Annotated in this window: 43 protein-coding genes and 1 tRNA gene (1 of these 44 running past the window's edge); 34 read left to right on the forward strand and 10 right to left on the reverse strand. The window is 35.2% G+C overall.

Annotated elements, in window-relative coordinates; genetic code table 11:
• The 3 genes from J2Y60_RS08090 to J2Y60_RS08100 form a co-directional block, all read left to right on the forward strand.
• Positions 1-222 (forward strand): hypothetical protein (locus J2Y60_RS08090; protein ID WP_309923312.1); only part of this gene is annotated, 222 nt, incomplete at its 5' end.
• Between the two features lie 19 nt (positions 223-241).
• Positions 242-976 (forward strand): outer membrane lipoprotein-sorting protein, encoded by a 735-nt coding sequence (locus tag J2Y60_RS08095; protein ID WP_309923310.1) that lies wholly within the window; start codon positions 242-244, stop codon positions 974-976.
• Between the two features lie 129 nt (positions 977-1,105).
• Positions 1,106-2,131, forward strand: coding sequence for a quinone-dependent dihydroorotate dehydrogenase (locus J2Y60_RS08100; protein ID WP_309923308.1), 1,026 nt, complete (start codon positions 1,106-1,108; stop codon positions 2,129-2,131).
• A 36-nt stretch (positions 2,132-2,167) separates the two neighbouring features.
• On the opposite strand, the gene J2Y60_RS08105 is transcribed toward J2Y60_RS08100, so the two are convergent.
• Positions 2,168-3,142, reverse strand: a complete 975-nt coding sequence (locus J2Y60_RS08105; RefSeq protein WP_309923306.1) for a hypothetical protein — start codon at positions 3,140-3,142, stop codon at positions 2,168-2,170.
• A gap of 15 nt (positions 3,143-3,157) precedes the next feature.
• Complete coding sequence (locus tag J2Y60_RS08110) at positions 3,158-4,174, reverse strand: glycosyltransferase family 2 protein (protein ID WP_309923305.1); 1,017 nt, start codon at positions 4,172-4,174, stop codon at positions 3,158-3,160.
• A 497-nt stretch (positions 4,175-4,671) separates the two neighbouring features.
• Here J2Y60_RS08110 and J2Y60_RS08115 point away from each other — a divergent pair, with 497 nt between their 5' ends.
• From J2Y60_RS08115 to J2Y60_RS08140, 6 genes are all read left to right on the forward strand, one after another.
• Entirely contained in the window at positions 4,672-5,013 is a 342-nt protein-coding gene (locus tag J2Y60_RS08115) for a cupin domain-containing protein (protein ID WP_309923303.1), read from the forward strand.
• Positions 5,014-5,027: 14 nt separating this feature from the next.
• Positions 5,028-5,597, forward strand: coding sequence for an AraC family transcriptional regulator (locus tag J2Y60_RS08120; RefSeq protein ID WP_309923301.1), 570 nt, complete (start codon positions 5,028-5,030; stop codon positions 5,595-5,597).
• A 110-nt stretch (positions 5,598-5,707) separates the two neighbouring features.
• Positions 5,708-7,687 carry an ATP-binding protein gene (locus tag J2Y60_RS08125; protein ID WP_309923299.1) on the forward strand — a complete coding sequence of 660 codons (1,980 nt, stop codon included), beginning with the start codon at positions 5,708-5,710 and terminating at the stop codon, positions 7,685-7,687.
• Between the two features lie 61 nt (positions 7,688-7,748).
• Complete coding sequence (locus J2Y60_RS08130) at positions 7,749-8,183, forward strand: response regulator (protein ID WP_309923297.1); 435 nt, start codon at positions 7,749-7,751, stop codon at positions 8,181-8,183.
• A gap of 122 nt (positions 8,184-8,305) precedes the next feature.
• Positions 8,306-8,866 (forward strand): AraC family transcriptional regulator, encoded by a 561-nt coding sequence (locus J2Y60_RS08135; RefSeq protein ID WP_309923295.1) that lies wholly within the window; start codon positions 8,306-8,308, stop codon positions 8,864-8,866.
• Positions 8,867-8,964: 98 nt separating this feature from the next.
• A complete protein-coding gene (locus tag J2Y60_RS08140; protein WP_309923293.1) occupies positions 8,965-9,279 on the forward strand; it encodes a hypothetical protein in 315 nt (104 codons plus the stop codon).
• 64 nt (positions 9,280-9,343) lie between these two features.
• Here the strand turns inward: J2Y60_RS08140 and J2Y60_RS08145 are convergent, their stop codons facing one another.
• The gene (locus J2Y60_RS08145; RefSeq protein WP_309923291.1) at positions 9,344-9,493 is read right to left on the reverse strand and encodes a hypothetical protein; all 150 of its coding nucleotides are present in this window, start codon (positions 9,491-9,493) and stop codon (positions 9,344-9,346) included.
• Between the two features lie 73 nt (positions 9,494-9,566).
• Here J2Y60_RS08145 and J2Y60_RS08150 point away from each other — a divergent pair, with 73 nt between their 5' ends.
• The 10 genes from J2Y60_RS08150 (at position 9,567) to J2Y60_RS08195 (ending at position 19,761) form a co-directional block, all read left to right on the forward strand.
• A complete protein-coding gene (locus J2Y60_RS08150; protein WP_309959314.1) occupies positions 9,567-9,881 on the forward strand; it encodes a DUF2383 domain-containing protein in 315 nt (104 codons plus the stop codon).
• A gap of 320 nt (positions 9,882-10,201) precedes the next feature.
• Positions 10,202-12,721, forward strand: a complete 2,520-nt coding sequence (mgtA, locus tag J2Y60_RS08155; RefSeq protein WP_309923289.1) for a magnesium-translocating P-type ATPase — start codon at positions 10,202-10,204, stop codon at positions 12,719-12,721.
• A 59-nt stretch (positions 12,722-12,780) separates the two neighbouring features.
• On the forward strand, positions 12,781-13,755 hold the full coding sequence (gene pfkA / locus J2Y60_RS08160; protein ID WP_409014219.1) for a 6-phosphofructokinase: 975 nt from the start codon (positions 12,781-12,783) through the stop codon (positions 13,753-13,755).
• Between the two features lie 225 nt (positions 13,756-13,980).
• Positions 13,981-14,322 carry a cupin domain-containing protein gene (locus J2Y60_RS08165; protein WP_309923285.1) on the forward strand — a complete coding sequence of 114 codons (342 nt, stop codon included), beginning with the start codon at positions 13,981-13,983 and terminating at the stop codon, positions 14,320-14,322.
• 17 nt (positions 14,323-14,339) lie between these two features.
• Positions 14,340-14,828 carry a response regulator gene (locus J2Y60_RS08170; protein ID WP_309923283.1) on the forward strand — a complete coding sequence of 163 codons (489 nt, stop codon included), beginning with the start codon at positions 14,340-14,342 and terminating at the stop codon, positions 14,826-14,828.
• Between the two features lie 5 nt (positions 14,829-14,833).
• Entirely contained in the window at positions 14,834-15,055 is a 222-nt protein-coding gene (locus J2Y60_RS08175; RefSeq protein WP_309923281.1) for a hypothetical protein, read from the forward strand.
• A 68-nt stretch (positions 15,056-15,123) separates the two neighbouring features.
• A complete protein-coding gene (locus J2Y60_RS08180; protein WP_309923279.1) occupies positions 15,124-15,507 on the forward strand; it encodes a hypothetical protein in 384 nt (127 codons plus the stop codon).
• A 169-nt stretch (positions 15,508-15,676) separates the two neighbouring features.
• Positions 15,677-16,711, forward strand: coding sequence for a hypothetical protein (locus J2Y60_RS08185; protein WP_309923276.1), 1,035 nt, complete (start codon positions 15,677-15,679; stop codon positions 16,709-16,711).
• 1 nt (position 16,712) lies between these two features.
• Complete coding sequence (locus J2Y60_RS08190) at positions 16,713-19,079, forward strand: glycosyltransferase (protein WP_309923274.1); 2,367 nt, start codon at positions 16,713-16,715, stop codon at positions 19,077-19,079.
• 73 nt (positions 19,080-19,152) lie between these two features.
• The gene (locus J2Y60_RS08195) at positions 19,153-19,761 is read left to right on the forward strand and encodes a DUF4142 domain-containing protein (RefSeq protein ID WP_309923273.1); all 609 of its coding nucleotides are present in this window, start codon (positions 19,153-19,155) and stop codon (positions 19,759-19,761) included.
• Positions 19,762-19,935: 174 nt separating this feature from the next.
• Here the strand turns inward: J2Y60_RS08195 and J2Y60_RS08200 are convergent.
• The 3 genes from J2Y60_RS08200 to J2Y60_RS08210 form a co-directional block, all read right to left on the reverse strand.
• Positions 19,936-20,007 (reverse strand) — tRNA-Arg (locus tag J2Y60_RS08200).
• A gap of 100 nt (positions 20,008-20,107) precedes the next feature.
• A complete protein-coding gene (gene hflX, locus J2Y60_RS08205; RefSeq protein WP_309923271.1) occupies positions 20,108-21,370 on the reverse strand; it encodes a GTPase HflX in 1,263 nt (420 codons plus the stop codon).
• Between the two features lie 529 nt (positions 21,371-21,899).
• Complete coding sequence (locus J2Y60_RS08210) at positions 21,900-22,736, reverse strand: DUF2911 domain-containing protein (protein ID WP_309923270.1); 837 nt, start codon at positions 22,734-22,736, stop codon at positions 21,900-21,902.
• 253 nt (positions 22,737-22,989) lie between these two features.
• Between J2Y60_RS08210 and J2Y60_RS08215 the strand changes: the two genes are divergently transcribed.
• Positions 22,990-23,904, forward strand: a complete 915-nt coding sequence (locus J2Y60_RS08215) for an Rpn family recombination-promoting nuclease/putative transposase (RefSeq protein ID WP_309923267.1) — start codon at positions 22,990-22,992, stop codon at positions 23,902-23,904.
• A 53-nt stretch (positions 23,905-23,957) separates the two neighbouring features.
• On the opposite strand, the gene atpG is transcribed toward J2Y60_RS08215, so the two are convergent.
• Both atpG and atpA read right to left on the reverse strand, forming a co-directional pair.
• On the reverse strand, positions 23,958-24,842 hold the full coding sequence (gene atpG / locus J2Y60_RS08220) for an ATP synthase F1 subunit gamma (RefSeq protein WP_309923265.1): 885 nt from the start codon (positions 24,840-24,842) through the stop codon (positions 23,958-23,960).
• A 102-nt stretch (positions 24,843-24,944) separates the two neighbouring features.
• Positions 24,945-26,522 carry a F0F1 ATP synthase subunit alpha gene (atpA, locus tag J2Y60_RS08225; RefSeq protein WP_309923263.1) on the reverse strand — a complete coding sequence of 526 codons (1,578 nt, stop codon included), beginning with the start codon at positions 26,520-26,522 and terminating at the stop codon, positions 24,945-24,947.
• Between the two features lie 959 nt (positions 26,523-27,481).
• Here atpA and J2Y60_RS08230 point away from each other — a divergent pair.
• From J2Y60_RS08230 to J2Y60_RS08255, 6 genes are all read left to right on the forward strand, one after another.
• The gene (locus tag J2Y60_RS08230; protein WP_309923261.1) at positions 27,482-29,908 is read left to right on the forward strand and encodes a TonB-dependent receptor; all 2,427 of its coding nucleotides are present in this window, start codon (positions 27,482-27,484) and stop codon (positions 29,906-29,908) included.
• A gap of 45 nt (positions 29,909-29,953) precedes the next feature.
• Entirely contained in the window at positions 29,954-31,090 is a 1,137-nt protein-coding gene (locus J2Y60_RS08235; protein WP_309923258.1) for a DUF4249 domain-containing protein, read from the forward strand.
• A 139-nt stretch (positions 31,091-31,229) separates the two neighbouring features.
• Positions 31,230-32,294 carry a ferrochelatase gene (gene hemH, locus J2Y60_RS08240; protein WP_309923255.1) on the forward strand — a complete coding sequence of 355 codons (1,065 nt, stop codon included), beginning with the start codon at positions 31,230-31,232 and terminating at the stop codon, positions 32,292-32,294.
• A 487-nt stretch (positions 32,295-32,781) separates the two neighbouring features.
• Positions 32,782-33,675 (forward strand): EamA/RhaT family transporter, encoded by an 894-nt coding sequence (locus J2Y60_RS08245; RefSeq protein WP_309923253.1) that lies wholly within the window; start codon positions 32,782-32,784, stop codon positions 33,673-33,675.
• A gap of 162 nt (positions 33,676-33,837) precedes the next feature.
• A complete protein-coding gene (locus tag J2Y60_RS08250) occupies positions 33,838-35,310 on the forward strand; it encodes a M28 family peptidase (protein WP_309923251.1) in 1,473 nt (490 codons plus the stop codon).
• Positions 35,311-35,541: 231 nt separating this feature from the next.
• Positions 35,542-35,931, forward strand: coding sequence for a hypothetical protein (locus J2Y60_RS08255; RefSeq protein WP_309923250.1), 390 nt, complete (start codon positions 35,542-35,544; stop codon positions 35,929-35,931).
• A gap of 471 nt (positions 35,932-36,402) precedes the next feature.
• Here the strand turns inward: J2Y60_RS08255 and J2Y60_RS08260 are convergent, their stop codons facing one another.
• Together J2Y60_RS08260 and J2Y60_RS08265 are read right to left on the reverse strand one after the other, a co-directional pair.
• Entirely contained in the window at positions 36,403-39,657 is a 3,255-nt protein-coding gene (locus tag J2Y60_RS08260; protein ID WP_309923247.1) for a TonB-dependent receptor, read from the reverse strand.
• Positions 39,658-39,736: 79 nt separating this feature from the next.
• Complete coding sequence (locus J2Y60_RS08265; protein WP_309923244.1) at positions 39,737-40,096, reverse strand: hypothetical protein; 360 nt, start codon at positions 40,094-40,096, stop codon at positions 39,737-39,739.
• Positions 40,097-40,649: 553 nt separating this feature from the next.
• On the opposite strand from J2Y60_RS08265, the gene J2Y60_RS08270 reads away from it, so the two are divergent.
• From J2Y60_RS08270 to J2Y60_RS08305, 8 genes are all read left to right on the forward strand, one after another.
• A complete protein-coding gene (locus J2Y60_RS08270) occupies positions 40,650-43,394 on the forward strand; it encodes an NACHT domain-containing protein (protein ID WP_309923242.1) in 2,745 nt (914 codons plus the stop codon).
• Between the two features lie 992 nt (positions 43,395-44,386).
• Positions 44,387-47,881, forward strand: a complete 3,495-nt coding sequence (locus J2Y60_RS08275; RefSeq protein ID WP_309923240.1) for an amidohydrolase family protein — start codon at positions 44,387-44,389, stop codon at positions 47,879-47,881.
• A gap of 350 nt (positions 47,882-48,231) precedes the next feature.
• On the forward strand, positions 48,232-49,320 hold the full coding sequence (locus tag J2Y60_RS08280) for a two-component regulator propeller domain-containing protein (protein WP_309923238.1): 1,089 nt from the start codon (positions 48,232-48,234) through the stop codon (positions 49,318-49,320).
• A 414-nt stretch (positions 49,321-49,734) separates the two neighbouring features.
• On the forward strand, positions 49,735-50,082 hold the full coding sequence (locus J2Y60_RS08285; protein WP_309923236.1) for a hypothetical protein: 348 nt from the start codon (positions 49,735-49,737) through the stop codon (positions 50,080-50,082).
• Between the two features lie 430 nt (positions 50,083-50,512).
• Positions 50,513-51,121, forward strand: a complete 609-nt coding sequence (locus J2Y60_RS08290) for a sigma-70 family RNA polymerase sigma factor (RefSeq protein WP_309923234.1) — start codon at positions 50,513-50,515, stop codon at positions 51,119-51,121.
• A 116-nt stretch (positions 51,122-51,237) separates the two neighbouring features.
• On the forward strand, positions 51,238-52,332 hold the full coding sequence (locus J2Y60_RS08295; RefSeq protein ID WP_309923233.1) for a FecR family protein: 1,095 nt from the start codon (positions 51,238-51,240) through the stop codon (positions 52,330-52,332).
• 480 nt (positions 52,333-52,812) lie between these two features.
• Entirely contained in the window at positions 52,813-56,169 is a 3,357-nt protein-coding gene (locus tag J2Y60_RS08300; RefSeq protein WP_309923231.1) for a TonB-dependent receptor, read from the forward strand.
• A gap of 38 nt (positions 56,170-56,207) precedes the next feature.
• Positions 56,208-57,671: the 5' portion of a RagB/SusD family nutrient uptake outer membrane protein gene (locus tag J2Y60_RS08305; protein ID WP_309923229.1), read on the forward strand. Its footprint extends 171 nt past the window's final position; 1,464 of the gene's 1,635 nt are visible here — the first part of the coding sequence; its start codon is at positions 56,208-56,210; its stop codon lies off the right edge, out of view.

Here is a 57,671-nt window from a genome sequence, read left to right on the forward strand (position 1 = left end):
GCTCAAAGCTCAAAGCTCAAAGCTCAAAGCTCAAAGCTCAAAGCTCAAAGCTCAAAGCTCAAAGCTCAAAGCTCAAAGCTCAAAGCTCAAAGCTCCATTCATCCTCTAAATTCACTGATTATCAAGATTATGTTTTGTGATGAATATAATACTAGCTACATTTCAAGCGTAATTACTATTATACATAATAGTATATCATTAAACCAAGCAATTATTAGTTAATAACATTAAAAAAACAACGATGAAAATCTCAAAAATTATTACTTCGGCGCTAATTGTAATGGCAACTACTGCTAGTGCATTTGCCCAAACTACAGATGAAGTTGTGGCAAAACACATTGAAGCAATGGGTGGATTGGAAAAATGGAAAGCTTTGAAGGGCTTAGAGATGAAAAATAAATTCTCGGTTCAAGGCATGGATATTGATAGTAAAACAGTCATTGTGAATGGTAAGTCTTTAAGAAGTGATGTTTCAGTAATGGGACAATCAATTATTACGGCTATAGATGGAGAAACAGGGTGGTCTGTTAGACCAGCAATGATGGGTGGAACAGGAGAACCTGAAGACATGCCTATTGCTATGATTCGAGAGTCTCGTAAGCAAGTAGATTTGGGTGGCTCTTTATTATATTATAAAGAAAAAGGTTCTACAGTAGAATTAGTGGGAACTGAAAAAGTAGATGGCGCTGATGTTTACAAGTTGAAACTGACAGAAAAAAATGGAGATGTTACCAACTTATATGTGTCGACATCAACATACTATACATTAAAAACATCAGGGAAACGTAAAGTACAAGGGCAAGAAATTGAAGCAGAAGTGACTTTCTCGAATTTTAAACAAATCGATGGACTAACTTTTCCTTATACAATGGAAACTGCAAACCCAATGGGAGGGACGATGACTATTGAAACGGAATCAATCAAATTGAACCCAACTATTGATGTGTCGATTTTTAAAAAACCAGCCAGCAAGTAATTGTAAGCAATAAGTTGTAAGCTTTACGATAACAGATAAAGAAAAACCTCTCAAGTTATTTAATACTTGAGAGGTTTTTCTTTGGGCTTTTAGTAATTTTACCATTATTTTTCATGAAAAACATAATCCATGTACAAATTTTTTCTCCAGCCTCTTTTATTTCAATTTGATGCTGAAAAAGCCCATCATATTACTTTTAGTTTAGTAAAATTCTTGTTTAAAATCCCTTTTGTTTCTTCGATTTTCAAAGCTCTCTATCATTATGAAAATCCAGTATTAGAAAGAGAAGTATTTGGATTGACATTCAAAAACCCTGTAGGGTTAGCTGCTGGTTTTGATAAAAATGCCCTCTTGGTTGACGAACTGTCTACCATGGGTTTTGGCTTTATAGAAATCGGGACACTCACGCCGAAACCACAACCGGGTAATGATAAACCTCGTTTGTTTCGTTTGAAAGAAGATGAAGCCCTCATCAACAGAATGGGTTTTAACAACGAAGGCGTAAAAGAAGCCGTTGTTAGATTAAAGCAAAGAAAATCTGACATTTTAATCGGGGGAAACATTGGCAAGAACAAAATAACGCCCAACGAAAATGCAGTGGATGATTACCTAATTTGTTTCCACGAATTATTCGATGTCGTTGATTATTTTGTGGTAAATGTAAGTTCGCCAAATACGCCTAATCTCAGGGCTTTACAAGAGAAAGAACCGTTGAAGAATTTACTACAAACATTGCAAACTGAAAATGAAAAACGGGCTAAGTCTAAACCCATTTTGTTGAAAATTGCACCAGATTTGACGGATTCTCAGTTAGATGATATTATCGAGATTGTCCAAGAAACGCATATTGCAGGCGTGATTGCTACCAATACTACCATTTCTCGTGAAGGATTAATGGCTGCGGAGGCATTGAAATCAGAAATGGGAGGATTGAGCGGAAAACCAGTCGAAAAGCGTTCTACAGAAGTGATTCGTTATTTATCAGAAAAATCAAATAAAGCATTCCCAATTATCGGAGTAGGGGGTATTCATTCTTCGAAAGATGCCATCGAAAAACTCAATGCTGGGGCCAGCTTAGTACAAATTTACACAGGCTTTATTTACGAAGGCCCAGCTTTGGCAAGTGAAATTAACAAGGCCATCGCAAAGGCTTAAAATGCTATAGAGAGAGGTTAATTACATAGAAAAGCCTTAAAAATTTTCTATGTAATTAATTACTTTCCAAGCCGACTTCTCAATCAATTTTCCAACAATATGCTTTTCTTTTGGAGGTGCCACATAAATACCATAAGCAGGTATTATGCCTTTAAAGTAATTGAAGTGGTTTTTAATTAAAGAAATTCTATATTGTTGCAGGATTTGTTTCAAAGCCTGCTGGTTTTTATTACTTGATAATTTAAGGTGTTTTGAAACCAACTTTGGCTTCTCAGGATTATATCCACTGAAATGAAAGAATACTAAAGGGTTAATATCATTCACAAAATAGCTGCCATCTTTAACACTTAACTCCCGTTCTTGAAAATTCCAATACGCTATATTTAAGCCAGGATTGTAATCTATTAATACTTTATCATAAAAAACGGGTACAAAATTTAAACAAAGCTGATCAGCTCCCATTCCTTTACAATAATCAAGATAACCGTATTTGTTTAAATGAGTTTGCCACCAATCCAAGAACTTCAATGTATTTTCCGTTCGCTTAAAAGCAATAAAACCTGCATTATACAAACCTGCATTCAAGTACTGCTTTTCATTCCAACGCTCAGATAACGGAATCTCCTTCGTAATATGCGGTGTAATGATAATATCATGTTCATCAAGATTCTTTTCAACATCCTCAAGCGACCTGTACAGGTAAATATCCGTATCTAAATAAATCAGTTTCTCTAAAGCTGGATATATAGCTAACAAATGAAGGGCAAAAATAGGCTTTAACGCACAGGCAAGCTCAAGGGTGATAAATTTAGTGCTATAATCTTCCAGAGCAGGAAAGTTGATGCTTTCTACAGGAATAATTTTATAGGGAATTTCGAAATCAAGTACGGGTATTTTATCAGCAAGACAGATGATAAACTCGTAATCAGGGTTAGTCTTTTCGATAGATTCCCCCAACGTCAGGGCTTGATATAGATAATTAGAAGTACAAACGGTATATATTAATTTCATGGGTAAGGGTTTTCATTATTCAAATAAATCACCAAAAGCCGCAATATAAGGTGCTTTCCATGAAGCCTCTTGGTCTTTATAGCGATGATATGCGCCCGTTATTAATAATTTCATAACAGGTAAAATTCTTAGTAAATGAAATATAGGTAGGGTAGCTCTAGTTTCATAAAAATCTATGACGGAATCTATCTTTTTTAAATTATTACTTACTATTAAACCATTTTTTTGACCCAAATATTGTTTAATGATGGTTCTTAAATAGCTATATTCATCTCTTTTCTGAATAAAAGGAGCAAGTTTTTCAGCCCTTGGACGCGCTAGTCGTTCTTTTAAACTTAATACCTTGCCTTGTTGTACTGCCCTAGTGCCTACTTGCTGCGCTTCATGCTGACGGTACGAAATTAACGGCTTATCAATCAATCCAATGCCATTAAACATACAAGCTATCAACGTTAGCCAGCCGTCATGAATCATTGGTGGCTTGAATGCAGGAAATGGTTGGCAAAATGTTAATAATTCTTTCTTAAAAGCTAGCATACAGCCAGCTACTCTATTCCCATGAAGATTAACCTCAAGTGCCTCTCCTTGTTGCCAAGCCTCTATTTGCGGAGCATTTAATCTTACTTTTTGCCAAAAGGTTTGTCCTAAATCCTTCCCTTTTTCATCAATCAATTTAGCATTAGAGAATACGGCTAACTTTGAAAGATTTGTTTGAAAATAATTATGAATAATGGATAGTTTTTCAGGGTGCCAAAGGTCGTCTTGATCACATAAAGTAATGATATCACTGGTACAAAGAGAAATTGCTTTTTCGAAATTTTTACTAACCTTCAGAGGCGTTGCATTCCGAATAAAAGTGATGTTGAGGAGGCTTTTGAATTCATTTACAATACTTTCTGTATCATCAGTAGAGCAATCGTCTGTAATAATGATTTCGTTTGGTAAAAGCTTTTGATTCGCAATGCTTTGAAGTTGTTCTCTTAAAAACTTAGCACCATTGTATGTACACAAAGCTATTGAAATGGTCTTCAAAATGTATGAATTTAGTTTGTAAAACGTTGTATATGAACGATTGGTGAGTTGTGAGTAGTAAGCTGCTGCATTTTAAAGTATTGATACAGCATTTTAATTCATAACTCTTCATTCACAACTGTATGACTCATAGTCGGAGTCACCACTGTAACAAAATTAAGGATTTTTGACCAAATAGATGCATATTCTCTTTAGTGGATACGAATTTGTATTAAAACTTATGTAGGTTACTAAATCAAATTAGTTTTTAATGATTGAACTTACCTTTCTTTTGTCACGAGGTCAGTACCTACTATCGTGCAAGCAGTAATAATATAATTGCTTGTTTTTCAGGGTAATATGTTTGATGATATGCTATTTATCCCTTTTTACTGCCCAATTTTGAAAATATGTGAATTATGTAAGGTTATTCTTTAATGATGTAAGGTTATTGTCGAATAAGATGCTCACCTTTACAGATAGTTTTATATTAAATTCAAGTAAAACCAAAATTAAGCATGGAGACAGGAGAAATAGAAAAATCAAAAGCGCACATCATTATTGAAATCATAGAATATATTCCTAACGCAGTAGTAAGCAAAACGATTATAAAAAAAATAACGGGTAATATTACCGCATCGTCTTTTGATGCAGGGGAAGAATTAGCTGAAAAAACATCTCCTTTCGATAATTATATTCAAATTATAGATGGCGCAGCCGAAGTAATTATTAGTGGAAAAATACATAGATTAAAGTTGGGCGAAGGTATTATTATTCCCGCTCATGCTTCGCATATATTTAATGCAAATGTACAATTTAAAATGATTTCGACTGTGATAAAAAGTGGTTACGAAGACTAAATGAATGGATAAAAATGACACTATATATTAAATACATGGTCAGTTTACGATGTAAAATGATAGTGAAAGATGTGTTAAAAACACTTGTGCTACATTTTATCGTGGTTGATTTGGGGGAAGTTGAAATCATGGAAGATATTTCTGTAGAACAAACAAAGCAATTAAAGATTGCTTTGCTAAGTGCAGGGCTTGAACTAATAGATGACAAAAAATCTGAATTGATTGAAAAACTAAAAATTGCCATTAAAGAGATGGTCTACCATAATGACGAGGAAACGGGCAAAACAAATATTTCAGACTATTTAAGTGAAAAACTAAATCAAGAGTATACACATCTGGCTAATCTATTTTCAGAAGTACAAGGCACTACCATTGAGCAATTTATCATTGCTCAAAAAGTAGAACGCATCAAAGAATTAATTATTTATGGCGAACTAAACTTTACAAAAATCGCCTATAAAATGAATTATAGTAGTGTAGCTCATTTATCTAATCAATTTAAAAAAGTAACTGGGCTTTCTCCTTCTCATTTTAAAGAATTAAAAGAAAAGAGACAAAATACCATTCTGGAAACTACAAATTAAGAAGCATTTTCTGCTAATTGAATTAAGAATATATCTTTTATTTATCTACAAACACGCTTTCTAAAAAAAGCCTTAGCAACCTATGACGAAGCCTGTATAAAATAGAAACAATGAAAACCTTAAAAAAACAAGAATCCGCGTACGCTAGAAGTTTGATAGAAGCTAATTTGAATGCAATGGTCATCATTAGTACTGATGGGAAAATTGTTGATATGAATGAGGTTTTTGTAAATATAACAGGCAAAGTACGCGAAGAAGTAATCGATACAGATTTTGTGGTTTATTGTACTGAACCTCAAAAAGCCCGTGAAATTTATCAGGAAATATTTGCGAAGGGTTTCGTTTCTGATTTTCAACTCACCATCATTGACCATAAGCTTACGGATGTCATTTTTAATGGTTATGTCTATAAAGATGAAGCTGGCGAAGTGCTGGGGGCTGTAATAATGGCAAGGGATATTGCTTCTCAAAAAAAGATTGAAAAAGAATTGAATGAAGCAAAGATATTTGCAGAAGAAGCACAAAGCAAAGCCGAAAGTGCTACGCAAATTGCTGAAAATGCAGTAAAAGCCAAACAGCAATTTTTATCAAATATGAGCCATGAGATTCGTACACCGATGAATGCTATTATTGGGTTTACAAAAGTAGTCTTGAAAACAGAATTGACAGCCAAACAAAAAGAGTACCTGACGGCCATAAAAATGAGTGGTGATGCCTTAATTGTACTGATTAATGATATCCTAGACTTAGCCAAGGTAGATGCTGGCAAAATGACCTTTGAGCAAACCCCTTTTAAATTGGCATTATCTATCTCAGCGATGCTTCATTTATTTGAAACTAAGATTCAGGAAAAAAACTTAGTACTTGTTACCGAATACGATGATAATATTCCAGAAGTATTGATTGGTGACCCAGTGCGTTTACATCAAATCATTCTTAATTTGGTAAGTAATGCCGTGAAATTCACCACTAAAGGTAAAATTACGGTGAGTGTCCGTTTGCTCTCTGAAGATGAAGAAAATGTAAGTATTGAATTTACCGTAGCAGATACAGGTATTGGTATTACGGAAGATAAAATCGAAAAGATATTTGAGAATTTCCAACAAGCCTCTAGTGGAACATCAAGGTTATATGGCGGGACAGGTTTAGGGCTTGCCATTGTAAAACAATTATTAGACTTACAGGGCGTAAAAGTTATTGTAAAAAGTAAAGTGGATGAAGGGTCTTCATTTAGTTTTTTATTGAGTTTTCAAAAAACAAATGCGGAAGCTGAATTAGAAACGAAGATAATGGAACTGAATACAGAAATTAAAAACATCAATGTATTGGTCGTTGAAGATATGGCGCTCAATCAATTATTGATGAAAACATTATTAGATGATTTCGGCTTTGAATGTGATATTACCGCCAATGGGAAATTAGCCATTGATAAACTAGAGACAAAATCATACGATATTATTTTGATGGATTTGCAAATGCCTGAAATGAATGGTTTTGAAGCTACTGATTATATAAGGAATACGATGAAATCTCAAATTCCTATTATTGCTTTAACGGCTGATGTCACCACGGTTGACTTGGCAAAGTGTAATGCAGTAGGAATGAATGATTATCTGGCTAAACCCGTTGATGAGCGAATCTTATACAGTAAAATCATTGGCTTAGTCAACAAAAAGATACCTTTTAAAGCTACTGATATAGGAGGAAATGAAAACAGTGCAATAAAAAAGGCTAAATATGTAGATCTTGATTATTTGGTACATCGAACAAAATCGAATCCAAAATTGATGATGGAAATGATTTCGCTCTATTTATTACAGACACCTCCATTAATCTACACGATGAAACAAAGCCTATTAGATAAAGACTGGCAATTATTATATTCGGCCATGCACAAAATAATTCCTTCTTTTTCAATCATGGGAATTAGTGCAGACTTTGAAGAAATGGCCAAAAAAATTCAAGCATACGCCAGCCGACTAGAACAAACAGATGGTATACAAGATTTGGTATTGCAACTCGAAAAAGTATGCTTGCAAGCCTGTAAAGAATTGGAAGAAGAACTTAAAAGAATTAAAGAAATTAAGTAACTGCTGCCTTAATGATTATTTATAGTTAAATTATAGTTGACATACATTCAGCTAATAAATAATGAAAAACGAAAATAAAATTAGAATTTTCCTAGTAGATGATGATATCGTGTTTTTGAAATCACTAGAAATAGAATTCCTTCAACTAGATACATTTATCGTTGAAACGTATGTTACAGGCGAGCTTTGTATAGAAAACTTATCGCATAAACCCGATATCATTATTTTAGATTATCTGCTAGATGGGATTGATAAAAATGCTATGAATGGAATACAAGCATTAGATGAAATAAAAACTTTTGATGCTAAAATTCCAGTAATAATGTTGTCTCAACAAGATAGAATAGACGTGGCCGTAATCTGTATGCACCACAAGGCTTATGATTATGTGGTAAAGAGCGAAACAGCTTTTTTGCGGTTACAACAAATTATTTCAACGATATTTAAGTACCATAAAATGGAAAATGAGTTGAATTGGTATATGGACAGGATGTAATATCAACGAATAACAGAAGAAATAAATAGCATTTTATAACGCTTTAACTTGCTAAATCTTCCCACCCTTTTGCGTTGTCTGGAATAATTAGTGACAACGTAAACCAACTTGATAGATAAGGTATGAAATTATTTATAAAATACATGGTCAGCTATCGTTGTAAAATGGTGGTGAAAGCAGAGTTGAAAACACTTGGATTGCATTATGTAAATGTAAATTTAGGTGAAGTAGAAATTATGGAAAATATCACCCAAGAACAACATAACCAAATTAAAAACGCCCTTGCAAAATCGGGACTAGAACTAATGGATGATAAAAAAGCTATGTTAATCGAAAAAATAAAGAATGTAGTTGTTGAGATGGTTCATTATACGGATGAATTGCCTAAAATCAACTTTTCAATTTATTTAAGTGAAAAACTTAAATACGATTATACTTATTTATCTAATCTTTTTTCTGAAACGGAAGGCACTACTGTTGAACAGTATATTCTTCTTCATAAAATTGAGCGAGTAAAAGAACTAATCATTTATGATGAGCTAAATCTTACTGAAATAGCTACTAAACTACATTATAGTAGTGTGGCTCATCTTTCTAATCAATTCAAAAAGATGACTGGTTTAACCCCATCATATTTTAAAGCCCTTAAACTCAAAAAAAGAAGTACCCTCGAAAATCTGTGAATGATGTAACTATTTCCCAAAATCATGTAAGGCTTTCTAGTTTTTTATACCCCACCTTTACACTAAATACTAAAAATCAAGCTATAAAAACTAAAAAGATGAAAAAACTTAAATCGTATATTTTAATCACGATGGTATTGGTGCTGGTAATGCCTTTTACTGTAAAAGCGGAAGTTGCTGAACCTGAGAAAACAGCCACAGAAAAAGCAGCATCAACAACAGCAAGCACTTTAATGAACAGATTAGAAGAAATCAAGGCTATGGATAAATCGAACATGAGTTCGGTAGAGAAAAAAGCCTTGCGAAAAGAAGTCCGTTCAATTAAAAAGTCATTAAAAGAAGTAGGCGGTGGCGTATATCTTTCAGTAGGAGCCATCATCATTATCGTACTATTACTGATTCTTTTACTGTAGTACAGCATAATATACGTTGGCTTGTGAGTCTGTACGCAACCTGTCAGATTAATTGTGTATTAATTCACAAGCCGATGTTAGTACCAATAATCTCAAAACTTATTTCTATCACTACAATCAATAAAGAAAAATCCATACAACTATTAAAATCTCTGGTTGAAATGAATAATGAGAGCATAGAAAGCAATGAAACAGCAACCAACGATTGAAACATACGAAACAGATTTAAAGGTGTTATTTCCTTTGTTGAAACAAACTAAGGAACTTTGTAAAATAAAAGTAAACTGATAGATGAAATTTATGACCTTGGAGGTATACCAACCAAGGAAATAAAGGCAACGAGTAAATTTTTTAAATTTTTTATGGATTTGAAAGCAATGCTTACAGGGAATTACCGCAAAGCAATGTTAAATGTCTGTTCACATAACGAAGACGAAGTCATTAATGCTTATAGAAGAGCCTTGAAGAATAATTTAGAAGATATCTTTACTTATCAACGCATTATGATTAATGCCCAACAAAGGTTAGTTAAAACTGACTATGCCCGAATAATAGCATTATGCAATAAATCGAATAAGTATTTATTTATGGTAAATAGATAAATTAAGACAACTACGTATGCTGGATACCGTCAGCTAAGGTAGATGCTATTTACAACATACTTAAAAGGCTGAACAATGGGCTATAGTTTGTCATTAAAATTGTCATGGAATGATGGCTCCTTCCTGCGTGATGTTTAGGAAAGGAATAATATATTTACGATGAATCAATAGGTGATAAAAAATATCGAATGATATGATGTACATCATGTATTGTCACAATACAATGGGTTAGCTTGCACGAGATTAATACGTGTCGGCTATCCCATTGTATTTTGTGAATGAAGAAGGCCGTCAATCACAAGGAAATTAGACAATATATAATGCAGATATTACCCGCAAATAACTTTTGGCAATTTGAGCCAACGTATTGGTTTCAGCAATTGAATGCCACCGACAAAGGACTTTCGCAGGTTGAAGCGAATAAAAAATTGCTACAATCACCGCATCACAAAAAAACAAAGTCTTCTTTCGAAAAAGATTTGGGTCTTTTTATCGGACAATTCAAAAGTCCGCTGATGCTTTTATTGATTGGTGCTGTCATCCTCTCTGCTTTCCTTGGCGACACTTCCGATGTTTTTATCATACTTTTTATCGTAATTTCTACTGGATTAATGAGTTTTTTTCAAGAGAGAAATGCAGGGAAAGTAGTCGAGAAATTGCAATCCATGATTTCGCTGAAAAGCAATGTACTTAGAGATGGCGAAGTACAACAAGTTGACTCATCAAACATAGTGGCTGGCGATATTCTTTTGTTTAAAGCTGGTGATATGATTCCGGCAGACTGTTTATTAATTGAAGCCAATGAATTACACGTCAATGAATCGAGCCTTACTGGAGAGTCTTACCCAGTAAGAAAAGAAGTTGGCATCTTAGCCGAACATACCGAATTAGCAAAACGAACAAACTGTTTATGGGAGGGCTCCAACATTGTTAGTGGAAATGCCAAGGCACTGGTTATCAATACAGGGACTGACACTATATTTGGAAGCATTGCCCAAAGCATCAATACCATAAAGGAAACCACTTTTGAAAAAGGCATTAAAGACTTCGGCTATTTCCTCATGAAAATCACCTTAGTACTCTCTTTTTTTATTTTAATAGTCAATCTAGTCAATCATAAAAGCGTTATTGATTCTGCCTTGTTTGCTTTGGCCTTGGCTGTTGGTATGGCTCCAGAATTACTGCCCGCCATCACAACTATCGCTATGAGTGCCGGAGCAAAACGAATGCTAGAGAAGAAAGTAATCGTGAAGAAATTGGCTTCTATTCAGAACCTAGGCGAAGTGAATTTATTATGCACCGATAAAACAGGGACTATTACCGAAGGTGCTATCAAGGTAGCAGGATTATTAGATGGTTTTGGAGAACAAAGTGAATTTGTAAAACTCTTGGCTTTTTGGAATGCCTCATTTGAAACAGGTTATACCAACCCCATTGATGAAGCCCTGAAAGGATTAAACCTCAAGCCCGAAGAAACAGTCAAAAAAATTGGAGAAGTACCCTATGATTTTATTCGTAAAAGATTAAGTATTGCCGTTCAGACAAATAGCGAAAGCCTACTGATTTGTAAAGGGGCTTTTACACAAATATTCAATATTTGTTCAAAAGTAAAGTTAACGAATGGCTCAATAGCTGACCTATCAGATTATCAAACAGTTATTGAGCAAAAATTTGAAGAATTTGGTCTCAGTGGTATGCGTGCTATTGGATTATGCTATAAAAATATTGAAAAAGATGATATATCAAAAGAAGATGAAAAAGACATGATTTTTGCAGGATTTGTCTTGCTTCAAGACCCTGTAAAAGAAGGAATCATTGAGACCATCGATGAATTGAAAAAATTAGCAGTAAACCTGAAAATCATTACTGGCGATAATAAAAATGTAGCAAAGTCTATTGCATTGAGTATTGGTATCAAAAATCCAGTAGTGATGACAGGAGAGTCCCTCATTAACACCAGTCCAGAAGCCTTAAAACTCTTGGTAAAGAAAACGCATATTTTTGCAGAGGTAGAACCACAACAAAAAGAAAGAATAATACTTGCCCTCAGAAAAACGTACACTGTTGCTTATATGGGCGATGGTATCAATGATGTATCGGCCATTAATGCTGCCGACGTAGGAATTTCCGTAGAAAATGCAGTAGATGTAGCCAGAGAAGCCGCAGACTTTGTTTTGTTAGAAAAAAATCTAATGGTTGTTGTAGATGGAATTAAAGAAGGACGAAAAACCTTTGCTAATACCTTGAAGTACATTTTTATTAATACAGGCTCTACTTTTGGTAATATGTTTAGTGTAGCGATAGCCTCGTTATTGTTGCCTTTTTTACCAATGTTGCCCAAGCAAATTTTACTGACCAATTTCATTACTGATTTCCCTTATTTAACGGTTGCTTCTGATAATGTTGACCAAGAGCAATTAAATAAACCCGGAAAATGGGATTTAAAATTTATCCGAAACTACATGGTCATTTTTGGAATACATAGCTCGTTGTTTGATGTGATTACCTTTCTGACGCTTTTGTATGTATTAAAGGTGAAGGAATCTGCTTTTCAAACAGCTTGGTTTATTGAATCTATCCTAACAGAATTGTTTATCCTATTTATCATTAGGACACACAAAAACTTCTTTAAAAGTAAACCCGGTAGTTACTTGTTTATCCTGAGCATCGTGGGGCTTGTTCTTACAATTGCTATGCCTTATCTGCCCTTTGCCAACGAGGTAGGCTTGGTTCCGTTACCTTTCTTAAATCTTGGATTGATGCTTTTGATTGTGGCGACTTATATTATCACAGCCGACTTATTGAAGGTATGGTTTTTTAAGAAATATAGAAGTAATTGATAATGATGCTTTTAAAATCTATTAATAATACTATAATGAGTCAATCAAAAACAAAAAAAATAAAGAAGATTGCGGTAATGACATCAGGCGGGGATGTCCCTGGGCTGAACGCCTGTATCAGAGCCGTAGTAAGGACTGCAATCTTTCATCAATTGAAAGTTGTAGGTATTCAACATGGCTTTGAAGGATTAATCGCTGGAGATTTTATCCACCTTCAAGCACAAAGTGTAAGCAATATTATACAGTTGGGAGGTACTATTCTTAAATCTTCCAGAAGTGAACTGTTCAAAACAAAAGAAGGGAGATTAATAGCGTATGAAAACATCAAAAAAGAAAAGATTGATGCCATAGTGCTTATTGGGGGCGACGGCTCATTTGCGGGTGTAAAAGCTTTTATTGAAGAATATGCTGATATTCCTTTTATTGGTATCCCTAAAACAATTGATAACGATATTGCTGGGACGGATGTTTGTATAGGTTATGATACAGCATTGAACACTGCAATGGAGGCAATTGATAAAATTAGAGATACGGCTGAGTCGCATGAACGAATATTTTTGGTAGAGGTGATGGGTAGAGATTCTGGTTATATTGCCTATGGAGCTGGACTTGCCTCTGGCGCTGAGTCTATCTTAATTCCTGAATCAAAAGCAGATATTGAAAACCTTGAGAATATCCTCAAAAAAGGGTGGAATAGAAAAAAAGCCTCATTAATCATAGTTGTTGCAGAGGGAGATGAAAATGGAGGAGCCAATAAAACGGCTGAAATGGTTAGAAAATATATGCCCACTCATTACATAGGCATTTGTATTTTGGGGCATATCCAAAGAGGAGGTAGCCCGTCGGCTGCGGACAGAATCCTTGCTTCAAAATTTGGGTACACAGCCGTGGTTGCTTTATTAGAAGGCAAACAAAATGTAATGGTAGGCTTGCAAAAAAATGAGCTTTGCTTTACGCCATTTGAAGCTGTCAGAAAACAACATCTCGACATAAACCAGAGTACATTAAATATGTTGAATACCTTAACTAGTTAAAGGTATTCAACTTTTTTATTTTAAGCTGCTTCATTGCCTTTCAATATCATTTTACAAATGATTGACGAGTAAATAGTTAAAGAATAAATCTGCTTTTTAGCCCTTCAAAAATAGTTGAATCTGTGAATGATGCAACAAATTTAAAAAGTTGTGTAACACATGCTAATGTCGATTTGCCAACCTTTGTATTAGATAGTTCAATCAGCATTAAATCGAATGATAAGTATGGAAGATTATGGATTAGAAAAATCAAAAGCACACATCATTGTTGAAATCATAGAATATTTATCCAATACTGTGGTCAGCAAGACAATCATTAAAAGGTCAACAGGAAATATCACCATCTCTTCTTTAGACGCTGGAGAAGAATTATCACCAAAAAAACTTCCTTACGATATATATATTCAGATTATTGATGGTTCAGCAGAGTTAATGATAAATGATAAAAAGATTAAGCTAAAATTAGGCGAGGGAATTATTATCCCTGCCCATTCAACTTACCGTTTTAATGCGAATGTACAGTTTAAAATGATTTCAACCATTATTAAAAGTGGCTACGAAGACTAATTGAAAGCCCCACAAAAATGAAAACCACAAAAAAAATATTATTAATCGAAGATGACAAAGATGACCAAAGGTTTTTTATAGAAGCCTTGAGTGAGATACTCGAAGTTCGTCTGTTTGGACTGGCAAATAATGGAAAAGAAGCTTTAGAACAATTAGAAAAGGCAGAAATACTTCCAGATTTAATTTTTACAGACATCAATATGCCTATTATGGGCGGTATTGAGTGTTTTAGTGAAATTTTAAATAACCCCCGAATTAAAAATATACCAGTGGTTTTTCTTACCAATGATATGGCTAGGATTAAAGATATCCTTCAGCTTGGAGCAAAAACATTTATCAATAAACCTTCTGATGAAAGAATACTTTGTCAGAAAATCAGACAAGCAATTCAGCAAGAGCTTAAACCTAATTTAATGCCAACAGGGAGCTTTTTTAAGGGATTATCAAATAAATCAATTTTTGAGCAAAACGCTCCGGCACAATTATTTTTTACAGCTAATCCTTAAACTTTATGAAAACCGAAAGTGAACTTAACGACGAGATTCTGAAAATTACGATGCTTATCCATGAGAAATTTCCTGAACTATCAAAATATGTTGAAGAAATGCCTATAAGTGTCCCAGATGTTGTTAATCCAGCGGTAAATCAGAAAAATTTACAAGATTATTACGATTCTTTATTAGCATTATTGAAAAAGTACAATACCAATCATAATCGTGGAATTACAGAATAATAGGGCTACTTAACCTCTAAACCTATATTATTCAAATAATATTATATACAAAAACAACATCAAGAATAATGACTACAAAAAAGAAATTGGGTATCTGGATGGATCACTCAACAGCCAATTTAATGGAATATAGCAATATTTTCATTGAGCGTAAAATAATAACATCTGATTTTACGCATGAAGAAAAAGAGCAAAGCTTAAGTAAAAGCGAAAATATTATGCATAACAAGGAACAGCACCTTGAAATGGGTTTTTATAAAAAAATAGCTACAGAAATAATAGGGTATGATGAAGTACTACTATTTGGGCCAACGGATGCAAAAGTCGAATTGTTTAATATTTTGAATCAAGACCAGCATTATAAGAACATTAAGATTGAAGTAAAAACAAGTGATAAAATGACTGATAACCAACAGGTGGCTTATGTAAGAAATTATTTTAATAGGCTTTGAAGCTAAATAATCTAAAATAATATGTCGAAAGAGAAAGAAGGTAAAGAAAAAACAGGCAAAAAAGCGCCTGTAAAGAACCTAAAGGAGAAAAGAGAGGCCAAGGCCGCTAAACGTAAAGAAAAAGGTAGCGAAGCTTAATATAAATTTTACTAACGTCAGCAACCCTATTATGATAGAAGTAATCAAAACAGGTATTCTTTTGGGAAAAACCACTTTGGGTTTTGAAAATGAAGGAGTGCTCAATCCAGCAATATACAGAGAAGGCGAATATGTACATCTTTTTTATAGGGCCGTTAGCCAAGGGAATTATTCAAGTATTGGATATTGTAAATTGAAAGGTCCTTTGGTTGTTGACTCTCGTTCAGAATCACCAATACTTTTCCCTCAGTTTGAGTATGAGTCGCACGGTGTTGAAGACCCAAGAATTGTAAAAATTGATGATTTATATTACCTGACCTACACTGCCTATGATGGCGTAAATGCTTTAGGAGCGTTGGCTACTTCAACTGATTTAGTAAATTTTGAAAAAAAGGGAATCATCGTACCTCAAATTACTTATGATGAATTTAGGCGACTTTCTGAAGCTAAAAATGCATTAGATGACAAGTACCCAAGGTATAATCAACATCTTGGAATTATTGAAAAAGAAGGTAAACAATTTCTTCTTTGGGATAAAAACGTAATATTTTTCCCTAGAAAGATAAACGACAAGCTTTGCTTTTTACATCGTATAAAACCAGATATTCAAATTGTAGTGGGTATCAATCATTTAGAGGAGCTTACTAGTGAATTCTGGCAAAATTACTTTCTTCATCTGGACGAAAACATTGTGCTTACCCCAAAATTTGACCATGAAGTAAGTTATATAGGAGGAGGCTGTCCGCCAATAGAAACAGAACATGGTTGGTTGTTGATATATCATGGTGTTCAAGATACCATAAAGGGATATGTATATTCAGCTTGTGCGGCATTGCTCGACTTACAGAATCCACAAAAGGAAATAGCTCGTTTACCTTATCCATTATTCAGACCTGACCAAGCTTGGGAGCTTGATGGAGAAGTAAATAATGTTTGTTTCCCGACGGGAACAGCCTTGTTTGGCGATACGCTCTATATTTATTACGGTGCTGCCGACGAACAAATAGCTTGTGCTTCCCTGAGTTTAACCGCACTCGTGAAAGAGTTAATGCATAACACACAATAAAATGATAAATCAAATAGCACAGCATCATAATAAATTTCAGATGCCAGAAAGTTCCAATTCTTTTATGGGAGATGGCTTAAATGGTCTTGACAATAAAAAGAAGTTATTACCAGAAATATTATTCATTACTTCTTTTCCACCTCGCGAATGTGGCATTGCTACCTATTCACAAGATTTGATTAAAGCCTTAAATAATAAGTTTGATCATTCTTTTAAAATAAGTGTTTGTCCGCTAGAATCTGAAAATGAAAAACATACTTATTCCGAAGAACCAAAATATATCCTTGATACTAGCAATGAAAGCTCATTTACCAAATTAGCCTTTAGGATTAATAAAAATGAGGCTATTCAAATGGTGATGATTCAGCATGAATTTGGCTTCTTTGAAAAAAATGATGTGGAGTTCAATAAATTTCTCAAGGCACTCACAAAACCTATAATTATTGTTTTTCATACAGTTTTACCAGACCCCAATCCAACTTTAAAAGATACAGTACAGCAAATTTCACATATTGCACAATCTGTTATTGTGATGACTAATTCGTCTGCTAAAATCCTGATAGAGGCATACGAAATACCAAAGGATAAAATTACGGTTATTCCTCATGGCACACACCTAGTGCCACATTTAGATAAAGAAATACTAAAAAGTAAATATCAACTGACAGGTAGGAAGATACTTTCGACCTTCGGGTTGTTAAGCTCAGGAAAGAATATCGAAACAACCTTAGATGCGCTACCCGATATAGTGAAAGAAAACCCTGATGTACTTTTTTTAATCATTGGGAAAACGCATCCATCAGTAATTAAACGAGATGGAGAACGATACAGAGAATACTTAGAAGCTAAAGTTGTCGCTCTTTCGCTGCAAGACAATGTTAGATTTATCAATAGTTTTTTACCATTACCCGAACTGCTTGAATACTTACAACTTACTGATGTTTATCTGTTTACCTCTAAAGACCCCAACCAAGCAGTCAGTGGCACATTTTCTTATGCTATCAGCTGTGGTTGTCCTATTGTTTCCACCCCGATACCGCATGCTCGTGAGGTATTAAATAATGATGCAGGAATTATCATTGATTTCGAAAATTCGCATCAATTGGCTCATGCTGTTAAAAGTTTATTAGCCAATGAGACCCTTAGAAAAAACATTAGCTCTAATGGTTTACACAAAATGGCATCAACAGCTTGGGAAAATGCTGCGATTGCTCATGCTATTTTATTCGAGGAAATTGGTTTAGCACAAATTACGTTACAGTATAATCTGCCTGTGCTAAACCTAGACCATCTCAAGAAATTAAGTACTGATTTTGGAATGATTCAGTTTTCTATCATCAATCAGCCCGATATTGATTCTGGCTATACCCTTGATGATAATGCCAGAGCAATGGTCGCAATGTGTCAGCACTATGAATTAACACATGATGAATCAGATTTAGCATACATTAAGCTTTATTTCAATTTCATCAAATTCTGTTTACAAAAAGAAGGGTATTTCTTGAATTATGTGAATGAAGAAAAAGAATTTACAGAACAAAATAATACGACAAACCTTGCTGATTCTAATGGGAGAGCGATTTGGGCTTTGGGCTTTTTAATTTTCAAAAGTGCAATACTTCCTGAAGAACTAGCTAATGATGCCGAAGCGACTATTCAATTAGCATTGCAGAATGTTCAAAAAATATTCTCGACCCGTGCGATGGCATTTATCATAAAAGGCTTGTATTATCGTAATACGCGCTATAAATCTAAAAATAATATTGCGCTTATCAGAGAACTTGCTAATCGGTTGGTTCAGATGTACAAACATGAAGCCGATAAAGATTGGCAATGGTATGAAAGTTACCTTACTTATGGCAATAGTATTCTGCCAGAAGCAATGTTATGTGCCTATTTAGCCACTGGCGAATCTGTGTATAAGCAAATTGCAAAATCATCATTTGACTTTCTTTTATCCAAGACATTCAACCAACAGCGTATTAAAGTAATTTCTAATAAATGTTGGCTAAATAAAGAAGAAGATACTGTACAAAATGTAATAGGAGGAGAGCAACCCATTGATGTGGCCTATACGATATTGGCACTTAATAAATTCTATGAAGTTTTCAGAGAAGGCGAATACTTGCATAAAATGAAGATAGCCTTTAATTGGTTTTTAGGTAATAACCATCTGCATCAGATTATCTATAATCCTTGTACAGGAGGGTGCTATGACGGACTAGAAGAGAATTATGTAAACCTTAATCAAGGAGCGGAATCTACTGTAAGCTATTTGATGGCAAGGTTGACCATCGAAAAAAGCCTTCAAGAGAAAAATCCAGTGATGTCTAGCAAAGAGTGGCAACTGATTATAACAGTTCTGTAGTTAGGAATGTCCTTGTTGTGATTAGCAAATACTGTATCAATAGGATAGGATTTATTTCAATCAGTAAAAGAATATGAAAGCAATCATTTATTTAAACAGCACTTTGTGGTTCAGCGTAGTAGGATGCCTTATTATGTTTGACTTTATATCTTGTAACAATCGTTATCCAAGACCTGATGAAAGTTTTTCTAATATTTATCAAGCCAAAGAAACCGCACTTGACCACATAGCTCTAGAAAATGACAAAGAGTTTTTAGTAAATGTTGCAGAAATTGATTTAGAAGAAATAAAGCTTGGACAGTTGGCACAACATCATAGCCAACAATATGAAGTAAGAGTATTGGGTAAAATGATGGAAGTATTGCATTATAAATCATTAATAAATATAAAAGCCATTGCTAAGAAAAAATCAATCAGTATTCCCACAGCCTTATCAAACCGTGCTATTGATACTTACAGCAAATTGAATAAACAGTCGAAAAGTGATTTTGACTTTGCTTTTTGTAATATCATGGTTTTGAGCAACAAAGATGCGATAGATTCCTTAGAAAAGATTTTAGTAGAATCAAACGATTTAGATATGATTCAGTGGGCCACCCTCATGTTACCAGCATTACGGAGTAATCTTAATCAAGCTATTGCTTGTAAAAGAAATGCTAGGAGTTCGTCATTACGATATTAGATTCTTTCTCCTTATTTTGAATAATGATAAAAAAGTCAGGACGACTTCATTATTTATCGGCACAGTGTACAAAAAAATAGAAGTTGTATACAATCTAACACAGATTTGTATACAACTTCTATTTCGTTAGAACCAAGAAAAATGTCCTACTTGGTATTTTAAAAATCTATTTTGTGGCCCCAGTGGGAATCGAACCCGCATCGAACGTTTAGGAAACGTCTATTCTATCCGTTGAACTATGGCGCCTTTGTTGAGATTACAAGGAAAAATTCTCTTGTAATCTCAATAACTGCAAATTTCTCTAAAAACTCTTTAATAATCAAGGCAAGCGAAGAATATTCACTAGTTATTCTTCTTCCTCTTCCAGTTCTTCAGTTGAATAATGAACTTCATTTAGCCAATTTGGGAAAATAAGGATGTGCTTTTCTTTCACTGCTTTTACAATCGTTTCTCTTAGCTCTTCTATATTTTCTTTTTGTTCAGCTGAAATAAAAACCGTTTGAGGTTGAGGGTTATTCATGTATGAATTTTTCAAGAAAGCGGTTACTTTTTCAATCCTGCTTTGTTGATTTTCAGGTTCATTCCCAGACCCAATCTCCCAATCATTGATAAGAACTTCTTCCGACGAGAATAAATCTATCTTATTAAAAACAAGAATCGTGGGCTTGTCGGCTGCACCAATTTCAGTTAACGTTGAATTGACAACCTCGATGTGTTCCTCATAATTTGGATGAGAAATATCTACAACGTGTAATAAAATATCCGCTTCTCTTACTTCATCCAAGGTTGATTTAAATGATTCAATCAACATCGTAGGCAGTTTTCTGATAAACCCTACCGTATCTGAAAGCAGAAAAGGAATAGTATCGAAAGTCACTTTTCTAACGGTAGCATCCACCGTAGCAAAAAGTTTATTTTCCGCAAATACTTCTGCTTTGGCTAAGCGACGCATCAAAGTAGATTTCCCAACGTTGGTATAACCCACTAAGGAAACACGCACCATTCTATCCCTATTTTTTCGCTGCGTAAATGCTTGCTTATCAATTTGCTTGAGTTTTTCTTTCAAGAAAACTATTCTATCGTTAGCAATACGACGGTCAGTTTCCAATTCTTTTTCACCCGGTCCACGCATACCCACACCACCTCGTTGTTTAGAAAGGTGAGTCCACATCCTTGTTAATCGTGGCAAAATATACTGTTGCTGTGCCAGTTCCACCTGCGTTTTTGCTTGAACTGTTTTGGCACGCATCGCAAAGATGTTTAGAATCAATAAACTACGGTCAAGAATCTTTACTTCATGCTGAAATTTGGCAAACTCAGTTTCAATATTTCTGATTTGAACAGGCGAAAGGTCATCATCAAAAATTACCATGTCTACATCATTATCCACTACATAAGCGATAATATCCTGCATCTTACCTTTCCCCACATAAGTACGTGTATCAGGTTTTTCTAATTTTTGTGTAAAAGTATAAAGCGTATTGATTTGTGACGTATCTGCCAAGAAAGCTAATTCGTCTAGGTATTCTTTTGTTTGTTCTGCTGTTTGTTTTTGTGTTTGTACAGCCACTAAAACGGCTGTCTCTTTTACTTCTTCGGTAGTATGCATAATATCTTGATGTTCAATATTGGAATTTTATAAATAGCCTAAAATCATCAGGCCTCTACATGATTACCTTTCAATAATGATTGTTTCTAAATCCTGTTGTTGAAAGAATACATGTACAATTGTGCGCGTGTTATCTTATATTGACATTGTTGTTTTCGTTAATATTGTTTCCATTCGTCCTAATTACTGGCTAGCTAAAAGCCGACGATTAAACAGATTGAGTATTTTTAAAGATACGCAATTGGTTTTATCTTACAGAAATTAAAAACAAGTTTAAACAGAAATGGTTGATGTTGAAATTACTGCCCTTTCGGAGGGCAATATCCATGAAGACTGGATTTTGCAGAGCCGAGAGAGGATTTTAGCAGAAAATTTGTCTTAGCTTCATGTTTGTAATGATACTGAAAGAATCGTTTTAAAGTTAGTGGTGCAAAGGTATAATTATTTTTCTGAATTCTATCTTATTATGCATAAAAAAACCTGTAAGCGTTAAATACTCTTACAGGTTCAAAAAAAGAAGTCAATGATATTACTTCATTGAAGCAATTAACTTCTCATTTAACGCTACATAATCCATATTATTGGCTTCTTTAGCAAGTTCTATTGATTTTTTGGCTGTTTCAATCGCTACAGCTTTATTTCCTAGCTTTGCTTGAATCTTAGCCTTTAAGTGCATAATCCAGAATGCTTTAGGAGTTTGCTCAACGGCTTTATCTGCCCAAGCCAATGCTTTGTTTAAATCCTTGCCTGTTTCAAAATAATAGCTAGCTGCCTGAAAGTACGGACGACTATCAACTGCCAATGCTGTTTCAATAGCTTTGGTAATTTTGCCATCAATATCAGCGGTTACTGGGATAGCAATAGCTGTTTTTTCCCAACTGATTTCAATATCTGCTGACGAAGCCGTTAGGTTAGCAATCTCAATCGTAAACGTTTCAACAGAATTTGCTAAGGTTGTCGGTTTTACTTTGAATTTTGCAACATCTTCTTCGGCTTTGTAGCCATCAATGCCCCAGTTGTTCAAGCCTTTATTGAAAATCACTTCCCACTCATCTTTGTTAGGAATAGTATATAACACATACGTACCAGCTTTTAAAGCTACACCACCTACTTTTACATCCTCGCCAAAAGTTACTCTGGTAGCTGCATTCGCACCTGTTCTCCATAGTTTACCGAAAGGAGCTAAGTCGCCAAAAACTACTCTGCCTCTGATGTTTGGTCTTGAATACACTACCTCGATAGAAGATAAAGCAAAATCTTGTTTGATAGTCTGTGTAGGACTTGGTGCAGGTGTTTTAATTACCTGTGCATTTAATGAAGTATTTAAGGTAAAAATTGCAAGAATTGAAACAATAAAGTTTTTCATGAGAAGAATATTTGTTTAAGTATATTCTACAAAGTTAAGGATAGTTACATTAACAATTCTTTAGGTTTTAGTTATCAACTCAAAATTTTCGATAAACAGTAAATATTGGTGGGTGAAAATATTTCACCTTCGATGAATTCTTTTTTCTTAGGATATACATTTTATTGAATTTCTATATAATAGACTTTTAACTAATAAAAATTTAATCTATCAATTTTCCAAATGATGTATATTTGTTTAAAATTATATGTAAATGGCAGAATTTGTAGAGAAATATATTAATCCTTTTACCGACTACGGTTTCAAGAAATTGTTTGGCGAGGAGCTAAACAAAGACTTATTATTGGATTTTCTGAACGAATTATTAAAAGAAGAGCAAGGACAAATTACAGCGTTAAACTACCTAAAAACAGAAAATCTTGGTCTGACAGAATTAGATAGAAAAGCTATTTTTGATTTGTATTGTGAGAATGAAAAAGGAGAGAAATTTATAGTGGAGTTACAAAAGACTAAACAGAATTTCTTTAAAGATAGAACAGTTTACTATTCAACTTTTCCGATACGTGAGCAAGCTAAACGAGCAGATTGGAATTATGAATTAAAGGCTGTTTATACTATTGCCATTCTTGATTTTGTTTTCGATGCAGATAAAAATGAACCCAATAAATTTAGGTATGATGTAAAGTTGAAAGACACAGAAACAAATAAAGTATTTTATGACAAGCTGACTTTCATCTATTTAGAAATGCCTAAATTCAAGAAAACAATCGATGAATTAGAAACGAGGTTCGATAAATGGTTGTATGTAATCAGTAATCTAAACAAGTTAGACAGAATTCCTGATAGTTTGCGAGAACAAATCTTTGAGAAGGTATTTGAAACCGCAGAAATAGCCAAGTTTACCCAAGAACAGGTATTATCTTATGAAGATAGCTTGAAGTATTACAGAGATTTAAAGAACTCATTGGATACTGCCAGAGAAGAAGGAGAGATAGAGGGAATATTGAAGGGGAAGTTGGAAGGTGAGAAAGAGGGTATATATAAAGGAAAGTTAGAAGTAGCCCGAAATATGCTTTCATTAGGAATTTTAATCGAAACAATTATTCAAGCTACTGGTCTTTCTGAGGAGGAAATTAATCATTTAAGAGAAAATTTATTTGAGCAATAGCCAAAAAAAACTCATTCCTTTTGAGAATGAGTTTTTTAATGAAATATCGTATCTTATGCCGCTGCCAAAGCTTCTGCACCACCAACAATCTCAAGGATTTCGTTAGTAATGGCTGCCTGACGAGAACGGTTATATTGTAATTTCAATTCTTTCAATAATTCACCAGCATTATCTGTTGCCTTATCCATCGCTGTCATTCTAGCACCATGCTCAGAAGCATTTGATTCAAGAACGGCTTTGTAAATTTGTAACTTCAACGCCTTAGGAATTAATTCATTGATGATTTCTTCTTCAGAAGGTTCAAAGATATAATCCACAGAAGAAGCCTTCACTTTGTCGTCTTTTTGCTCAACGATTGGTAATACTTGTTCTGTCTTTAAAATCTGAGTCGCTACGTTTTTGAATTCGTTATACACCAATTCAACAACATCGTATTTACCTTCTTCAAAACCTTTCATCGCTGCTTCTGCTGCAGTACGAACGTTTGTGAAACTTAATTTTGTAAAGATATCAATATAATCACTGTTTACATTATATCCACGACGCGAAAGGTATTCACCACCTTTTTTGCCAAGTGCCAAAATTTCAACATTCCCAGCGGCTTGTTGGGCTGCATATTTTTCGCTGATTAAGCTAACAGCTGCTTTACCAACGTTGGCATTGAAAGCACCACACAAACCACGGTCTGAAGTAACAACAATGATTAAGACTTTGTTGATAGCACGAACGATAGTGTATGGATTTTCTTTTGCTCCTTCTGCATTAGCAGAAACGGTAGCAATCATTTCAGTCAATTTCTTTGAATAAGGACGCATCTGGATGATAGCGTCTGTCGCACGGCGAAGTTTTGCTGCCGACACCATTTTCATGGCTTTGGTAATCTGCTGAGTAGAGTTTACCGAGACTATTCTGTTTCTTACTTCTTTTAATGAAGCCATTATCTTTTCTAATAAATGAATGATAGAATGAATGAATGATAGTGAATTAATCTACTTTGTAAAATCACTATCATTCTATCATTCAAAATTGAAAATTATTTTTTACGCATATTTCGGCGCTACTTCTTTAGATACTCTTGTCAAGACATCTGTCAAAGAATCATCAAATTTACCTGCTTTCAAAGCATCCATTGTTGATTTTTGCGTAGCGTTCATTACGTTAATGAAATCTTTTTCAAATTCACGAACTTTGCTTACCGCTACCGTGTCAAGAAGACCTTTTGTTGAAAGGAAAATCATCGCGATTTGCTCTTCAACTCTTTGTGGAGCACCGTTTGGTTGCTTCAACATTTCAAGGTTACGACGACCACGTTCGATAGTCAATTTCGTAGCAGCATCTAAGTCAGAACCAAATTTAGCAAATGCTTCCAATTCACGGAATTGTGCTTGGTCAAGCTTTAAAGTACCTGCTACCTTTTTCATCGACTTGATTTGAGCATTACCACCCACACGTGATACCGAGATACCTACGTTGATAGCTGGACGAATACCCGCATTGAAAAGGTTTGATTCCAAGAAAATCTGTCCATCCGTAATTGAGATTACGTTTGTAGGAATATATGCTGAAACGTCACCCGCTTGTGTTTCGATGATTGGAAGAGCTGTTAATGAACCACCACCTTTTACCAAATGCTTGATAGATTCAGGTAAATCGTTCATGCTACGAGCAATCTCGTCAGATGAGTTAATCTTAGCAGCACGCTCTAATAAACGACTGTGAAGATAGAATACGTCACCTGGGTAAGCTTCACGTCCAGGAGGACGACGAAGTAATAATGAAACTTCACGGTAAGAAACAGCTTGTTTAGATAAATCATCATAGATAATCAATGCTGGACGACCTGTATCACGGAAGAATTCACCAATCGCAGCACCTGTAAATGGAGCAAAGAATTGCATCGGAGCAGGGTCTGAAGCACCCGCAGCTACAATTACAGTATAGTCCATCGCACCAGCTTTGCGAAGTGTTTGTTCGATTTGTTTGATAGTAGAGGCTTTCTGACCACAAGCTACATAAATACAGTAAACAGGGTTTCCAGCTTCATAATATTCTTTTTGGTTAATGATAGTGTCGATACAAACAGTAGTTTTACCTGTCTGACGGTCACCGATTACCAATTCACGTTGTCCACGACCTACTGGAATCATCGCATCGATTGCTTTGATACCTGTTTGAAGGGGCTCAGTTACAGGCTGACGGAAGATTACACCCGGAGCTTTACGTTCCAAAGGCATATCGTACAAATCACCTGTGATTGGTCCATTACCATCAACAGGCTCGCCAAGTGTATTTACAACACGACCGCAGATACCGTCGCCAACTTTAACAGATGCGATTTCGTCAGTACGTTTTACAGTATCTCCTTCTTTGATTTCAGACGAATCCCCTAATAATACCGCTCCAACGTTATCTTCTTCAAGGTTCAAAGCTAGAGCTTTTAAGCCGTTATCAAAAACGAGTAATTCACCCGCCTGTACTTTCGATAGTCCGTAAATACGGGCTACACCATCACCGATTTGTAATACGGTACCTACTTCTTGAAGTTCAGCCTCTGATTTTGCTCCTGAGAGTTGTTCTCTCAAAATGGCTGATACTTCATCTGGTCTGACTGATGCCATTATAATAAGTTTGTTTTGTGATTTTGAATTTGGAATAGTACTTAATCTACTAGATAAGAATTAGTTAAATATCAATTAGAGATTATTTATTAAAGACTTACAATATTAATAAATACTCTATCGTTGCTCGCTGAATTCTTTAATTAATAAATTACTTATTTTTCAGGTGCAAAATTAGGGAACAAATTTCACAATTCCATGAAATGCTGAACATTTCATGCTTAAATGTTATACTTTTTTGGGATTCATTATTCTTCCATGTTAGCAAATCTGCCACTTTTTGAGCTTTTATCTTCAAAAAATCCTTTTTTAAGCTTAAAACTAAGATGATGTATAGTTATTTTCTATTTGTTAATAAAATTTATCGATTTGATTTATGTATTTAAAAATTCTAAGTTTGTGACATCAAATAATAATCTTCATCTATAAATAGCTTACTATCATGTCTGAAACAACGATGAAATTAACTACTGCTTTTGAGATGATAGAAATGCCTAAGGAGAGAGCGACCATTATACGCAACCGAGTAATTTGTAGCGTTTGATGATTGATGATGCCAAGGCGAGAACTGTTAAAATATCATTGGTGCGATGTCAGGGATTACTACCCAATGGAAGATAAAATTACCGATTTGCAAGTATGCCCTTGATTCAGATCAGACATTGGTTTGGAAAAGAGAATCGCACAAGGGCTTGGTATTGATGCCGTTGAGATAATGCCACAGAAACATTAGTAGTTTTAATAGTTTTTTTAGATGCAAAAAGCGTCGGAGCAAGTCGGGCAGGACTTTGTTTCGACGCTTTTTTTTAGTATTCTGTCTTGAAATTTCAGCACGTTGTCAGTATTTGATATAATATGTAATAATAAGGAGATAAATCATGCTATAGATTTCTATTAAAATTCCGTTCTTTGTAAAACCAGTTTGTCTTGATGACTGGCATCAACTATAAAAATAAACTATGAAACTAACTTTACGAGCATTAATCCTCAAAAGCTTATTTTTTTGCTGTATTTCCATTTCGTTTACTACACAGTCATTTGCACAAAATACAGAATTTAAGTTGCCTTTATTGTCAGGGAAAGTAAAAGATTCTAACACAGGTGAATCAATTGTTGGTGCAACGATTTTTTTGGATTTCAAAAAATCAGGTGTAATCACCGATTCGTTGGGTAATTACCAACTGTATTTACCCCCAGGCGAATATGTCATTAAAGTTAGTCATGTGGGGTATAAACCTTATCGTACAAAACTAACCTTAAAGGCTGATACTAAGTTGGATGTTACTTTAGAGGATGTCTCTAAGACACTTGAAGAAGTAATTGTTTCTAGTCAGGCTACTCGCAAAAGCATACAGACGCCTTCTTTGGGGGTTACTTTGCTGAGTATTAAAGGTATTAAGAAGTTGCCAGCGATGATGGGTGAGGTAGATATTATCCGTTCGTTACAAACCTTACCGGGTGTGTCGTCAGTAGGTGAAGGCTCAAATGGGATAAATGTACGTGGAGGAAATGTTGACCAAAACTTAATTTATATAGATGAGGCCCCTATTTTTAATCCAACCCACCTTTTTGGGTTGTTTTCAGTGTTTGCTTCTGATGCTATTCGCGAATTAGAACTTTACAAAGGAAGTATTCCATCTCGCTTTGGTGGTCGGACGGCCTCCGTGTTAGACATTAAAATGACAGACCCTAGCTTAGAGAAATTTAAACTTTCGGGCGGAATCGGGTTGGTATCTAACCGAGCGATGGTTGAGGTACCGATTATCAAAGAAAAATTATCGGTTGTAGTAGCAGGAAGGGTTTCCTTCAATGATTTTTTGTTTAAATGGATTGGGCCAGATAATATGAGAAATACGCGGGCTAATTTTTATGATGTAGCGACTAAAGTATATTTCAGACCGAATAAAAACAATACCATTTCGCTCTCTACGTATATGAGTAAAGATTTCTATCAAGTAGATTCCTTATTTAGTTTAGAAAATGTAGTGGCAAAACAAACTCAGTTTGACTATGGACATTTGAATTTTTCTGCTCGTTGGAGTCACTATTTCAATACGAAATTTAGTTTAGACGTAGTAGGAGTAGTGAGTAATTATAAAACTAGAACGTATGCACCTGATAGTGTCAATAGAATAGATTTGTACAACAGTATTGATTATAAAAACATCAAGGTAAATTTTGATTATAACCCAGATGAAAAACACAAAATCAATTTCGGTGCTAGCGGAATCAATTACCAGATTTCACCAGGTAAATTGAATGAAAATGTAAAATCGAGGATTTCGAGCGTTTTATTACCAAGGGAACAATCGTTAGAGTTAGGGTTGTTTGTGGATGATGAATACAAAGCCAATGAAAAGTTGACGATACAAGCGGGCATTAGGTATGCACAATATTTAAGCTTAGGCCCAACGACTACTCGAAAATATTTAGATGGAGAACCAAGAACAGCCTCCTCTCAAATCGGAGAAGAAATTGTATCAAGTGGTGCTGTAGAGAAATCTTATGGTGGGTTTGAGCCTCGTTTAGCAATAAAGTACTCTTTGGGCGAAAACAGTACCTTGAAAATAGGCTATAATAGAATGCAGCAATTCATTCAATTATTATCTAATAATACCACGCCACTACCTACGGCACGTTGGAAAACCGCAGACGAATATATTAAACCTCAGGTGAGTGATTTTGTATCTTTAGGCGTATTCAAGACCTATAAAGATAATGTGTGGGAGTTTTCAGCAGAGGGATATTATCGTTCAACACAGAATGTAGTGGATTATATCTCGGGAGCAAATCTGCAATTGAGTCAAGCCATCGAAACACAACTCATTTCAGGCAAGGGCAAATCCTATGGGTTAGAATTGATGTTAACGAAAAAAAGAGGTGAGTTGAATGGTTGGGTGAGTTATACTTTCGCACGTTCTTTGCAACAAGTAAGAGGCGATTACCCTCAACTCCAACAAATTTCTGATGGAAATTGGTATGCTTCAAATTATGATAAGCCTCATAGTTTGAATATTATGATGAATGTCCAACCAACAGTACACCATAGTTTCTCTTTTACATTTGCCTATAATACAGGTCGTCCGTTTTCGTCTCCATCAGGGTTTTTTCAGTTGGATAATAAAAGATACCCTGTTTACGAAGCCAGAAACAATGATAGAATATCTGATTATCATCGCCTAGATTTCTCTTGGACTATCACCAATCCAAGTATGAAAGAAAAACGCTGGGAAGGAAGTTGGACTTTTACGGTGTATAATCTTTATGGAAGAAAAAATGCCTATTCGGTATTCTTCAAACCTGCTGGTGTTGCTTTGAAACCTTATGAGTTAAGCGTTTTCGCTAACCCATTGATTTCATTGACTTATAATTTTAAATTTTTATAAAAAGACTTGTATTGCTTTCGTTTAGAAAGATTGAAATATATTATCATGAAAACTAAATTTCCAATATTTTCCCTACTTTTCTGTATACTGGTAGCCTCGTGTATTACACCAATTACAGACTTTGTACAAGTATCCTCAAAAAGCTTCTTCACGATAGAAGCTAACTTAACAGACCAACCCGGCCCACATAAAGTGCATTTATATATGTCTTCAGATAAAATTTCGGGAGGATATTTTTTGCCAATATTAAAAGCCAAAGTTTATTTAACAGATGAAAAAGGTGTTGTTGAAAACCTGACAGACCCTAAATCTACAGGTTATTACCAAACTTCCGATAAATATGCTGGACGCGTGGGAGGTACTTATACCCTAACTATCGAAACATTAGATGGTAAAAAGTATGTTTCTACCGCAGAAACGATGAGACCCGTTCCAGAAATAGAAAATGTGATTACTAGATTCGACCTACAAGATAATTATGCCAAAGGAGACCCTCGTCGTGGAGGTTTTAATATCTATGTAGATTTTCAGGATTTTTCTACTACAGGAGATAATTATCAATGGTATTGGAAACATTATGAACGTGCTTTCATTTGCGAGACTTGTCCGAATGGCTATTATGATTTTACCAAGAATATGTGTGTTTTCCCTAAAATACCAACAGACGTAATTTTGAATTATAAATGTGATGGAGATTGTTGGAATATATCATTTTCAACTGATTTGAATGTATTTTCAGATTCATATCTAAACGGACAGAGAATTACGGGCAGACGGGTAGCAAGAATACCTTATGATGATATTACACCATATTATCTTCAGTTTGAACAACGTTCTATTACTAAAAATGCCTATAACTATTATCAAAGTCTGGCAGCCCAAACACAAAATAATGGTACACTGTTTGATGTCCCTGCTGAAACAAGATTTAGTTATAATATCAAATCAACAACCAATACCAGTGAAAAAATACTGGGTATTTTTGATGTACACTCAACTCGAAAAAAGATATTTTATATAGACCGTTCTGTAGGAGTACCAGCAGGTGAAGCCCCTGTTACTGTAAAAATTGTTGGAGATGTTTTCGCTTGCCCTCCAGCTTCTTCAAATTGTAAAGAGTATGTTCAGTGTAACGATGGTTTGTACAGAACACCATTTAAACCAGAAGGTTGGAAAAATTAATTAGTAAGTTTCTCGAAAAATATATTCATAAATGAGTGGTAGAAATATTAAAATCGAACAAATTTGTATTATAGAAGTTGTCTTTAAACAATCTCTTGAGCGAATTGTTACGTAAATACGAGAAACTTAATTTATAAAAATGCAAGTACAAGAACCACACACGTTGTCTGATAAGTCCTTGACAACTAAGCTTAAAACAGGAGTATTAATCGTTAATTTGGGTACGCCCGATTCGCCAAATACACCAGATGTCCGTAAGTATTTACGCGAATTTTTGATGGATGGGCGAGTAATCGATATTCCTTATGCTTTTAGATGGATGCTAGTTAACCTTATCATTGCACCATTCAGAGCACCCAAGTCGGCTAAGGTATATAAAGAACTTTGGACAGATAGAGGTTCGCCTTTAAAGTTTTATGGCGAAGACATCGAAAAGATGCTTCAAGCACAATTGGGCGATGATTATGATGTGAAATTGGCAATGCGTTACCAAAGCCCAAGCATGGATGCTGGCTTAGAAGCCTTTAAAAAATCGGGCTATAAAAAGATTATCGTTGTTCCGTTCTTTCCACAATATGCATCAGCAAGTACAGGGTCGGTTTACGAAAAAACGATGCGTATCGTAAAAGAATGGCAAATTATTCCTGAAATAAGCTTTGTCAATACTTTTTACGACCATCCTAAGTTTATAGAATATTTTGCTACGGCGGCTAAAAATTATATGGCTAAACACGAATACGACTATTTTATGTTTAGTTATCATGGTTTACCACAACGCCAAATCCGTAAAGGCGACTGTACGGGAGAAACCTGCAAGTTTGGCTCATGTTGTGATACTATACATTCGATGAATCAATATTGCTATCGGGCACAATGCCATGAAACCACAAGGTTGTTAGTAAAAGAATTAGGCTTGGAAGAGGGTACTTATACTACTACTTTTCAGTCGAGACTAGGTAGTGATCCTTGGGTACAACCTTATACAGATGTTGTAATTAAAGAATTAGCCAAACAAGGCAAAAAGAATATCTTGGTATTCTCGCCTGCATTTGTTGCCGACTGTTTAGAGACTACGATAGAAATAGGAGAAGAATACCGTGAAATGTTTGAAGAATTTGGCGGACAACATTGGCAATTGGTAGAGAGCCTAAATAACTCACCGATGTGGGTGGATTTATTGGAAGATTTGATTAAAAAGGCGTGATAGAGCTGTAAGCTTTGAGCTTTGAGTGATGAGCTTTTTTTTCGCCGTTGTTGGTGTCTTCACCAACAACTCGTGCGACAGCAATGCAGCTACAGCAATTTTAACAAAACTAACTATTGGGTTGGCGTGTTGCTGACGCTAGTCTTGTTGGTGAACTAACACCAACAAGGGCGAAACTAACTCATGGCATGACTTCTAGTAATCTATGTCTTATCAAAATAATTCCATAGTCATGCCATGAGTGAATATACCAACAAACCAACAAGTACAAAAATCTTTCATTTAGGGTGCGACTTAAGTCGCACCCTAAATGAAAGATAACATTGCCCCTCTCATAGCTCAAGGCTCACAACTCATCACTTACAGCTCAATTAAATTCGGGAATATTTGTTTAAGCTTTTGAAGGGATATTCTTACATTTGGGTAATTACCTGTTTTCAAACCTAAACGGTATAATAAATCCCAAAATATTTAATCATCATCAGCTATGATACATTTACTACTCAGTATAATCTTCTCGGTTTTATTATTGATTAATTTCCGTTTGCATCCACGTTTTGGCATCAATACTTTTCAAACCATTATTTTCAATTATCCAGTTTGTATCATTACAGGGCTATTGTTTTTGCCAGAAAATCAGCACCTTAACTTAGATTTATCCGAAACCTCCACCATTTTAGCCATGCTATTAGGCGTTGGTTTTGTGATTACCTTTATGCTTTCGGGTATCTCTACCCAACGAATCGGGATGGCTACTACTTCGTTAGCAAACAATATGTCGTTGGTAGTACCCGTTATTTTTAGCTTAGTAATTCTGAAAACAAGTACCAGTTTTGATGCCTTTAATTATCTGGGATTAGTACTAGCCGTCATAGCAGTAGCGTTGAGCACCTTTAAAAAAGATGAAGGCGGCAATCAAAACAAGCAACAAACGGCAGATTGGTTATTGCCGATTGCAGTATTTACCATGTACGGCATTACCAATACCACCTTTAATTACCTCAATGCCAAATACGTTACTGCCGCAGGTACTACTATTCCTTTTACGTTAACAATCTTAGTTGGTTCTGTGTTGATTGGTGTAATTGTCTTGATTATCAGGATGATACAAGGGAAAGAGAAGCTAGCATTCAAAAGTTTATTGGCAGCCATTCCCTTAGGTATTCCTAATTTTCTATCATTTTATTATCTACTAAAAGCCCTTGATGCTTATCAGAACAATGGCGCTTTTGTATTACCCATCTATAATATCGGTGTCATTGTAGGTTCGGCGTTGGTCGCTTTTGTGTTCTTTCAAGAGAAATTTACTTTGCTGAATAAAATCGGGTTGCTGTTGGCGGTAATCGCCATTGGCTTGATTTCGTATCAGAGTTTGTTTTAAGCCAATTCAAAATTCATTAAGTAGTGATTAGTAAACAGTGATTGGTGAATAGCCCCCTGTCTCGGTAGTTTTTCAAATTACTAGTTATCAGTTGTTTGCGATAAATAAAAACGATGCTTAAATTTTAATGATTACTTAACAAAACTTAGCCATAAATAGAAAATGAAAAAAAGTAATTTACTATTCTTGTTCCTGCTTGTGACAAACACAGTGTTGGCACAACTAAATAATCCTCCTGCGTTGAATGCCATAACAATACAGGATTTGAAAAAAGATTTATATGCCTTTGCAGATGCTCATTTTAATGGTCGTTCTGCTGGAACATTAGATGAATTAAAGGCTTCTATGTGGTTGGCTGATCAATACAGGGCTATTGGATTAAAACCAGCAGGGGATGATGGTACCTACTTTCAGTATTTTACCTTATGGAGAAATCATATAGCAGATAATGCTAGTGTCGTGATTAATAATACAGCCTTTTCGCTTTGGAAAGATGTTGCTGTGGCACAGATGGCTAATATTTCGTTAAATGCACCTATTGTATATTTAGGGAATGCCCTTGATATTGATACCAGTAAATTGGATGTAAAAGGCAAAGTAATAGCCATTGAGGCTAATGCAAAGGGCATTAATTTGAATGTATCGCTACCAACTTGGCGATACAACCGATATATTTTCACGAAGTATGGCTTGCCTTTGATAAAAAAAGGAGCAGTTGCCATCATTTTTATTGCCGACGATGTAGCTGAAAATGCTTGGGAAGATGCCGCTGAAAACTTTAAAAGAGGTACCTATGACATAGACGGAGGTGTCAATGAAAATGTTACGACTACCGTGCCTGTTTTGTGGTTCCATGCCAGTGCGAAAGCATTATTTCAACAAAATACTGCTACGATTAAAGCCAACCTGATAGTGTCTAAATATCCCTATCCCTCTGTCAATGTAGTTGGCAAAATTGATGGAACAGACGCGAAGTTAAAAGCAGAGTATCTGTTATATAGTGGACATACCGATGCACATGGTATTAGAAATGAAATCAAAAATGATTCTATTTATTATGGTGCTGATGATAATGGTAGTGTAGATGTAGCGATGCTTGCCAATGCCAGAGCATTTATTAAAAAGCCTGCCAAGCGTTCTGTGATTTTTGTGATTCATGGGGCTGAAGAAAGGGGTTTATTAGGGTCGAGGTATTTTTCTTCACATCCTACTGTTCCTATCAAAAACATTGTAGCGGTATTGAATGGAGATATGATTGGTAGAAATACCATTGATAGTGCTGCCATTTTAGGCATGAAACCTCCTCACAGAAACTCCCTTGATTTGGTAACAATGGCACTTGATGCCAATAATGAAGGCCCTAAATTTAAATTAGATGATACTTGGGACGACGTAACGCACATAGAAGGTTGGTATTTTAGGAGTGACCATCTACCTTATGCAAGACTAGGCATTCCTGCTATCATGTACACCAGTCTTTTGCATCCTGACTATCATACACCACAAGATAATGCCGAAAGCATCAACTATCCAAAGCTTAAAAAAATGGCTGATTGGATGTACAGAACAGGGTGGAAGGTAGCGAATGCAATCAACAGACCAGCCACTGATAAGGGGTTTAAATTAGAGAGATAAGATTTGAGCTTTGGTTTACAAAGCAATCTTTCTATTAGTGGGCGACTTAAGTCGCCCACTAATAGAAAGCATCGTTGCTCCTCGAAGTCTCTGACTTCGAGGTATAGATAAATGACAATCTATGATTGTCCGAGCTATTTTTAGGAGAAAACAACGAGGTAACGAGGGCGATATGTTGACTTTGGGGATAAAAAGGATAGATTTTATATTGATAAACTTACCAAGAATCCGATGAGAAAGCTATTTCCCCTTATTATGATACTTATATCATGCAATATTTATTGTCAAAGTAGAATAACGAATATAACTAAATCAGATACTTTTTATATTCATAAAATAAAAAAGTACAAAACGATTAGCATCATTCATGCGAAAAATAATATAGATGAGATTTTCAAAATTGTATATAGACATTCAAGCGGTGGTCAAAATATAAAAAAAGGTATGAAATATTATTTGGAAATAAGTACAGTTGTATTTGAGATGGATGGGAAAAATATAGGATATACACCAAATAGAATAATGTGTTCAGAATACGGGAAAAGGCTAAAAATCTGTACTGAACCCGAGAATGGAATTACTGAAATTTATGATTTGATTAAAATCTCAATTTGTCCGTAGTGTCATACTTTACCGTTGCTCCTCGAAGTCTCTGACTTCGTAGTACAGATAAACGACAATCTATGATTGTCCGAGCTATTTTTAGAAGAATGCAACGAGGTCGATATGTTGACTTTTTGGATTAACATCCTTTTTATCTATACTTCGAGATGCACTTCGGAACATCTCGAAGAGCAGGATTTATTCCTAGCGATGGACTTATTAAGATTCATGAAATAATCGTTCTTTTAGCCTTTGTTGACTACACATCAAAATCATGATGACGTAGGATTGTTGAACATAGAGGACTTTCTTGGAACAATCTGTAAAAACATTAACCAAAATACAAAAGGAACGGTTATTTTATGAAAGCTAATAAGTCCATCGCTAGGAATAAATAATTTAGAAGAGTGATTGCAACCAAAAAAAAAGTTCGAAGTGAAGCACTCCGAACTTTCCACAATACCAATATGATGTTTTAAATTCAAATTCTTAGAAACTATATCTTAATCCAAATTGAGCTTGGTATCTTGATGCCAATTGGTCAATTGAATATGGCGTACTTGGCTGAATAAAGTTATACGTAGGGTCAGCAGATGTTCCTGAATTCTTACGTACTAAACCAAGACTTGCTGTCGAGTTGAATGTGTTTGATACAAAATAAACTCTACCCCATTCGCTATTCAATAAGTTCGTGAAGTTGATAATATCTAATGAAATCTGAATAGTATGTGCTTTCGAACCTACATTCAATGCAATATCATGCATTAATCTGATGTCTGCCGTTGTGTTCCAAGGCGTACGACCACCGTTACGTTCTGTAAAATCTCCTTTTCTTGTGCTTAGGTAAGAGTTGCTATTTACAAAGTCCATAAACTGTTGTCCTTGTTGAGCCGCCGTTACTGTATTACCGTTTGCATCTTTGTAGTCAACCATGTATTTTGTAGCCTCAGCAGCATCTTTGAACACATAGGCTAAACCAGCAGCCTGTGGCGTGTTAGCAAGCGTTGAGTTAACAAATCCCCATGTGAATGGGTTACCCGACTGAGCAATGATTACACCCGATACCGTAGTAGCATGACGAGGATTCCATTGTTTTCTGTAACCAATAGAGGCTACAATTCTATTTCTAATATCAAAGTTTGAATAACTTAATTTAGGGTCGTTCGGCGTTAACGATTGATTCAACTGCCAGTTAGATTCCATCGAGTTACGTATACCATTGGTAATATCTTTCGACTGTCCGTACGTATAGGCTACCGAGAAATTCAAGCCAAAAGGATATGTTTTAGCAAGTTGTGCTGTTAAACTATATCTATATCCTTGCGAAGTGTTAGACAACATATAGGCGTTAGAGAAACCAGTATTGATTTTCTGACCAGTAGCGCCACCTGATAAATAAATAGGCATTTGTTGCTGTGTATCATAACTGAAATACTTAACAGAGTCTTTCAAGTTAACTTGTTGGAATTTCAAGTCGTTGATAACCTTTGTATAGATACCCTCTAATGTTAATTTATAGCCATTTTTAGTATAGTCAACAGCGAAGCTACTTCTCCAAACCTGTGGCATTTTAAAATTGTTGCTTACAGCATCTACCTGCGTTTGATTTCCTTGTCCGTTATTGAAAGCAAAAGTTTTAGCACCGTCTTTCAAAACATCACCTTTTACACCTGCTTTGGTCGCAAGGTTGTTCACATCAAACGAACCGTATCCAACGCCATCGTTATAGAAAGCATAACCTAACCAAGCAAATGGAATTTTACCAGTGAAAATACCAGTACCTCCTCTTAATACTACCGATTTATCACCGTTTACATCATAGTTAAACCCAATTCTTGGTGATACCAACACTTGTCCGAAGATTTTGTTGTCAATCTTAGCCAATGGCGTAGCAGTATACGTTGTACCAGCATTTGGATCAATTGGAGTTGATTTAGTACCAGCACTGATTGATGGTGAATCTGTAGAAGCTAAGTCAAAACGAATACCTGGCGATACTTTTAATTTATCCGTTACTTGAATTTCATCTTGTGCGTATACACTATACATACCTACGCTAAATTTGGCATAAGGATTATCGAAGTTATAATCGCGGTCGTTGTTAGTGAAGTTGTATGAACCACGTACACGGTTTACTTTTCCAGCAAAGAATTCATCTAATGTTCTGTAAGCAATTCTACCATTCCACGAGTTTACAAAACCGTAATTGATGTTATAAATCTCGTTGTGTGTACCTACTAAGAAAGTATGTTTTCCTTTGAACCATGTAAAGTTATCCGTGAATTCAAATGTTTTTTGTTTCATGTTGAACACGGTAGCCTCACGGTCGTTACCAAAGAAGATAGTTCCGCCATTGTATGAAATCTCCGTCTGAGGCATTGAAACATTACCACTTAGTGGTTGTCTGTAATCGTGAATATCAGAATAACCTACAATCAAACTGTTAGACGCATTACCAAATCTACTTTTCAATTCCGCTACTGTTGAACTTTGGTTGTTGATTTGCTTGAAGTCCATGCTTGCAAAACGGAAGTTGGCAGCGTCACGCTCAAGGTTGGTAGCTTCAGAAGTAATGTAGTTATTACGGATAGATAATTGATGTTTATCAGAGATGTTCCAGTCTAAACGGTTAAAGAATTTATTGCTGTTTGAATAAATATTGTAGTTGTTGGCTTCACCTACATCAAACCCATAATTAGTTTTTACAAAGTCAGTGATTTTCTGAGCAGTCGCTGCATCAATCAATGATAATTGCTTTCCAGTAGCATCTGTATAGCCTGCACCATAGAAAAGGGGCTCTTGGCGACGCGTAATTTCTTCGTTAGTAAAGAAGAATAATTTGTTTTTGATAAGCGGCAAGCCCACTCTGAAACCCGTTTGATAGTCGTGGTAACTACTTGGTATTTTAGCACCATCGCCTGCATTGTTTGGACCAGTGATGCTTGCATTTCTTCCAAAACCATATACCGAACCAGATACGTCGTTTGTACCACTACGTGTTACGGCGTTGATAGAACCACCTGTAAAGTTCCCGATTTTTACATCGTAAGGAGCAATGTAAACTTGAATATCCTGAATAGCATCTAGTGAAATAGGGTTGGTACGTGTACTACTTCCCGGCATTCCTGATGAGCCTCCCTGTCCGCCTAAAGATGGGCTAAAGCCAATGGCGTCGTTGTTGATTGTACCATCTATCGTCACGTTGTTATAACGGAAGTTTGTACCCGCAAACGAATTGTTTGAACTTTGCGGAGTAAGGCGAGTCATGTCGGTGATACTTCTGCTTAAAGTAGGTAACGATTTAATCTGAGCTTCGCCCAAATTGATACCTGCACCAAGCTTTGTACCGCCTTTTTCTCCTTTCACTACTACTTCGCTTAGCGTGGTAGTTTCTTCTTGGATAACAAAGTCGATGTTTGAAGTAGAGCCAAGGTTTAACATCAAGCCTTCTAATACTTTAGGGCTATATCCTACAAAAGTAACTACTACTTTATAAGGGCCACCTGGGTTCATGTTACCGATGGCATAATGCCCATCAGTACTTGATGTAACACCATATTTAGCTCCAGTTGGCAAGAAAGTAGCAATTACTGTTGCTCCAGGAATCTCTGCACCTGTTTTGTCTTTTACTCTTCCTGAGATAGAAGAAGTAGTAATTTGAGCAAAAATCTGTACTCCAGAAAAGAGCATAGCAATAATGCTAAACAGTCTGAATGACTGCTGAAAAGTAGTAAACTTTTTCATGAGTTTGAATTTTATGAAATAATTAACGGCTGCATATTGTAAAATATGCAAAAGGAATTTGTAAGGAAATGAGGAAAATCTAAATTAGAATCTGCAATAGAAGTATAAATAAACTAACAGTATTACGAAATTGAATAGTGGAATAGTGGGATAAATTAGAAATTGGTGTGTTAGTGATTTTATGGAGGCTAAAACCATCAACAATGTATAGTTGTTCAATTTCTTTTGTTGATTCATCCTCCTGTGACTCATCATCAACTTCTTTATCAGTATCAATTTCAAGTACTTGATTTGATACCTTTTCCGAAATGCACTTACTACCTTTGTGATGCTCGTTTAAATGTACAGACACCACAGAATCAGTTTTTACATAGCTTTTAGAAACTTTGAAAAAACTAAGACATGCAATAAAGAGTAATATGTATTTTATGTTTTTCATATTGATGCACAAAACTAGGCAACCAATATTAAGAGGTCGTTGTCTGAATGTTAAATTAATGTTAAATTGACGTTACTTTGATTTAATATGGAATCTAAAAAGTAGTTCAAGTTTCCAACTTGAATATTAATATAATTGGTTGCAGTAATATTCTTTAACCGTGTTCTGTGGCATACAGCACATAAATGCACTTCACTCCTCGAAAAGCAAGAATATTGACTTGAAACGTATAATATGAGCGTTATAATAATGAGCATCAATTTTTACCTCCAAAATGGCAATATTTTCTCATCAAAAAAACAGATTACTTAAGTCAGTTTGTCAATAAATGGTAAAGAAAGTAATGAGAAAACTGTGTTCTGTGGCACACAGAACACAAACTTCGTACAGTTTTGCATTTATGAGGCTGCTTATTATTAGTAGGATACAGTCTTATAGTAATACCTACTAATTAAAATGACGCTTATTTTTAGAAGAGAAATTTATATCTTAATTTATCAAATATTTTTTATAACTTTTAATAGTTGAATACATTTAATTAAAATATAATCTTATGAGCAACCTAGTTGATATTGATAAAAATAATCTATCTACATTTCTCGAAAATTTTGTTGATACAGGTGTCAAAGCTGTAGATGAACTTGATTTATTTAAAGACGACGGTTTAGTCGCAAGTGTACCTTATGGAAAATTAATTGGATATTTTGCAAAAAAAATGATTGCAATTAGTGACCCTAATAAAGCTTTAAAAAAACTCATAGCATCTTCTCAAACTATTTGTCTGTTTGAAGGAATTAAAAAATATAACCTTTCCCTTAAAATAGACACTGATACTTTTTCCCTAAAGATTAAAGAGATTAAAGCTCAACTTGATGAATATATTGTAGTTGCTGATAGTTTTGATATTGAAAACTTCTTTTCAAACGATATTGTTAAATTTTACTCAAGTAAACTTGATGATGTTTTTGAAAGTTCTTTCAAGGAAATAGAAAAAGTGAAAATACGAAACTTTCGAGATGATTACCTTCAGGTTTATTTTTACAAAATTCTTGAAAATCAGCAAACTGTATTTGAGGTTTTAAATACTTTATTTAAAAGTAAGTCTTATGATTATAGTATAAAATCCAATAGAAAAGAATCTTATAAAAAAGAATTAAAAAATCATTTTAATGATATTGTTCTAAATGATGAAAATGGGATGACTCTCTCAGATGTTTATGTTGAACCAACATTTAGAATACATAATTATTGTCTAAAAGAGGTTGATAGAGATATTAGCTCTTCATTTTCAGAAGTTTATCATAATTCAATTCACGATTTTGTGCATGAAAGTTTAGAAAATAAATTGGGTGAATCATTTATATGTGATAGCCCAAATTTATTTTTTGTGCTTGGATATCCAGGTCAAGGGAAGTCCTCATTTTGCAAGAAGTTCCTTTTTGATGTGTATTCAAATAAGCCAATCAATAAAGATGTTCACTTCATAAAATTTAGGAATATTACTAATTCAACTGATTTGATTAATAACCCCTTACAAACCCTATACGAATATTGGAATGAGAATAATAGTGAATTGAAATTTGATAAAAACGAATTTAAAGGTTCTGTCTTAGTTTTAGATGGTTTAGATGAACTTTTTATGAAAGATAGACTAACGCAAGATGCTATTGATGAGTTTTGTAGAATTTTAATTCATGAGTTGGATAATCCAAAATCTCCCAAAGTGGTAATTACTTCTCGCTATGGTTATGTTAATTTAGAAAAGCTAAAAAAAACCAAGACTCTAATTTTAAGATTAGAAGAGTTTGATTTAGATAGACAATCTGAATGGCTAAAAAAGTATAAGGTTTTTCATCCAGAAACCAATATGACTTATGATAAATTAGTTCAATATAATGAAGATGAAAAATTTGCATCAATTAAAGAATTAATAACTCAACCCATCCTTTTACACATGATAGTGACACTTAATCAAGAGGTGACAACTAACATGAATAGAGCAATAATATATAATAATATTTTTGATAGTTTGATTAACCGCAAATGGGCAGAAGAAGGTCAAATAGAAATATTAAAAGGACTTGAGAAAGATGACTTGAGAGCTTTTTTGAGGGATATTGCATTCGCAATTTATATTTCTGGACATGAGTACATACACAAAAGCAAATTAGAAAAATTACCAGCGACTATTTCTTTTATTGATAAATTACAGAATAAGGATAGGATAAAGGATGTTTTAAAAAATATCATGGTAGCATTCTATTTTCAAGAAACAAAAAAGGATATTAACGATGTTGAGGACTCTGACAAAAATGACTATGCAATTGAGTTTTTACATAAGTCTTTACAAGAATATCTTGTAGCAGAAAAAATTTGGGATGAGTTATTAAAATTTACTGATACAATTCCAAGAACAAACTCCTTTTACGTTGATAATGCTAAAGATGGATTAATACTTCTCCATAAAATTTTTTATAGAAAAAGAATGAGTGATGAAATACAAGATGCCTTGAGCGAAATAATATCTCAAAAAGACATATTAGATAGAGAAAAACTATCTAGTAGATTTAAGAAATTTTTACCAGATTGGTTTACTAATGGATTCGTACTTAATTATTCTTGGGGAGATGTAGAACCTTCATTTACAGAGACTCTAATGTTTGAAAACTTATGGTTTGTAATGAGTCAATTAGTACCCCAAACTGATTATTTAGGGAAAATTACACCAGATAACTTTGGTTTTTTTTCTGAGAAAAGTTTTAATATGAATTGGTCAAATCAAACTTTAAGTGGCTTAGAGAATGGAAGGTATGGCAATTACAATTTTCTTGAAATCTATAGATTATATATTGAATCTTCCAGTTATTCTAATGAAATTACAAATTTAAAACTTAACAAGTTACTACTATTTCAACCAGAGATAAGCACGAATAAAAAAGATGAAATTATAATTTCAAATTGTCAAATTGATGAAGGAGAAATATATTTTAAATCTTCCAAAGTAGATATTAAAAACTGTATTTTTATAGATTGCACAATGTTTATTAATGATGGTAATTTTAACAAAGTTAAGTTTAGTGATTGCATTATTTATATTTTGGAAGAAGGGGAAAAAAGTATCAACGTTACGGATTGTTTATTTATAGAATGCTATTTCAAAGTATCAACAAGTTTTGATACTTCAGTTTTTAATGATAAACAAACATATCAAAATTGTACTTTCATCATTAGGAAAAAATATGAAGATGGTTTTTTACACGATTTTTTAGATAATCCAATGATAGATAGAACAATTTAAAAACCAATAAACATTAAAGCTTTTTTAGTTCGTAGTATCATGTTACGAACTAAAAAGGCTTTCATATTATGTTATGAGTTTATTGAAATTTACCGTTTTAATAATGGAAATGAAAGCACGGGAAGAATTTTAATAAATAATTAGTTTTGACAACTTTTTGAGAAGTTGTCAAAATTAAAAACTTAAATTGGCATTAATTTAACGGTATTCTGTATCACACAGCACACAAATCTACTTCATTCCTCGAAAAACAAGAATGTTGACTTGAAACGTATAATATGAACGTTATAATAATTAGGATCAATTTTTACCTCCAAAATGGCAATATTTTCTCATCAAAGAAACAGATTAGTGAAGTTCGTTTGTCAATGAATGGAAAAGGAAGTAAAGAGAAATGAGCGCTAAAAAGGAGTAACTTTGCTTTGGTAGTTGCTTCTGCAGTGCTTTGGTAAAAAATGCCACAGCACTGCAGGAGCAACTACCAAAGCACTGTAGAAGCAATGCTAGTATAATAAAACTATATAAAACTTAAGAAAACTATATAAACCTAACAACAACAACAGCAATGAAAAATTTGTTGTTGTTTTGAAGAATTGATATTTAAATTTTTAAATGATGTTTTTAAAAATAAAGATAAGCTGGGGGCATATTTTTATAAAAAGTGAAAAATCTTTTAAAAAGTCTTTCCGCTCTGCAAAAATCATGAGGAAAGATTTTGTTTTTTAAAGAAAAAACACTATATTGCTTAAGAGTTTCGACGCCTGTTATCTCCTGTGTTCCTGTTAAAAATCAAAAAATCTTACCCAGTTTTTTATCAATGGAAATGTTAAACGTTTTCAGATTGATTTTGTGTGCTGGATAAATACCGATAGCATAGCACTAAGTTATATTATCTGTAAAGAGTGAGTGCGAAAAAACACCTCTCCAAAATATTTATCCTAAAAAATAATCATTATTTTAGCTTATCAATTCAACAACATTAAATCAACAAAATGAAAATCACTTTTCCACAAATTAATCCTAAAAACCTATTGATATGCCTAGCCGTCACTGTATTTGCGATGATAGGAATGGCTAACTCAATCACTAAAATGCCACTGTTGCGTACTACTGCTGGCGATACCCTCAAAAAAGACACCACCAAGTATGTTGGTTACAAAGATTTACCCCTCAAGGCTACTCGTAAATTCAAACTCAATACCGACGAAGGTACATGGCTGTCACTAGATGTTAGTCCAGATGCTAAAAGCATCGTGTTCGACTTAATGGGTGATTTATACACCATGCCTTTTGCGGGTGGCAAGGCTACGAATATTACCAAAGGCTTGGCGTTTGATACCCATCCACGGTATAGTCCAGATGGTAAAAAACTGCTTTTTATCTCTGATAAAAGTGGTTCTGACAATGTTTGGGTGATTGATTTTGAGAAAAAAGATACAGTACAAGTTACGAAAGACCGTGACCAAAACTTTGAAGCGGCCGAATGGACACCCGACGGTAATTACATTGTTTTTGCCAAAGGACGTATGAACGTACAATTATGGATGGTACACAAAGATGGTGGCGGAGGCGTTCAGCTAATAGACCAACCCGCTAATTTAAAAACAATAGACCCTGCGGTAAGTCCCGACGGACGATACATTTATTTCTCGCAAAGAAGTGGTGCTTGGAACTACAACGCCATGATGCCGCAATATCAAATTGGCGTGTACGACCGCGATAATGCTAAACGCACTACGATTACTTCCAGATATGGCTCGGCGTTTTCTCCGACATTATCTAGTGATGGAAAATGGATGGTGTATGGTTCACGTTTTGAAGAAAAAACAGGCTTGGTATTAAGAAACTTGGAAAATGGTGATGAAAAATGGTTGGCTTATCCAGTACAAAGAGACGAACAAGAGTCTATTGCTACGATGGGCGTGTTACCTGCGATGTCTTTCACACCCGACAATCAGGCTTTGATAGCCTCTTACGGAGGTAAGATTTACAAGATTGCTATCAATGGCGGTACACCAGTACAGATTCCGTTCACGGTAGATATGGAGGTGGAAATGGGACCAAGGCTGGAATTTAAGTATCCAATCTCTGATACTACCCAAACCTTGATTTCCCAAATTCGTGATGCGGTGGCTTCGCCAGATGGAAAGCAATTGGCCTTTACGTCGTTGAATCGCCTATATGTGGCAGACTATCCAAATGGTACTCCTCGCAGAATTACTAACAATGATTTTACAGAAGCACAACCTGTGTGGTCGAACGATGGTAAGCAATTGGCTTTCATTACGTGGACAGCCCAAGGTGGAGACCTTTATAAAGTGAATGTAAGTGGTACGCCCAACTTACAAAAATTGACGACTATTTCAGCCTTGTACAGTCAACCAGTTTGGACACCCAAAGACGATAAAATCGTATTTATCCGTACCCAAAAGAGAGCCTTCAAAGAATCGGTTGGCCCTGTTGCTCCGAGTTCAGAAGATGAAGTTTGCTGGATAGATGCTAAAGGAGGAGCCATTACGGTGATTGATAAAGCACAGGGACGAGGTAATCCACATTTTGTTAAAAACATCGATAGAATTTATTTGAGTGGAGGTGATGGCTCATTAATCTCTATTAAATGGGATGGTACAGATGAGAAAATTCATGCGAAAATCACCGGTATTACGACCTACGGCATGAGCATAGAAGGCGAAGAATATGTACACAATTGCATGATTTCGGAGAAAACAGCCGAGGCTATGGAAGTAAACAGGGCAACGAATGCTTCGCAAGTGATGATGTCGCCAGATGGTGAAAGGGCTTTGGCACAAGTAAACAATGATATTTATGTGATGACGATACCTAAAACGGGTAAGACCGTAAATATCTCTGTTTCTGACCCTGCTTCGGCGCAATTTCCTGCACAAAAATTAACAGAAATAGGGGGAGAGTTTCCTTCATGGTCTAGCGATGCTAAAAAGGTACACTGGTCGTTAGGACGTTATCACTTTGTGTTTGATTTAGACAAAGCCAAAGCTTTTGAAGACAGTGTGAAAACAGCAAAGAAAGCATTAGAAAAAGCCAAGGCAGATTCGTTGCATAAAGTGAAAACTGATACGGTGAAAATCAAGGTAGATAATAAAGTGAAGGCGGATTCTGTTGCTAAAAAAGTGGCTGTTAAGAAAGCAGATGCAACGTATAAACCTGAGGAGGTAGAAATCAAGCTTTATTTCACACGCGATATACCTACAGGAAATGTATTGTTGAAAGGAGGGAGAATCATTACGATGAATGGTAATGAGGTGATTGAAAACGGAGACGTACTGATAGAAAACAACCGAATAAAAGCGGTAGGCAAAAGCGGAACGTTGAAAGGAGTCGGCAATGCCAAAGTAATAGATGTGAAGGGCAAAACTATCACACCAGGGTTTGTAGATACCCATGCCCACATGTGGCCACAGTGGGGCATTCAGAAAAATCAAGTATGGATTTATGCCGCCAATTTGGCTTATGGTGTAACAACTACCCGTGACCCTCAAACGGCTACAACCGACGTTTTCACATACAGCGATATGGTAGATGCAGGTAAAATAGCAGGCCCAAGAATTTATTCTACTGGTCCGGGGGTTGGCTTTTGGTCGTATAATATCAAAGATTCAACTGGGGCGATTAATGCGTTGAAACAGTATAGCAAATATTACAATACAAAATACATCAAAATGTATTTGACAGGAAATAGACAAACCCGTCAGTGGATTATCAAAGCAGCAAAAGACCAAAAGTTGATGCCTACTACTGAAGGTGGTTTGAACTATAAACTGAACATGACTAATATGCTAGATGGTTACCCAGGGCATGAACACGCTATTCCTGTGTATCCTTTGTATAACGATGTGGTGAAATCTATCGCTTTTTCTAAAATGGCAGTAACGCCTACTTTCTTGGTAGCTTACGGAGGACCGTTTGCAGAGATTTTTTATTTTGAAACAGAGAATCCATACCATGATAAAAAGATGCAGTATTTTATGCCTTATGAAGAATTGGCAGAAAAAACACGTAGGGTATCGGGCTGGTTTTTGCCTGAAGAACACGTGTTCCAAAAACATGCAAAATCAATGAAATCGATGGTAGAAAATGGTTCATTGGCAGGTATTGGTAGTCACGGAGAGTTCCAAGGATTGGGCTATCATTGGGAACTATGGTCGATGCAAAGCGGAGGGATGAAAAACCTGGATGCCTTAAAAGTTTCTACGATTTTAGGAGCAACAGCTTTGGGGTTAGACAAAGACCTTGGCAGTATCGAAAAAGGAAAATTAGCCGATTTATTAATCATGGATAAAAATCCTTTAGAAAATATCCGTAATTCAAATACCTTGAAAATGGTGATGAAAAACGGCAGAATCTATGATGCGAATACCTTGAATGAGATTTATCCAACGCAAAACAAATTGGTAAGAAGTGAGTATGAATTTGAAAAGCCTGCGGAGAATACGGGAATAAAAGAATAGTAATATGCAGTCGCTCGCTTCAAGCGAGCGACGACTATTACAAGGCTTCCAGCCAAATTTATTTCATAAAAGTAAAACGCATTTTAATAAAGTAGCGGTAACCCTTGCGGTTACCATATTGTGGCTAGAAGCCTTATAATAGTCGTCACTCGCTTGAAGCGAGCGACTGCGGGCGTTGTGAGTCATTTTAAAAGACCAGCCAAACAGATTTTAGTAACACAAATTATATAACCAAAATGAGCTAAATGCTAAGGATAATTAATGTTTTCTTTCCCATTGCCCGTGTCCACACGGGGAATTTTTAGTTTAGCATTCAATCAAAATTCTAAAACAGTAAAAAAACTATGATTATGACATTGAACAAAATAGTACTTTTTAGCTTTTTGATGATTTTTACTTCTTGTCACGGACAAGAAAAAGCTAATACGCTCAAAGCCCCAACTGTTTCCAAACCAAGTCCAAGAGTGATAAAAAACTTTAATTCAGCGGCTTTAGCACCTGATTTTGACACTACTTTAGTGAGTCAATACATCCGAAGTATTTTTGAAGACTCGAAAGGAAATTTATGGTTTGGCACCCTTGGCGAAGGCGTAGTGAGGTATGATAAAAAAACCTTAACCTATTTTTCTAATCCTGATGGTTTTAATAACAATACTGTTTTTGCCATTAATGAAGATAAAAAGGGCAATATGTGGTTTGGCACTGACCAAGGAGTATATAAATATGATTCCAGACAGGTAGTTGGTAAAAGATTTAGAAATTATCATCAAAAAGATGGACTACAACATATTAATATAAGTAGGAAAAGTATTCTTGTTGACAAATCGGGGACAGTTTGGGTAGGTACACATGGCGGAGTTTATCAATATAATCCAACAGCAGATAGTTTGGGCACTCAATGTTTTTCGTTATTTCCTTTGCTTCCCTCTATCAATGTTGCGGGCATTATGGAGGACAAGGATGGAAATATTTGGTTTGCTTCGTCTGATAAAGGTGTGTTTCGCTATGATGGAAAAACGATTGTAAATTTCAACGAAAAACAAGGTTTGGGCGATAACTATGCAGGAGGTATCGCTCAAGACAAATTGGGCAATATGTGGTTTACCATGAAAAATGGTATTTGTAAATTTGATGGCAAAACTTTTACAGAATATACTCCCAAAGATGGCTTAGGAGGCACAGAGTTTTGGGGAATAATAATAGAACAGTCGGGTATCGTTTGGATTACAGCACGTGGCAGTACTACTAGATTTGACCCATCAGTTCCTTTATCAAATTCCAAAGCATTTACTGTATTTACACCTGCTAACGGTTTAAATTGTTGTGTACAAAGTATGTTTCAGGATAAATCTGGAAATATGTGGTGGGGTACAGGGCAAGGACTTTTTAGGTTTAATGGCACTGAATTTTATCAAGTGAAGCAGAATGGCCCTTGGTAGTATTTACAAAATGGGAGATAAGATAGAATTGAAAGAAAATATTGTGAATATAGGAACGTAGTACGCAGTCGCTCGCTTCAAGCGAGCGACTGCAATCATGAAAACTCCCTCTTATGAAAATATGAGGGAGTTTTTGTTTTACCTCATTCCTAAACAGGATTAATCCCATATAAAATTTATTTATTCCAAAAAACAAAACTAGGGTTTACCCTAAGGTTTCTTATTTTAAGAAGAAGTAAATTTGTTGCACAATTTTGTTGCATTGATTCTTAGGCATAAATATTAATCAGCCGATTGTCTTTACAAAACCAAAAAATTGATTCACTCTCATTTTTAAATTCTTTATGAAACGTAGAAATTTTATTCAAACTACAGGTTTGTCTCTGGCATCAGTCATTGTCAGTGATAGACTTTTTGCTACAAGAAGCCTCTGGTGAAACCTACATCATTGGCTGTAATACCATTAGTCATTTATCAGCAGGACTTTTTGAATTGAACCGCATTGGCGATGATACCTCTGGTAAGGAATGGGACAGAACACGCAAAATGGGCATAAATACATTGGCTTTCAGAGGCGTTCAACAGGGTGTTTTTTATGCAGCCGATGGTGATTGCGTAGGTTTGACCAATCAGGTTGCTTGGGAAAAAAATAAGCAATGGATGCAACTAGTAGCTAAAAGTGGTACTCCTTTGTTTATTTCTGCTCAACCAGAAGCAACGGGAGCAGTCCAGAAAGCCTTTATCAAGGAAAGTTTTAAATAGGCATCGCAAAAATTACCAGTAGGCGAACCCCTAGACTGGCAACAAACCCCGTTACCTACAAAATGGAAGCTGAATGGAAAAATTGAGCATTTTAATTGAGATTAAAACTTATTAATAATCAAAGCATAACAACATCATCCCTACAACAGTGTTCTGTAGCACACAGAACACTGTTTAAGAGACTAAAACACCAACTAGGAATAAAATTTTTGATTGAAAATAATAGTAACCAGAGCCAAAGAATTTTATTTTTTGGCTCTATTATTTTTACGGCTTCTCTAAAAAACCTCTGTTTTTGGATAATTATATAAAAAAATGATAATTTTATCAGTATATTTTAATATTTATTCCTTATTGTTTGTGTCAGCAAGACACGATGAGCTTTTTGATAAAGTATTAATAGATAGCTTTTAATAAAAATTAATACGCGTTGGCAATCAAACCCCTCCATAACGATGATTTAGCCCTTTGGCAAACCTTCAAAAAAGGTGATAAGAAAGCCTTTGCTAAAATTTATCAGCTTTATGCCAAGCCTTTGCTAAATTATGGCATTACCCTCAAGATTTCCACAAACCTTACGGTGGTGGAAGACTGTATCCAAGATATTTTTTTAGAATTGTGGCAAAGCAAAGAGAATCTTTCTGATACCGATTCGATAAAGTTTTATTTGTTTCGCTCGCTCAAAAACAAGTTGATGCGGACAGTAAAGTATGACTTCACTAAACATGCTGATGAAATAGAAGAGAATCTGGAAGCATTGTTTGAAGCATCTTTTGAGGGGTTAATAATTGAAGAAGAAAATCAAAAAGAACAATTAGAAAGACTTGAAAAAGCCTTCGGACAATTATCGCAACGCCAACGAGAAGTCATTAATTTAAAATACTATCATCAATTCTCGAATGCCCAAATCGCAGAAATGATGGAGCTTAATTATGCCTCTGTAGGCAATCTTATCCAAAAAGCATTGTATGCTTTACGCCAATCTATTCACTTTCCTGCACATTTTCTGCTGTTTATTTTCAATTTCTTCATCAGATAAATCATTGATTTATTTGTACTTAGCTACTTGCTGAAAATTAAATGTAAAAATTTGTACAAAAAATAGGATATATTTTTGTTGTCCTTGTCATTCTATAATTAACTCACTCATATACTATGAATTACTCTGAATTCGATACCATAGATTTTGTAAAAGACGATTTTTTTTGTCGATGGGTACAAAATCCTGATCAACATACTAATGAATTTTGGCAAGATTTTCTACAAGAGAACCCTGAAAAAAAAGCCATGATAATGGAGGCAAAATCTATGATAAAAACGCTTGCCTCTATTCAAAATACCTCCATCGATGAAGATGCGTCAGTCGCCAAAATATGGCAAGGCGTAGAGTCAGAAATGGAGGTTTCAGAAACCCCGAATAATTGGGGAAGATACCTTTGGCAGTTGGCAGCGTCTGTCACCTTATTAATTGGTTTGGGCTGGTGGATGAATTACCAAAAAGAGGCTGACAAAATATTTGATATTCCACAATTATCAGCCCGTAATGATGGTGCAGAGTTTGTCGAAAAAGAAAATACAGCTGACCAACCTATGCATGTGATGATGACTGATGGGTCGGAAATAGTACTGGAAAAAAACGCAAGAATTAGGTATCCAAAAGTTTTTGAAGCAGATAAAAGAGAGGTGTTTTTGGTAGGCGAGGCTTTTTTTGAGGTAACAAAAAATCCTAAAAGACCTTTTTTGATTTATACCAAAAAATTAATTACAAGAGTATTAGGTACGAGTTTTACCATTAAAGCAAACCCCGAAACAGAGGAGGAAAGAGTAGTCGTAAAAACAGGGAGAGTCTCGGTGGTTTCGCAGTTAGAATCGAAGACGGTTGAAAAAGGCGTTCATTTTTCAGAAGCAAATGGTATTGTGGTTACCCCCAATCAAGAGGCTATTTACTTATCATCCAACGCCAAATTGATGAAGAAAATAGTTACTACACCAACGATACTGACTACAGCTTTACAAAAGCAAGTATTTATCTACAAGAATGCCTCGCTGGCCAAAGTATTTGTCGATTTAGAAAAGGCTTATGGCATTAAAATAATTTATGATGAAAACCTTTTTGAAGAATGTACTATCAACGGGAATCTATCAGACGAAACCATGTTTGATAAACTAAACAGTATTGCCAAAATTACAGGAATAGATTACCAAGTAGTTGATGCACAAATAATTGTATCTGGAAAAGGTTGTGAATGATTGTTTACTAATAGATAACTTGTATAGGGATTTTAAATGTCTAAGAAACAATTAGTTAATAATATTCATATACTATTTTTTTATGAAATTCCGCTGTTTGAGCGAAGCGAGTCGGTTCGCCGATGCGATTCGGAATTTCTTGACTTTCTTTTACGGTCCGCCGTTGCGGTTACTTTTCTTGTGTCAAGACAAGAAAAGTAAGGACGTTAAAATAAAAGGATTTGTTTTTCCTCATTAATTAAATTAAGCAATATTGTAAATACTGTAACTCAATTATAAATACTCTAACTCAAAAAATATCTCAATTATGAAAAAACGCATTACCAACTCCTCCTAAAAAAAAGAAAAGCCGATAAATGTTCTCAGCATTTATCGACTTGATACCATTCCCTTTTAGACGCGAATCAAGCACTTCCTTAGGAAGAAGTGTTAGGGAATATTTTTGCCAATTTTTCCAAAACAACAAAAACAGTACAATTTATGAAAAAAAATCTATTAACGTTAGCAACGTTGCTATCCATTATGAAAATTTCAGCTGGACAGATATTAATTGCTATTGTCTTCACTACATTATCGTATGCGAGTGAGGTAAGCGGACAAGATATACTGCAACAAAAGATAACTGTGCGTATCGAAGAAAAAGGATTGTCGGAAGCACTTTCAGCGTTAGAAAATGCTGCGAAAATCAACTTTTTCTATAGCCCAAAGAATATTAGTGCTAAACGAAAAATTAGTATTGTGGCCAAGAATCGTGAATTAAGAGATGTCTTAAAAGAACTATTTACGCCACTAAGCATCAGTTATGAGATTCAGGGCGAACGTATTCTGTTAAAGAAGAGTAACGTCAGCATCGAAAAAAACGACCAAAGTCTTGAACCTCAATTGGAGCTTCAAGAACAAAACATAACGGGAACCGTAACGGATGAAAAAGGAGAGCCTTTAGTGGGAGTAAGCATTACGATAAAAGGAACAACCAGAGGAGGAGTAACGGATGAAAAAGGTAAATTTAATATCAGCGTCCCCGACAATAATAGTATTCTGGTTTTCTCATTTATTGGGTATAAAAAACGAGAAGTATTAGTAGGGAAGACTTCCGATATGAAAGTTCAATTGGTGGTAGAGCAACTCAATTTGGATGAAGTTGTAGTAGTAGGATATGGTACTCAGAAAAAAGTAAATTTAACAGGCTCTGTCTCAACAGTATCATCAAAGGAAATTGCAGATAGACCCATCACGCAATCATCCCAAGCTTTAGCAGGCTTAGCCACAGGGGTTTCAGTGTCGCAGGGTTCTGGACAGCCCGGTAATAATGGTGCTAGTATTACTATTAGAGGGATAGGGTCGTATGGTGCAGGCGGTGGACCTTTAATATTGGTTGATGGTTTAGCTACTTCTATTAATGATGTTGACCCCAATAATATTAAAAGTATCTCTGTTTTAAAAGATGCCGCTTCGGCTGCAATGTATGGTAGTAGGGCCGCCAACGGAGTAATATTGATTGAAACAAAGCGAGGAGAAAATGGAAAAATGCAGGTTAGTTATAACAGCTATGCTGGCTGGCAAAAACCTACTCAACTTCCTGACTTTGTTGAATCATGGGAGTTTGCCAAACTTAGAAATGAAGCAAATGTGAATGCTGGTGCGGGTTTGTCTTATACGGATGCTGAAATTGAAAAATTTAGAAATGGGTCAGATCCAGACAATTATCCGAATGTCCCTCACCTTAAAAACCTACTAACTTCTGGTAATGGCTTTCAGACCAACCATAATATAAGTTTTATGGGTGGAAATGATAAAACACGTTATTTATTATCGCTAGGGTATCTTCAACAAGATGGGATAGTCGCTAAAAATGGTTATTCAAAATACAATTTCCTATTAAATACAGATAGTAAAATTAAAGATAACCTTACGTTAAAGGTAAGCCTATCAGGATATACTTCAGAAAACCATTCGCCTAGACACTATGAAGGAGGAATGAACCACATGATTAATTTTGCTGTGCGTGAAGCACCTATTTTTGCAGGAAAAAAATCTGATGGAACCTATGGGTATCAAGACAATTACAGTCCAGAGGCTTGGATGTCTAGTGAATCTTTTTACAAAGGTACCAACAAATATTTTTTGGGTAGCACCGAAATTGCGTGGGAGTTATTCAAAGGTTTTACGTTGAGTGGAAAGGTTGGGTATAACTATTGGAGTTACTATAATAAAGATTATGCCTCAGATTTTGTATTTAATGCTTTCAAGACGGTTGGTCCTAATAATTTAAGTATATCAACAGGCCAAGGGCAACAATTAACCCTTCAATCGCTTGCTACATATACCAAGCAAATCAACAAGCATTCCTTTACAGTATTAGGTGGTGTGTCTCAGGAACAATATGACGACCTAGGGATGTCGGCCTATCGGAAAGATTTTCCAACCAATACCTTGTATGAACTAAATGCAGGTTCGGCTACAGGGATGAGCAATTCAGGTTCAGCCTCAGCTTGGTCGATGCGTTCTTTTTTCAGTAGGGTTAATTATATCTATAACGACCGATATTTATTTGAAGCAAATATACGCTCAGATGCTACCTCACGTTTTCCCGAAAAAGGTAGGTGGGGCTATTTCCCTTCATTTTCAGCAGGTTGGATAATTTCTGAAGAAGATTTTTTGAAAAATGTACTTTGGTTAGACAATCTAAAGGTAAGAGCAAGTTGGGGTAAATTAGGTAACCAGAATGTTGGTACCTACCCTTATCAAAATATTGTTTCTCTTGGGCAGAACTATTCTATTGGTGGCGTATTGGCTTCTGGTGCTGCCAGTAGCAGACTTAGTAATGCAGATATTACTTGGGAAACCACCACTACCACTGATATTGGAATAGATGCAAGTTTATGGAAAGGCAAGCTAGATTTTACCTTTGGAGTCTTCAAAAAACAAACTTCGGGTGTGCTTTATAGCATAGCAAGTTCAGCTACTTTAGGGCTTAGTACATCTCCAGTAAACATTGGTGGGGTAGAGAATACAGGTTTTGAGGCAAGTCTAAATTACCGAACAAACATTGGGAAATTTAAACTAGGAGTATCACCTAATTTTACGATTGTCAATAACAAAGTAACTGAATTAGCCAATGGTCTACAGCAAAATATCGGTGCCAATCTATTTGTAGGACAGCCACTAGGGGTAACTTATGGGTATATAGCCGATGGGTTATTTAAAGATGCTAATGATGTGGCTACTTATCCAAAACAGCCCTATTCAGCAGAGCCTGGTTTTATAAGATTCAAAGATATTAGTGGCCCTGATGGTGTGCCTGATGGCAAGGTAGATGCTACTTATGATAGAACTTTTATAGGTAATACCGTTCCTAAATATAATTTTGGACTTACCCTTACAGCCAATTATAAAGGATTTGATTTGTCAGTATTAATTCAAGGACTTGCCGGATGGAAAAAGCAGATGAATAACTATCAAGCGTTTGCTTTCTTTAATGGAGGACAAATACAGAGATGGCAAGTAGAAAATCGTTGGACTACTGAAAACCCCAATCCAAATGCGCTGTATCCAAAGTTAACAAGCCTAAACGAGGGTAGTGGTATTATTCAATCATCTACTTACTGGAACAGAGATGCAAGTTTTGCAAGACTCAAAAACCTACAAGTAGGCTATAGTTTCAGTAATAAATTGATAGAACAAATGAAGATAAGTAGGCTCAGAATATATTTTAGTGGACAAAACCTCCTTTCAATTAATTCATATTACCAAGGTTGGGACCCTGAAATGGCACAAAACGGTGGATTTTATCCGCTCACAAGTGTTTATACCTTTGGTGTAAATGTATCATTCTAAATTATTCTGACATATTTTTTACTAAACAATTGAAAGACATGAAATTCAATAATATATATACAACATTGCCCCCTTTCAAAATAGGATTGCTCTTTTTACTTTTCTTTTCCATTTCGGCTTGTAAGAATGATTATTTTGATAAACAGCCACTTGATTCCATTTCAGATGGAACTTTCTGGAAAACAGAAAAAGATGCTAATCTGGCCTTAGTTGGATGTTACAACATTGGGGCAGGGTGGTCTGGTGAAGATTTTTGGAATGCACGTGCAGTACTTTACCTTGATTTAATGGCTGGACTAGGTTCTGAAAAAGAGCTAATCCCCGATCATGTTACCGATGGTACATTAAATGCTTCGTATTGGGTAACAAGCAGTATTTGGTCTAATACGTATAGTAAAATTGCTAAATGCAATAATTTTTTAGACCACATAGACGCAATCCCTTTTGATCAAACCAAGAAAAATATACTAAAATCAGAAGTACGTACTTTACGAGCCTATTCTTTATTCAATCTGGCATTGTACTTTGGCGACATCCCTTTGCCTAAACATTTACTGACGGTAACCGAAGCTAATTCAATAACCAGAACTGCTAAAGCCGAAGTATGGTCATTTGTTGAAAATGAATTAAAGGAAAGTGCTTCGATGTTGCCAGCTACTCGTCCTAGTAGCGAAATGGGGCGTATTACCGCGGGTGCTGCTTTGGCGATTCTGGGTAGAGTACAAATGGCTGAAAAGAAATGGAGTGATGCGGCGGCAACGTATAAAAAAATCTTGGATAGCGGAGTTTATTCGATAGAACAGGGTGGTTTTAAAAAGTTGTTTATTCAAACAGGAGAGAGTAGTAATGAGATTATTTTGGCTTCACAATATCACGAGGATACTTATTCACACGTAATGTTGCAATATCTTTATCCAGAAAGTTATGGAGGATGGCATCAGTTCTCTCCTTATAACGAATTAGTACAATCTTATGAATGTATTGATGGTAAAACCGTTGAGGAATCTCCCTTGTATAATCCGAATTCCCCATACGATAATCGTGACCCTAGGCTCGACCAAACGATAATGATATCCGACCGTACCGTATTTAAAGGGGTTAAGTATGTTTCAAGACCAGAATCTAATTCGCCTGATAGAATGAGTAGATACAATTGGAGTGGCTATTGTATTAATAAATACATGGATTCTACGTTTGCAGGAAACCTGATGAACTATGGCGGTAACTTTACTTTGATTCGCTACGCAGAGGTACTTTTAAGCTATCTTGAATCAAAGTTGGAAGCGGGAGAGGCTATTAATCAAACATTATTAGATGCCACAATCAATAAGGTTAGGGGTAGAGCTACTGTCAATATGCCTCCAGTAACCGTTACAGACGCTAATTTATTAAGAACAATAATAAGAAGAGAACGTAAAGTAGAATTAGCATTTGAGGGTATTCATTATTATGATATACTGAGATGGGGTACTGCTGCAACGGAGCTAAACCGACAGTTTACA

Origin of the sequence: Arcicella sp. BE140 (genome assembly GCF_031456255.1) — a bacterium.
GTDB lineage: Bacteria > Bacteroidota > Bacteroidia > Cytophagales > Spirosomataceae > Arcicella > Arcicella aquatica.

Excerpts from the sequence above, each read along its gene's own strand:
- J2Y60_RS08300 (WP_309923231.1), top strand. The coding sequence starts at position 52,813 with ATGAAAAAAAATCTATTAACGTTAGCAACGTTGCTATCCATTATGAAA.
- J2Y60_RS08180 (WP_309923279.1), top strand. The coding sequence starts at position 15,124 with ATGACTACAAAAAAGAAATTGGGTATCTGGATGGATCACTCAACAGCC.
- J2Y60_RS08125 (WP_309923299.1), top strand. The coding sequence starts at position 5,708 with ATGAAAACCTTAAAAAAACAAGAATCCGCGTACGCTAGAAGTTTGATA.
- J2Y60_RS08095 (WP_309923310.1), top strand. The coding sequence starts at position 242 with ATGAAAATCTCAAAAATTATTACTTCGGCGCTAATTGTAATGGCAACT.
- J2Y60_RS08265 (WP_309923244.1), bottom strand. The coding sequence starts at position 40,096 with ATGAAAAACATAAAATACATATTACTCTTTATTGCATGTCTTAGTTTT.
- J2Y60_RS08140 (WP_309923293.1), top strand. The coding sequence starts at position 8,965 with ATGAAAAAACTTAAATCGTATATTTTAATCACGATGGTATTGGTGCTG.
- J2Y60_RS08270 (WP_309923242.1), top strand. The coding sequence starts at position 40,650 with ATGAGCAACCTAGTTGATATTGATAAAAATAATCTATCTACATTTCTC.
- J2Y60_RS08100 (WP_309923308.1), top strand. The coding sequence starts at position 1,106 with ATGTACAAATTTTTTCTCCAGCCTCTTTTATTTCAATTTGATGCTGAA.
- J2Y60_RS08255 (WP_309923250.1), top strand. The coding sequence starts at position 35,542 with ATGAGAAAGCTATTTCCCCTTATTATGATACTTATATCATGCAATATT.
- J2Y60_RS08230 (WP_309923261.1), top strand. The coding sequence starts at position 27,482 with ATGAAACTAACTTTACGAGCATTAATCCTCAAAAGCTTATTTTTTTGC.
- J2Y60_RS08210 (WP_309923270.1), bottom strand. The coding sequence starts at position 22,736 with ATGAAAAACTTTATTGTTTCAATTCTTGCAATTTTTACCTTAAATACT.
- atpG (WP_309923265.1), bottom strand. The coding sequence starts at position 24,842 with ATGGCTTCATTAAAAGAAGTAAGAAACAGAATAGTCTCGGTAAACTCT.
- J2Y60_RS08235 (WP_309923258.1), top strand. The coding sequence starts at position 29,954 with ATGAAAACTAAATTTCCAATATTTTCCCTACTTTTCTGTATACTGGTA.
- J2Y60_RS08120 (WP_309923301.1), top strand. The coding sequence starts at position 5,028 with ATGACACTATATATTAAATACATGGTCAGTTTACGATGTAAAATGATA.
- J2Y60_RS08250 (WP_309923251.1), top strand. The coding sequence starts at position 33,838 with ATGAAAAAAAGTAATTTACTATTCTTGTTCCTGCTTGTGACAAACACA.
- J2Y60_RS08260 (WP_309923247.1), bottom strand. The coding sequence starts at position 39,657 with ATGAAAAAGTTTACTACTTTTCAGCAGTCATTCAGACTGTTTAGCATT.
- hflX (WP_309923271.1), bottom strand. The coding sequence starts at position 21,370 with ATGCATACTACCGAAGAAGTAAAAGAGACAGCCGTTTTAGTGGCTGTA.
- J2Y60_RS08185 (WP_309923276.1), top strand. The coding sequence starts at position 15,677 with ATGATAGAAGTAATCAAAACAGGTATTCTTTTGGGAAAAACCACTTTG.
- J2Y60_RS08145 (WP_309923291.1), bottom strand. The coding sequence starts at position 9,493 with ATGTTTCAATCGTTGGTTGCTGTTTCATTGCTTTCTATGCTCTCATTA.
- J2Y60_RS08215 (WP_309923267.1), top strand. The coding sequence starts at position 22,990 with ATGGCAGAATTTGTAGAGAAATATATTAATCCTTTTACCGACTACGGT.
- J2Y60_RS08115 (WP_309923303.1), top strand. The coding sequence starts at position 4,672 with ATGGAGACAGGAGAAATAGAAAAATCAAAAGCGCACATCATTATTGAA.
- J2Y60_RS08295 (WP_309923233.1), top strand. The coding sequence starts at position 51,238 with ATGAATTACTCTGAATTCGATACCATAGATTTTGTAAAAGACGATTTT.
- J2Y60_RS08130 (WP_309923297.1), top strand. The coding sequence starts at position 7,749 with ATGAAAAACGAAAATAAAATTAGAATTTTCCTAGTAGATGATGATATC.
- J2Y60_RS08175 (WP_309923281.1), top strand. The coding sequence starts at position 14,834 with ATGAAAACCGAAAGTGAACTTAACGACGAGATTCTGAAAATTACGATG.
- atpA (WP_309923263.1), bottom strand. The coding sequence starts at position 26,522 with ATGGCATCAGTCAGACCAGATGAAGTATCAGCCATTTTGAGAGAACAA.
- J2Y60_RS08170 (WP_309923283.1), top strand. The coding sequence starts at position 14,340 with ATGAAAACCACAAAAAAAATATTATTAATCGAAGATGACAAAGATGAC.
- hemH (WP_309923255.1), top strand. The coding sequence starts at position 31,230 with ATGCAAGTACAAGAACCACACACGTTGTCTGATAAGTCCTTGACAACT.
- J2Y60_RS08190 (WP_309923274.1), top strand. The coding sequence starts at position 16,713 with ATGATAAATCAAATAGCACAGCATCATAATAAATTTCAGATGCCAGAA.
- J2Y60_RS08195 (WP_309923273.1), top strand. The coding sequence starts at position 19,153 with ATGAAAGCAATCATTTATTTAAACAGCACTTTGTGGTTCAGCGTAGTA.
- J2Y60_RS08165 (WP_309923285.1), top strand. The coding sequence starts at position 13,981 with ATGGAAGATTATGGATTAGAAAAATCAAAAGCACACATCATTGTTGAA.
- J2Y60_RS08245 (WP_309923253.1), top strand. The coding sequence starts at position 32,782 with ATGATACATTTACTACTCAGTATAATCTTCTCGGTTTTATTATTGATT.
- J2Y60_RS08275 (WP_309923240.1), top strand. The coding sequence starts at position 44,387 with ATGAAAATCACTTTTCCACAAATTAATCCTAAAAACCTATTGATATGC.
- J2Y60_RS08280 (WP_309923238.1), top strand. The coding sequence starts at position 48,232 with ATGACATTGAACAAAATAGTACTTTTTAGCTTTTTGATGATTTTTACT.
- J2Y60_RS08105 (WP_309923306.1), bottom strand. The coding sequence starts at position 3,142 with ATGAAATTAATATATACCGTTTGTACTTCTAATTATCTATATCAAGCC.
- J2Y60_RS08135 (WP_309923295.1), top strand. The coding sequence starts at position 8,306 with ATGAAATTATTTATAAAATACATGGTCAGCTATCGTTGTAAAATGGTG.
- mgtA (WP_309923289.1), top strand. The coding sequence starts at position 10,202 with ATGCAGATATTACCCGCAAATAACTTTTGGCAATTTGAGCCAACGTAT.